This window comes from Pseudomonas sp. R25(2017) (assembly GCF_002112565.1).
GTDB lineage: Bacteria > Pseudomonadota > Gammaproteobacteria > Pseudomonadales > Pseudomonadaceae > Aquipseudomonas > Aquipseudomonas ekonensis.
Map to the genome: position 1 here is coordinate 397,196 of NZ_NEHZ01000001.1, position 55,472 is coordinate 452,667.

Genomic DNA, 55,472 nt, shown 5'->3' on the forward strand with positions numbered 1-55,472 from the left:
GCGAACGCGGCGATGCCGAGCACCGCCAGGGCGATGATCTTCAGCGGCGCCAGGAAGCGCCCCACGGTGTCCAGCAGGCGGCCCGGATAGAGCGAAATGAAGAACACCAGCAGGAAGTAGACGGAGCTGTAGAGGAACAGCGCCAGCGGGCTCTCGCCGGTCAACGGCGCCAGGCCCACTTCAAAGGACACGGTCGCGGTGCGCGGGGTCGCGAACAGCGGGCCCACCGCCAGGTAGCAGGCCGCCGCCAGCAGTCCGCCGGCGATCTTGCCGATCGGGCTGCTCAAGGAATCCATCGCCCCGCCGACCTTGGCCAGCGCCACGACGGTGATCACCGGCAGGCCGACTGCCGTGATCAGGAAGCCCAGCGCCGCCATCCAGACGTTGGGTCCGGACTGCAGGCCGACGATAGGCGGGAAAATGATGTTGCCGGCCCCGACGAACAGGGCAAATGTCATGAAGCCAAGTGCCAGGATGTCCTGGCCTTTCAAAATTTTCATCAAGGAAATACCACACTACTGAATCGGAATTTAGAGAGGGATTTCCCTGTTGGGTGAGGGAAATGCTGTCAGTCCGTATGAGACTGACCCGTTTAGCGCGTTGCATGCCTTGTGGGCGGCAGACGCAAAAATGGCTGCTAGCCTAACGAATTTGTCTGACAAACGCACTGTTTGAGGGCGAACTATCCGATACGCGACGTTTCTGTGTCGCGTTTTTGCATGTAATTGGACAGATGCTTATAAATCGCCATCACGCTGACGAATTGAAATGCGCCCAACCGGCGTCTTCTCAGGCCCCAGAGTCGATCCGGATCCCCACAACGACAAAGGCCACCCGAAGGTGGCCTTTGTTTGCTGGAGCTAGAAGGTCAGCCGAAGCTTACTTCTTCACTTCCCAGCCAGTCAGCTCGGCCAGGGCCTTGCCGATGTCCGCCAGCGAACGCACGGTTTTCACACCTGCGTCTTGCAGCGCAGCGAATTTCTCGTCTGCAGTGCCTTTGCCGCCGGAGATGATTGCGCCAGCATGGCCCATGCGCTTGCCCGGAGGAGCAGTCACACCAGCGATGTAGGAAACAACCGGCTTGGTCACGTTGGCCTTGATGTAGGCAGCCGCTTCTTCTTCAGCCGAACCGCCGATCTCGCCGATCATCACGATCGCCTCGGTCTTCGGGTCTTCCTGGAACAGCTTCAGGATGTCGATGAAGTTGGAGCCCGGGATCGGGTCACCGCCGATGCCGACGCAGGTCGACTGGCCGAAACCGGCGTCGGTGGTCTGCTTCACAGCTTCGTAGGTCAGGGTGCCGGAACGGGAAACGATACCGACCTTGCCTGGCAAGTGGATGTGACCAGGCATGATGCCGATCTTGCACTCGCCCGGAGTGATCACGCCTGGGCAGTTAGGGCCGATCAGGGTAACACCCAGCTCGTCGCACTTAACTTTAGCGTCCAGCATGTCCAGGGTAGGAATGCCTTCGGTGATGCAGACGATCAGCTTGATGCCGCCGAAAGCCGCTTCCAGGATCGAGTCCTTGCAGAAAGGAGCCGGAACGTAGATCACGCTGGCGGTGGCGCCGGTGGCTTCTACAGCTTCTTTCACGGTGTTGAACACAGGCAGGTTCAGGTGAGTGGTGCCACCTTTGCCTGGAGTCACGCCGCCAACCATCTTGGTGCCGTAGGCAATGGCTTGTTCGGAGTGGAAAGTACCCTGCGCGCCGGTGAAGCCCTGGCAGATTACTTTGGTGTCTTTATTGATCAGGACGCTCATTACTTGCCCTCCGCAGCTTTAACGACTTGTTGAGCAGCGTCGGTCAGGCTGGTAGCAGCGATGATGTTCAAACCGCTTTCTGCCAGTACTTTAGCGCCCAGTTCAGCGTTGTTGCCTTCAAGACGAACAACAACCGGGATTTTCACGCCGACTTCTTTCACGGCGCCGATGATGCCTTCGGCGATCATGTCGCAGCGAACGATGCCGCCGAAGATGTTGACCAGCACTGCAGCGACGTTGCTGTCGGACAGGATGATCTTGAACGCTTCGGTCACGCGCTCTTTGGTCGCGCCGCCACCTACGTCGAGGAAGTTGGCTGGCTTGCCGCCGTGCAGGTTGACGATGTCCATGGTACCCATGGCCAGGCCGGCACCGTTGACCATGCAGCCGATGTTGCCTTCCAGGGCCACGTAGTTCAGTTCGAACTTGGCGGCGTGCGCTTCGCGCGGATCGTCTTGCGACGGATCGTGGAAGGTCTTCAGCTTAGGCTGACGGTACATTGCGTTGGCGTCGATGTTGATCTTGGCGTCCAGGCAGTGCAGGTCGCCGTCGGCCTTGATCACCAGCGGGTTCACTTCCAGCAGGGCCAGGTCGTGATCCTTGAACAGCTTGGCCAGACCGGTGAAGATCTTGGCGAACTGGGCAACTTGCTTGCCTTCCAGACCCAGCTGGAACGCCAGCTCGCGGCCTTGGAACGGCTGAGCGCCGACCAGCGGATCGATGGTGGCCTTCAGGATTTTTTCTGGAGTGTCGTGAGCGATCTTCTCGATGTCCACGCCACCTTCGGTGGAAGCCATGAACACGATGCGGCGGCTCGAACGGTCAACGACAGCGCCCAGGTACAGCTCTTTAGCGATATCAGTGCACGATTCAACCAGGATCTTGGTGACCGGCTGACCGTTGGCGTCAGTCTGGTAGGTCACCAGACGCTTGCCCAGCCACTGCTGTGCGAAGGCCTTGGCGTCTTCTTTGCTGCGAACCAGCTTGACGCCGCCCGCTTTACCGCGACCACCGGCGTGAACCTGGGCTTTGACGACCCACTCGTTGCCGCCGATCTTGTCGCAAGCTTCTGCCGCTTCTTCCGGGGTGTCTACCGCGTAGCCTTTGGATACTGGCAGGCCGTACTCAGCGAACAGCTGCTTACCCTGATACTCGTGAAGATTCATGCTTTTTACCGTCTTCGTTAGGTACTGCGCATTCGGCGCTGCGCTCTTTATGAGTGCCGCGCCACCTGTGACTGCTGCTTGCGCAGCCTTTCCGGATACCCGGTGCAGCTACGCAAGACTGCGTCCAGCGGACATTCCGCGGTGAGTCTTGCACGCAAGGCTCACGACGGGCCGATACCGCCGTGGTTTCTTATTGTGTCTTAACGCTTCTTGCGGTTGGCCACGTGGATGGCGCCGCCATTCACGGCCAAAGCAGCTTCGTGCAAGGCTTCGGACAGGGTCGGATGGGAGAATACCATCATGCCCAGGTCTTCAGCGCTGGTGCCGAATTCCATGCCGATCGCGCCCTGCTGAACCAGTTCGGCAGCGCTCGGGCCGATCACGTGCACGCCCAGGACGCGGTCGGTCTTGGCGTCGGCGATGACCTTGACGAAACCGCCGGTGTCGTTGGCCGCCATGGCACGGCCGGAGGCCGCGAACGGGAAGGTGCCGACGTTAACTTCAACGCCTTCGGCTTTCAAGGCCTGTTCGGTCTTGCCGACCCACGCGATTTCCGGGTGAGTATAAATAACCGAAGGGATCAGGTCATAGTTCATCTGAGCCTTGTGGCCCTTGATGCGCTCGACGACCATGATGCCCTCTTCCGACGCCTTGTGCGCCAGCATCATGCCACGAACCACGTCGCCGATGGCGTAAACGCCCGGCACGCTGGTCGCGCAGTGGTCGTCAACGAAGATGAAGCCACGCTCGTCGATGGTCACGCCGCTGTCGGCGGCCAGCAGATCGGTGGTCACCGGACGGCGACCGACGGCTACGATCAGCTTGTCGAAGGTGATGGACTGTTCGCCGTTGGCGTCGGTGTAGTTCACGACGACTTCGTCGCCGGTCACTTTGGAGCCGGTCACGCGGGCGCCCAGCTTGATGTCCAGGCCCTGTTTGGTCAGGGTCTTCAGCGCTTCCTTGGAAACGGCGGTGTCCGCGGCCATCAGGAAGGTGTCCAGGGCTTCCAGGACGGTGACTTCAGCGCCCAGACGCGACCAGACCGAACCCAGTTCCAGGCCGATCACGCCGGCGCCGATCACGCCCAGACGCTTAGGCACGGTCTGGAATTCCAGGGCGCCGGTGGAGTCGACGATGACTTTCTGGTCGACCGGAGCCGGCGGAATGTCGATCGGACGGGAGCCTGAAGCCAGGATCACGTTCTCGGCTTCGATGACTTCCACCGAACCGTCAGGCTTGGTGACTTCGACTTTCTTGCCGGCCAGCAGTTTGCCGTGGCCCTGGATCGAAGTGACGCCGTTGGCCTTGAACAGGGTGGCAACACCGCCGGTCAGGTTCTTGACGATGCCGGCCTTGCGGCCGACCATCGCGGCGACGTCCATCTTGACTTCGCCGGTGGAGATGCCGTGGACGTTGAAGCTCTCTTTCGCTTCCTTGTATTTCCAGGAGCTGTCCAGCAGCGCCTTGGAAGGAATGCAGCCTACGTTCAGGCAGGTGCCGCCCAGGGCCAGCTTGCCTTCGCCATCGGTGTACTTCTCGATGCAGGCAGTGGTGAGGCCCAGCTGTGCGGCCTTGATGGCAGCCACGTAGCCGCCAGGGCCCGCGCCGATCACTACTACGTCAAATTTCTGCGACATTCAAAAAATCCTCTTGAGCGAAAAGCTTCAAGCCGCGCGCCGCAAGCCAAGCTGCGTTTTCTCGCAGCCTGAAGCCTGCAGCGCGTGACTGCTTCTATCAGATATCCAGCAACAGACGAGCCGGATCTTCCAGCAGGTTCTTGATGGTCACCAGGAAGGTCACAGCTTCTTTGCCATCGATCAGACGGTGATCGTAGGACAGCGCCAGGTACATCATCGGACGGATCACGACCTGACCGTTGACGGCCATAGGACGCTGGATGATGTTGTGCATGCCCAGGATCGCGGCCTGCGGCGGGTTGACGATCGGGGTCGACATCATCGAACCGAAGGTACCACCGTTGGTGATGGTGAAGGTACCGCCGGTCATCTCTTCCATCGACAGTTTGCCGTCACGGGCTTTCTTGCCGAAGGTGGCGATGCCGCCTTCGATTTCAGCCAGGCTCATCAGTTCGGCGTTGCGCAGGACCGGCACCACCAGGCCACGGTCGCTGGAAACGGCGACACCGATGTCGGCATAACCGTGGTAGACGATGTCCGAACCGTCGATCGACGCGTTCACGGCCGGGAAGCGCTTCAGGGCTTCGGTGGCGGCTTTCACGAAGAACGACATGAAGCCCAGGCGCACGCCGTTGTGGGACTTCTCGAACAGATCCTTGTACTTCGAACGCAGGGCCATGACTTCGGTCATGTCGACTTCGTTGAAGGTGGTCAGCATCGCCATGTTCGACTGGGCTTCGACCAGACGCTCGGCGACCTTGGCTCGCAGGCGGGTCATCGGAACGCGCTTCTCGACGCGGTCGCCGGCAGCGAACACCGGAGCGGCGGCGGCAGGTGCGGCAGCCTTGGCAGGTGCGGCGGCCGGAGCGGCCTTCTTGGCGGCAACGGCAGCCACCACGTCTTCCTTGGTCACGCGACCGCCCTTGCCGGTGCCGGCAACGGAAGCGATGTTGATGCCGTTCTCTTCAGCCAGCTTGCGTGCGGCCGGTGCAGCGATCGGGTCGTCTTCGCCGTCGGCGGCAGCCGGGGCAGCGGCAGCGGCGGCCGGAGCAGCAGCGGCAGCAGGAGCGGCGGCGGCAGCGCCGCCTTCAACGATGGAGCCCAGCACTTCGTCGGACAGAACGGTGTCGCCTTCGTTCTTGACGATTGCGCCCAGCACGCCGTCGGCGGTGGCCAGCACTTCCAGCACGACCTTGTCGGTCTCGATGTCGACGATCAGTTCGTCACGCTTGACGGCGTCGCCCGGTTGCTTGTGCCAGGTGGCAACGGTGCCGTCGGCGACCGATTCCGGGAAAGTGGGGGCTTTGATCTCGATAGCCATTGTCTGTGGTTCCTTAAATTCGGTTTCAGGTGCGCGAAGGCGTTAAACGGTAAACGCGTCTTGCAGCAGTTGTTCCTGCTGCTCGGCGTGCATCGATGCGTAACCGCATGCAGGTGCGGCAGATGCCTCACGGCCCGCGTACTCGAGTACGAGAGACTTGTTGAGGTTGCCGACGCTGCGACGCAGGTGGTGCTGGCTGCAGTACCAGGCGCCCTGGTTCATAGGCTCTTCCTGACACCAAACGGCATGTTTCACGTTGGTGTAAGGCGCCAGGACTTCCTTCAGGTCGTCCTCAGGGAACGGGTACAGCTGCTCGATACGCACGATGGCGATATCTTCACGACCTTCGGCACGGCGTTTTTCCAGCAGGTCGTAGTAGACCTTGCCGCTGCACAGGACAACGCGCTCGACCTTTTTCGGATCCAGTGCATCGATTTCCGGGATAACGGTCTGGAACGAGCCTTCGGCCAGATCTTCCAGGGTCGAGATGGCCAGCTTGTGGCGCAGCAGCGACTTCGGCGTCAGGACCACCAGCGGCTTGCGCAGCGGGCGGATCACCTGGCGACGCAGGAGGTGGTAGATCTGGGCCGGGGTGGTCGGCATGCACACCTGGATGTTGTGCTCGGCGCACAGCTGCAGGTAACGCTCAAGGCGTGCCGAGGAGTGCTCGGGGCCTTGGCCTTCGTAGCCGTGCGGCAGCAGCATGGTCAGACCGCACAGGCGGCCCCACTTGTGCTCGCCGCTGGTGATGAACTGGTCGATCACGACCTGCGCACCGTTGGCGAAGTCGCCGAACTGGGCTTCCCATATCACCAGCGCGTTCGGCGTGGTGGTCGAGTAGCCGTATTCGAACGCCAGCACGGCCTCTTCCGACAGGAACGAGTCGTACAGCTCGAAACGCGGCTGACCTTCGAACAGATGCTTGAGCGGAACGTAGGTGCCGGCATCCTTCTGGTTGTGCAGGACGGCGTGGCGGTGCGAGAACGTGCCGCGGCCGATGTCCTGACCAGTCATGCGGATCGGGTGACCTTCGAACGCCAGGGTCGCGTACGCCATGGTTTCGGCGTAGCCCCAGTTGATCGGCAGGCCGCCGGCTTGCATCTTCTGACGGTCTTCGTAGATCTTGGCGACCTGACGCTGAACCACGAAGCCTTCCGGGATCTCCAGCAGCTTGGCGGACAGTTCCTGCAGGGTCTTCAGATCGAAGCGGGTGTCGTGACGCGCGGTCCAGGCGTGGCCCAGGTACGGACGCCAGTCGACGAACAGCTCTTTGTTCGGCTCCTTGACCAGCGACTTCACCACGTGCAGGCCGTTGTCCAGCGCGTTGCGGTACTCGTCGACCTTGGCCTGGACGCGCTCGGCGTCGAGCACACCGCTCTGGGTCAGGCGATCGGCGTACAGCTCACGGGTGGTGCGCTGCTTGGTGATCTGCTGATACATCAGAGGCTGGGTGCCGCTCGGCTCGTCGGCTTCGTTGTGGCCGCGGCGACGGTAGCAGACCAGGTCGATCACCACGTCGCGCTTGAACTGCATGCGGTAGTCGATGGCCAGCTGGGTCACGAACAGCACGGCTTCCGGATCGTCGCCGTTCACGTGAAGGATCGGCGCCTGGATCATCTTCGCAACGTCGGTGGCGTACTCGGTGGAACGCGAGTCCAGCGGGTTGCTGATGGTGAAGCCGACCTGGTTGTTGATCACGATGTGCACGGTGCCGCCGGTCTTGAAACCGCGGGTCTGCGACATCTGGAAGGTTTCCATGACCACGCCCTGACCTGCGAACGCAGCGTCACCGTGGATGGAGATCGGCAGTACCTTCTCGCCGGTCGGGTCGTTGCGGCGGTCCTGACGGGCGCGTACGGAACCCTCGACCACCGGGGAAACGATTTCCAGGTGGGACGGGTTGAACGCCATCGCCAGGTGGACTTCGCCACCGGAGGTCATTACGTTGGACGAGAAGCCCTGGTGGTACTTCACGTCGCCGGAGCCCAGCTCGACCTTCTTCTTGCCTTCGAACTCGTCGAACAGCTCGCGCGGGTTCTTGCCGAAGGTGTTGACCAGCACGTTCAGACGGCCGCGGTGGGCCATGCCGATCACGACTTCCTTGGTGCCGTAGGAACCGGAGCGCTGGATCAGCTCGTCGAGCATCGGGATCAGGCTTTCGCCGCCTTCCAGACCGAAACGCTTGGTGCCCGGGTACTTGGTGCCCAGGTACTTCTCCAGGCCTTCGCCGGCGGTGACGCGCTCGAGCAGGTGGCTCTTGATGTCGGCGGAATAGGTCGGACGGCCGCGTACGCTTTCCAGACGCTGCTGGAACCACTGGCGCTGCTCGGAATCGGTGATGTGCGTAAATTCAGCGCCGATGGTGCGGCAATATGTCTGCTGCAACGCTTCGTGAATTTCGCGTAGGCTCGCCTCCTCCTTGCCGATGAACAGGTCGCCGGCACGGAAGGTCGTATCAAGATCGGCATTGGTCAAGCCGTAGTGATTGATCGACAGGTCTGCCGGTGCAGGACGCTGCCACAGCCCCAGCGGGTCAAGCTGGGCTGCCTGGTGGCCTCGCATACGGTAGGCCTGGATCAATCGCAGCACTTCAACTTGCTTCTTCTCGTGCTCACTGCTCACGCTGCCGGCGGAAACCGGCTGGGCGCGGCGCTGGTTCTTTGCCAGCAGCACGAAATGATCGCGAATCGTGGAGTGCGAAACATCGGTGGCAGAGCTGCCGTCGGCTGGCAGCTTCTGAAAGTAGGTGCGCCACTCTTCTGGCACAGCGTTAGGGTCGTGCAGGTAGAGCTCATAAAGCTCTTCCACATAGGCAGCGTTTCCACCTGAAAGGTAGGCGCTGTTCCACATGCGCTGCATCACGCTTTCTTGCATGCTTGGTCACCCTCGGTTAGGGGAACACCATCGGCGTCGACACCGAGCAAGCTTGCAGAAGTCCGAATGCAGCGACCAAAACAAGCCACTTAGGATCACACTGATAGTCCGGGTACCAGCCCGGATGCCCCTGCTTGTCTCATTTCTTCAAAAATAAGAGCCGCAGCTTTTGGCTGTTGCTCTGGTTATAGCCAGGGCGCGGGTTGAAGCCCGCGCCGAGACCTTCTACGGGTACAGCGGTGCCGCTTTTTACAGCGGCGGGTACAGCAGCTGAATCACACGCCGCTCGAGAGCAGCATGTTACGGATGTGACCGATGGCCTTAGTCGGGTTCAGGCCTTTCGGACATACGTTGACGCAGTTCATGATGCCCCGGCAGCGGAAGACGCTGAACGGGTCATCGAGCGAAGCCAGACGCTCGGAGGTCTTGGTGTCGCGGCTGTCTGCCAGGAAGCGGTACGCTTGCAGCAGGGCGGCCGGCCCCAGGAACTTGTCCGGGTTCCACCAGAAGGACGGGCAGGAGGTCGAGCAGCAGGCGCACAGGATGCACTCGTACAGACCGTCCAGCTTTTCACGCTCTTCAGGCGACTGCAGACGCTCGATGGCCGGAGCCGGCGTGTCGTTCTGCAGGAATGGCTTCACCTTCTCGTATTGCTTGTAGAAGATGCTCATATCGACGACCAGGTCACGGATGACCGGCAAACCCGGCAGCGGACGAATGACCAGCTTGTTGCCTTTCACCACGGCGGACAGCGGCGTGATGCACGCCAGGCCGTTCTTGCCGTTGATGTTCATGCCGTCGGAGCCGCAGACGCCTTCACGGCAGGAGCGACGGTAGGAGAAACCCTCGTCCTGCTCTTTGATCAAGGCCAGCACGTCCAGCACCATCAGGTCCTTGCCACCGGTATCGACCTGGAATTCCTGCATGAACGGCGCAGCGTCCTGATCAGGGTTGTAACGATAAACACTGACTTTCAACATGGCGGTCACCCTTAATAAGTCCGGACTTTAGGTTCGAAAGTCGGAACAGTCTTCGGCGAGAAGTTCACGGCACGCTTGGCGACACGTTTCTCACCCGGGAAGTACAGGGTGTGGCACAGCCAGTTTTCGTCGTCACGGTCTTCGTAGTCTTCACGGGCGTGGGCGCCGCGGGACTCTTTGCGCACTTCTGCAGCGATGGCGGTGGCTTCGGCCACTTCCAGCAGGTTCTGCAGTTCCAGCGCTTCGATACGTGCAGTGTTGAACGCCTGCGACTTATCGTTGATCTTCACGTTGGCGATGCGCTTGCGCAGCTCGGCGAGCTGAGCGATGCCCTTCTGCATGTATTCGCCGGTGCGGAACACGCCGAAGTAGTTCTGCATGCAGCTTTGCAGCTCGCGACGCAGGGTGGCGACGTCTTCGCCGTCGGTGCGGTTGTTCAGCGCGTTCAGACGGGCCAGCGCGGCTTCGATGTCGGCCTCGGTGGCGTCGTCGTATTCGATGCCGTCGGTCAGCGCCTTCTCCAGGTGCAGGCCGGCAGCGCGGCCGAACACCACCAGGTCGAGCAGCGAGTTGCCGCCCAGACGGTTGGCGCCGTGAACCGATACGCAAGCCACTTCACCCACAGCGAACAGACCAGGAATGATCTTGTCCGTGCCGTCGGCGTCCTGGGTGATCGCCTGGCCATGGATGTTGGTGGCAACGCCGCCCATCATGTAGTGGCAGGTCGGAACGACCGGAACCGGAGCGACGACCGGGTCAACGTGGGCGAAGGTCTTCGACAGTTCGCAGATGCCTGGCAGACGGCTGTGCAGCACTTCCTCGCCCAGGTGGTCGAGCTTGAGCATCACGTGGTCGCCGTTCGGACCGCAACCGTTGCCGGCGATGATCTCTTTGACCATCGAACGGGCAACCACGTCGCGACCGGCCAGGTCCTTGGCGTTCGGAGCGTAGCGCTCCATGAAACGCTCGCCGTGCTTGTTGATGAGGTAACCACCCTCACCGCGGCAGCCTTCGGTGACCAGTACGCCGGCGCCGGCGATGCCGGTCGGGTGGAACTGCCACATTTCGATGTCCTGCACCGGCACGCCGGCACGCAGGGCCATGCCCACGCCGTCACCGGTGTTGATCAGGGCATTGGTGGTCGAAGCGTAGATGCGGCCTGCACCGCCGGTCGCCAGCACGGTGGCTTTCGAACGGATGTAGGTGGTTTCGCCGGTCTCGATGCAGATGGCGATCACGCCGACGAACTCGCCTTCCTGGTTCTTCACCAGATCGACAGCGTAGTACTCGTTCAGGAACGTGGTGCCGGCTTTCAGGTTGCCCTGATAGAGGGTGTGCAGCAGCGCGTGGCCGGTACGGTCGGACGCGGCGCAGGTACGGGCAGCCTGCCCGCCCTTGCCGTAGTCCTTGGACTGACCGCCGAACGGACGCTGGTAGATGCGGCCGGTCTCGGTGCGGGAGAACGGCAGACCCATGTGATCCAGCTCGAACACGGCGGCAGGGCCTTCCTGACACATGTATTCGATCGCGTCCTGGTCACCGATGTAGTCGGAGCCCTTGACGGTGTCGTACATGTGCCAGCGCCAGTCGTCGTTCGGGTCGGCCGAAGCGATGGCGCAGGTGATGCCGCCCTGGGCGGACACGGTGTGCGAACGGGTCGGGAAGACCTTGGTGATCACGGCAGTCTTGTGACCGCCTTGCGCCAGTTGCAGCGCAGCGCGCATGCCGGCGCCGCCGCCGCCAATGATGATGGCGTCGAAAGAAATCGTTGGAATGTTAGCCATGAATCAGATACCCCAGAGAATCTGCACACCCCAGACGAAGTAAGCGAACATCGCGACGCCGCATACCGCCTGGAAAAGGAAACGCACTGCAGTCGCGGACTTGCCCAGCGCCATCGGCGTCAGGTAGTCGGTCGCGATGGTCCACATGCCGACCCAGGCGTGGGCGCCGAGGGCAACGAGGGCCAGGAGACTGAAGATACGCATCGCATTGTGGGCGAACAGACCGTGCCATTGCTCATAGCCGATGCCGGGGTTCGCGGCGAGGTAGCCGATCAGAAAAATGAAATAAGCCGCGAGAACGACCGCAGACACACGCTGTGCCATCCAGTCATAGAGGCCCGAACGCGAAAGATTCGTAACGCTGGTTACCATATCCAAACTCCTGCCAGAACGATCAGCACCACGGAAACGGCGATGATGAGTTTCGAGCCCAGGCGGCCGCCTTCCAGCGTCTCACCGATGCCCATGTCCATGATCAAGTGGCGCACACCGGCAACCAGGTGATACAGCAGAGCGGACAGGAGGCCCCATGCTACGAACTTGGCCAGCGGGCTGGTCAAGCATGCCTTCACTTCGACATATCCTTCCTCGGAACCCAAGGACTTGCCCAATGCGTAAAGCATGATGCCGAGGCCCAGGAAGAGGATGATGCCGGAAACACGGTGAAGGAACGACGTAACGCCGGTGATGGGGAGTTTGATGGTCCTTAGGTCTAGGTTTACAGGTCGTTGGCTTTTCACGGCTTTTTTTTCACACTGAAGAGCCCCTAACAATCAGGGCAAAGTTGTTGGGGAGTGCACTGGTCAGGTAACCACCACCCAGGGATGCGACCCCCAATGAAAGCAAGCCCAAAAGCCCTTGGCGGTCGGTCGCCGAGTATAGACAGTTAGGCTACTAATGACAACGCAATCACCTACCCCCAATAGCGGATTGCACAACGCCCATAAAAGGCGTAAATGGCAGGCAATTTCGAGGAAAAAGTCTGCTTAAAGCCTTCTGGAGCAAGACTTTAGGCAAATTGACATTCGAATTTATCTCACTATAGTGGTGCGGGCCCTGCGTGGGGGGTCTGTCTGATGATTTCAAGCATAAATAGGAGGCCACATGGCTGACAAAAAAGCGCAGTTGATCATCGAGGGCGCAGCCCCCGTCGAGCTGCCCATTTTAACCGGCACCGTTGGTCCCGATGTTATCGATGTTCGGGGCCTGACGGCCACGGGCCGCTTCACGTTCGACCCAGGCTTCATGTCGACCGCCTCGTGCGAATCGAAGATCACCTATATCGACGGCGACAACGGCATCCTGCTGCACCGCGGCTACCCGATCGAACAGCTGGCCGAAAAGTCGGACTACCTGGAAACCTGCTACCTGCTGCTCAACGGCGAACTGCCGACCGCAGAGCAGAAGGCCCAGTTCGTCGGCACCGTCAAGAACCACACCATGGTTCACGAGCAGCTGAAGACCTTCTTCAACGGCTTCCGCCGCGACGCCCACCCGATGGCCGTCATGTGCGGCGTGGTCGGCGCCCTCTCCGCCTTCTACCACGACTCCCTGGACATCAATAACCCGCAGCATCGCGAAATCTCCGCGATCCGCCTGGTCGCCAAGATGCCGACCCTGGCCGCGATGGTCTACAAGTACTCCATGGGCCAGCCGATGATGTACCCGCGCAACGACCTGTCGTACGCGGAGAACTTCCTGCACATGATGTTCAACACCCCGTGCGAGATCAAACCGATCAGCCCGGTGCTTGCCAAGGCCATGGACCGGATCTTCATCCTCCACGCCGACCACGAGCAGAACGCCTCGACCTCCACCGTGCGTCTGGCCGGCTCCTCGGGCGCCAACCCGTTCGCCTGCATCGCCGCCGGCATCGCCGCGCTGTGGGGCCCTGCCCACGGCGGTGCGAACGAAGCCGTGCTGACCATGCTCGATGAGATCGGCGACGTGTCGAACATCGACAAGTTCATCGCCAAGGCCAAGGACAAGAACGATCCGTTCAAGCTGATGGGCTTCGGTCACCGCGTCTACAAGAACCGCGACCCGCGCGCCACCGTGATGAAGCAGACCTGCGACGAAGTGCTGAAAGAACTGGGCATCCAGAACGATCCGCAACTCGAGCTGGCCATGCGCCTGGAAGAGATCGCCCTGACCGATCCGTACTTCATCGAGCGCTCGCTGTACCCGAACGTCGACTTCTACTCGGGGATCATCCTCAAGGCGATCGGCATTCCGACCAGCATGTTCACCGTGATCTTCGCCCTGGCCCGCACCGTCGGCTGGATCTCCCACTGGAAGGAAATGCTCTCCAGCCCGTACAAGATCGGCCGTCCGCGCCAGCTGTACACCGGCTACGAGTCGCGTGACATCACCAAGCTGGAAGACCGCAAATAAGACCTGTCTTGCGATAACGTCTTAGGCAGCACCCGAAACGGCCCCCATGAGAATGGGGGCCGTTTTGTTTTCCGGGCCTGGCCTTACCAGCGCTATCGCCAGCAGGCTGGCTCCCACAAAGGCCCAAGGCGCACACGAACGCTGCACAACACCACAAAACCCTGTGGGAGCCAGCCTGCTGGCGATGAGGCCGGCACATCCCCCACAACCATCGCCCCCCTTCCCCCCTTCCCAGCAGCAAAAAAAATGCCCCGATCTCTCGACCGGGGCATTTCACTTGCAGCTCAAGGCTTGTAGCTTGCGGCAGCCGTCAGTGCGACACCGCCCCGCTCGCCCCCAGACCGGTCTGCGAACGCACGAACTGCGGGAAGAACAGCGCACGCTCGTTCTCTGCGGCGGCCGACTTGTCGGTGACCGAGAAGAACCAGATGCCGATGAACGCGATGATCATCGAGAACAGCGCCGGGTACTCGTACGGGAAGATCGCCTTCTCGTTGTGCAGGATCTGCACCCAGATGGTCGGGCCGAGGATCATCAGGCCCACCGCGCTGACCAGGCCCAGCCAGCCGCCGATCATGGCGCCGCGGGTGGTGAGGCGCTTCCAGTACATCGAAAGCAGCAGCACCGGGAAGTTGCAGCTGGCCGCGATGGAGAACGCCAGGCCGACCATGAACGCGATGTTCTGGCTTTCGAACAGGATGCCCAGGCCGATGGCCAGGATGCCCAGCGTCACGGTGGTGATCTTCGAGACGCGGATCTCGTCCTTCTCGTTGGCCTTGCCCTTCTTGATCACGCTGGCGTACAGGTCATGGGACACCGCCGAGGCGCCGGCCAGGGTCAGGCCCGCCACCACCGCCAGGATGGTCGCGAACGCCACCGCCGAGATGAAGCCCAGGAACACGCTGCCGCCCACGGCATTGGCCAGGTGCACCGCCGCCATGTTGTTGCCACCGAGCAGTGCGCCCGCCGCGTCCTTGAACGCCGGGTTGGTGCTGACCAGAAGGATCGCGCCGAAACCGATGATGAAGGTCAGGATGTAGAAGTAGCCGATGAAGCCGGTGGCGTACAGCACGCTCTTGCGCGCTTCCTTGGCGTCGCTCACGGTGAAGAAGCGCATCAGGATGTGCGGCAGGCCGGCGGTGCCGAACATCAGCGCCAGGCCGAGGGAGAACGCCGAGATCGGATCCTTCACCAGGCCGCCCGGGCTCATGATCGCCTCACCCTTGGCGTGGACTTTCACCGCCTCGGAGAACAGGGTGTTGAAGTCGAAGCCGACATGCTTCATCACCATCAGCGCCATGAACGAGGCGCCGGACAGCAGCAGCACCGCCTTGATGATCTGCACCCAGGTGGTGGCCAGCATGCCGCCGAACAGCACGTACAGGCACATCAGGATACCGACCAGGATCACCGCGACGTGGTAGTCGAGGCCGAACAGCAGCTGGATCAGCTTGCCGGCGCCGACCATCTGCGCGATCAGGTAGAACGCCACCACCACCAGCGAACCGCAGGCCGACAACGTGCGGATCTGGGTCTGACCCAGGCGGTAGGACGCCACGTCGGCAAAGGTGTACTTGCCCAGGTTGCGCAGGCGCTCGGCGATCAGGAACAGGATGATCGGCCAGCCCACCAGAAAGCCGATCGAGTAGATCAGGCCGTCGTAGCCGGAGGTGAACACCAGCGCGGAAATCCCCAGGAAGGACGCCGCCGACATGTAGTCCCCGGCAATCGCCAGGCCGTTCTGGAAACCGGTGATCTTGCCGCCGGCGGCATAGTAGTCGGCCGCCGACTTGTTGCGCTTCGATGCCCAGTAGGTGATGCACAGGGTCGCGCCGACGAACACCACGAACATGACGATCGCGGAGACGTTCAGCGGTTGCTTGTGGACTTCGCCGGTCAGGGCGTCGGCGGCCCAGACGGCCGGCGCAAAGGCAGAGATGCTCAAAAGAGCCAGTAGACGCCGGATCATTGCTGAGCCTCCTTGAGGATCGCGTTGTTCAGGTCGTCGAACTCGCCGTTGGCGCGACGCACGTAGATGCCGGTCAGGATGAAGGCCGAGACGATCAGCCCCACGCCGATGGGGATGCCCCAGGTGATGGACGAGCCGGCGCTGACCTTGGCGCCGAGCACCTGCGGACCGTAGGCGATGAGCAGGATGAAGCCGGAGTAGAGCCCTAGCATGATCGCCGAGAGTATCCAGGCGAACCGTTCCCTTTTCTTCACCAGCTCCTTGAAGCGCGGGCTGTTCTGAATCGAGAGGTAAATGCTGTCGTTCATTGTTGTTATCCTCGCAGCACAGATTTTTATTTTTGGAACATATCCACTGTATGCGGCTGCGGGAGAGCTTCCAGACGACCTTAGTAGTAGAACGGCATGGCGATTTCGCCAATTTCAAGCACATGAAAACGACTGTGGGAGCGAGCCTGCTCGCGATAGCGCGGCATCAGTCGACGGATGAGTCAACTGACAGACCGCAATCGCGAGCAGGCTCGCTCCCACAGGGGCAAGCATCAAACCGATTATTTAGTCCAGTCGGCCACGCGCTCCGGATGCTTGGCCACCCAGTCCTTGGCCGCCGCCTCAGGCTTGGCGCCGTCCTGGATCGCCAGCATGACCTGGCCGATCTCGTCCTTCGACGCCCACTGGAAATTCTTCAGGAACTTGGCGACTTCCGGCGCCTTGGCGTCCAGTTCTTTGCTGCCGATGCTGTTCACGGTCTCCGCCGCGCCGTACACGCCTTTCGGATCTTCGAGGAAGCGCAGCTTCCACTTGGCGAACATCCAGTGCGGCACCCAGCCGGTCACGGCGATGGATTCGTTCTTCTTCTCGGCACGGGTCAGCTCGGCGATCATGCCGGCGCCGGAACTGGCCTTGAGCTGATAGCCGGTCAGGCCGTAGTCCTTGATGGCCTGGTCGGTCTTGAGCATCACGCCTGAGCCGGCGTCGATGCCGACGATGCGCTTCTTGAAGCTGTCGTCGGTCTTCAGGTCTTCGATGGACTGGGCCTTCACGTACTCCGGCACGATCAGGCCGATCTTCGCGTCCTTGAAGTTGGGGCCGTAGTCGACGACCAGATCCTTGTTCTTGGCCCAGTATTCGCCGTGGGTCACCGGCAGCCAGGCCGAGAGCATGGCGTCGAGTTTACCGGTGGCGACACCCTGCCACATGATCCCGGTGGCGACGGCTTGCAGCTTCACGTCGTAGCCGAGTTTCTGCTTGATCACTTCGGCGGCCACGTGGGTGGTCGCGACGCTGTCGGACCAGCCGTCAACGTAACCGATGTTCAGTGTCTGTTTTTCAGCGCTGGCGAAAGTGGAGCCCATCGCAAGCGCCAGGGCGGCACCTGCGGCTAAAAGTCGTCGCATTTTCATCGTTACTTCCCCGAAATGCTGCGTCCGACGGATGCCGGACGGCGTCAACGTATTGTTATGGTGCACGGCGCCCCCATCACGCCTGACCGCAAACTCGTTCGAACATCAGCGGAGCACTGACGGCTTCGATCATCAACCCGGCGCCCCGCACGACCTGCTCTGCCAGCGACCTCGACGCAACGAGAAACGACATCAGAAGGCCATTAACCCGGCGCCGCAAAAACGTCTCGTGCAAACCGCCCGAACCTTGCATGCCAGAGCCCCGCAACCTGCAACCCGGGCCCGAATGCAGGTAAGATGCGTCGCTTTGCAGCCACCCGGCCCGACCATGTCCGCGACGTCCCGTTTCCCGATCCTTCCTTATCTGTGCGCCTGCCTGCTCGGCCTGCTCGCCCTGTGCGGCTTCTGGTACGGCCTGGGCAAACCGGCCGTCCTGCCGGACGCCGCCAGCGCGACCCACAAGCTGCAATGCGCGTCCTACACGCCGTTCGACAAGGATCAGTCGCCGTTCGACGTGCCGTTCAAGCTGCGCCCGGAGCGCATGGACGCCGACCTCGCCCTGCTCGCCACCCGCTTCCAGTGCATCCGCACCTATTCCATGACCGGCCTCGAAGCCCTGCCGGCACTGGCGCGCAAGCACGGCCTGAAGCTGATGATCGGCGCCTGGGTCAACAGCAACCCGGTGGACACCGAAAAGGAAGTCGACCTGCTGATCGCCTCGGCCAACGCCAACCCCGACGTGGTCAGCGCGGTGATCGTCGGCAACGAAGCGCTGCTGCGCAAGGAAGTCACCGGGGCCCAGCTCGCGCGGCTGATCAACAAGGTGAAAGGCCAGGTCAAGCAACCGGTGACCTACGCCGATGTCTGGGAGTTCTGGCTCAAGCACCCGGAAATCGCGCCGGCGGTGGATTTCCTCACCATCCATTTGCTGCCGTACTGGGAGGACGAGCCGTCGAACATCGACGCCGCCTTGCAGCACGTGGCAGACGTACGCCAGGTGTTCGGCAACCAGTTCGCGCCCAAGGACGTGCTCATCGGCGAGACCGGTTGGCCGAGCGAGGGTCGCCAGCGCGAGACCGCCGTGCCGAGCCGGGTCAACGAGGCCAAGTTCATCCGCGGCTTTGTCGCGATGGCCGAAAAGGAAGGCTGGCGCTACAACCTGATCGAAGCCTTCGACCAGCCGTGGAAGCGCGCGAGCGAAGGCGCGGTGGGCGGTTACTGGGGGCTGTTCGATGCCGATCGCCAGGACAAGGGCGTGCTGGAGGGGCCGGTGACCAACGTGCCGTACTGGAAGCACTGGCTGGCGGCGGGCGGGCTGATGTTCCTGGGTACGCTGTTCCTGGGCGGGCGCGTGCGCAGCACCCGGGCGGCGCTGGTGCTGCCGTTGCTGGGGGCGCTGGCGGCCTGCGCCATCGGCGCTTGGGGCGACCTGGCGCAGGTGACGGCACGGTTTGCCGGCGAATGGCTGTGGGCCGGCTTGCTGGCCGGGCTGAACCTGCTGGTCCTCGCCCACGCCGCGCTGAGCCTGAGTGCCCGTGATGGCTGGCGCGGGCGTTGGTTCGACGCATTGGAGCGCCGCGCCGGATGGCTGGTGGCGGCCGCCGGTTTCGCGGCGGCGGTGATGATGCTGGAGCTGGTGTTCGACCCGCGCTACCGCAGCTTCCCCAGCGCCGCGTTCGTGGTACCGGCGCTGGTGTACCTGTGCCGCCCGGTGCGTGTGCCGCGTCGCGAAATCGCCCTGCTCACCTTCATCGTCGGTGCCGGTATCGCGCCGCAGCTGTTCCGTGAAGGGCTGCAGAACCAGCAGGCCTGGGGCTGGGCGCTGGTCAGCGGGTTGATGGTCGTTGCCTTGTGGCGGTGCCTGCGGGTTCGCCAGGGCTGAGCTTCGCCGCCTTCAACGACCTCATCGCGAGCAGGCTCGCTCCTACACTGGATCGAGATTCCCACGACAATCCTTGCGGGAGCCAGCCTGCTGGCGATGGCGCCAGCAGGGCGCCGCCTGGCCGGGCACGTCAGGCGCTGCGGGGCTCCCGGACCAGCCGCAGCCCGGCGATCACCACCGCGAACACCGCCAGCGTCGTGTTGTACAGCGCCAGCGCCGGCAGCCCGAACGCCAGCGCCAGCACCGCCAGCCACCACCCTGCCCGTCCCGGCAGGACGAAGCCGGCCACCGCCGTCGCGACAGCCGCCCAGCCCAGCGCCTTGAAGTGAATCAGCAGGCCCAGGCTCGAGCGCACCTGGCACTCCCAACGGCTCGCCTCATCGGCACAGATGCCGACCCACTGCCCGTCCTCCATGAAGCCGTAACGCGCGGCGTAACTGGCGGCGAACCACAACGGCAGCAGAACGAGCAGCGACAGCACCGGCAGGCGGCGGGACATGGAACACTCCAATCAACAAAAAACCGGCGGCCAGCTTAATCCGCCGGCCATCTTATGCAAGGACTAACAACACTTAACTGGCCTTCCCGTCCGCCCCGCGTGTATCGTCCGGCTACCATTACCCCGAATTCCGTCCGCTGGGTCGCACAGCGTGGCACTTTGACGCAAATCCAGTGGTCATAGCCTGCGAACCTCTTTCGGCACCTTCCTTTTAAGGGATCCAGTCATGCTCCGTTCCTTGCGCTTCGCCGCCCTGTTAGGCGGCCTTATCCTGAGTGCGTCCGCGCCGGCGGCGGAAATCGACGCCGCCAGCTATGGCTACCCCTTGACCAACCCGTTCGAAGCGACCATCGCCACCACCCCGCCGGATCTGCGCCCGGACCTGCCGTCGGACGACGACATCCGCCAGTCCGACCGCAGCGTCACCCTGCGCCCCGAACGCGAATTCATCCTGCCGGACAACTTCTGGCCGGTGAAGAAACTCACCTACCGCATCGCCACCCAGGACAAGGCCGCCCCGCTGATCTTCCTGATCGCCGGCACCGGCGCGCGCTACGACAGCACCCTCAACGAGTACCTCAAGAAGCTCTACTACAAGGCCGGCTACCACGTGGTGCAGCTGTCGTCGCCGACCAGCTTCGACTTCATGAGCGCCGCCTCGCGCTTCGCCACGCCCGGCGTGACCAAGGAAGACGCCGAGGACATGTACCGGGTGATGCAGGCCGTGCGGGCGCAGAACCCGAAAGTGCCGGTCACCGACTACTTCCTGAGCGGCTACAGCCTCGGTGCGCTGGACGCGGCCTTCGTCGCCCACCTGGACGAGACCCGGCGCAGCTTCAATTTCAAGAAGGTCCTGCTGCTCAACCCGCCGGTCAACCTCTACACCTCGGTGACCAACCTCGACAAACTGGTGCAGACCGAGGTCAAGGGCATCAACAACAGCACCACCTTCTATGAGCTGGTGCTGGGCAAGCTGACCCGCTACTTCCAGCAGAAGGGCTACATCGACCTCAACGATGCCCTGCTCTACGACTTCCAGCAGTCCAAGCAGCACCTGAGCAACGAGCAGATGGCGATGCTGATCGGCACCTCGTTCCGCTTCTCGGCGGCGGACATCGCGTTCACCTCCGACCTGATCAACCGTCGCGGCCTGATCACCCCGCCGAAGTTCCCCATCACCGAGGGCACCAGCCTGACGCCGTTCCTCAAGCGTGCGCTGCAATGCGACTTCGACTGCTACATCACCGAACAGGTGATCCCGATGTGGCGCGCCCGCACCGACGGCGGCAGCGTGCTGCAACTGATCGACCAGGTCAGCCTCTACGCGCTCAAGGACTACCTGCACGACAGCCCGAAAATCGCCGTGATGCACAACGCCGACGACGTGATCCTCGGCCCCGGCGACCTCGGGTTCCTGCGCAGGACCTTCGGCGACCGCCTGACCGTTTACCCGCTGGGCGGCCATTGCGGCAACCTTAACTACCGCGTCAACAGCGACGCCATGCTGGAGTTCTTCCGTGGCTAAATATCTTCTGCTGACCGCAGCGCTCCTCTGCGCAGGCATGGCCCAGGCCGACAACAGCAAGGCCAACGCACCGGTGGTGGTCGACAGCGACGGCTTCAAGGAGCCGCTGTCGAAACTCAAGTTCAACCCCGGCCTGGATCAGCGCGAGTTCGAGCGCTCGACGCTCAGCGCGCTGAACGTCTACGACCCGCTGGAGGAATGGAACCGCCGGGTCTACCACTTCAACTACCGTTTCGACCAATGGGTGTTCCTGCCGGTGGTCGACGGTTACCGTTACATCACGCCGGGTTTCGTGCGCACCGGCGTCAGCAACTTCTTCAACAACCTGGGCGATGTGCCGAACCTGATGAACAGCCTGCTGCAGTTCAAGGGCAAGCGCTCGATGGAGATCACCGCCCGCCTGCTGCTCAACACCACCATCGGCATCGCCGGCCTGTGGGATCCGGCCACCGCCATGGGCCTGCAGCGCCAGAGCGAAGACTTCGGCCAGACCCTGGGCTTCTACGGCGTACCGGGCGGCGCCTATTTCGTGCTGCCGATCCTCGGCCCGTCGAACCTGCGCGACACCGCCGGCCTGGCGGTGGACTTCAGCGCGGAGTCGGCGATCAACTTCCTCAACGTCTCCCAGGTCAGCGAAAACCACCCGGAAATCTGGGCGTTGCGCGCCGTCGACAAGCGCTACCAGACCCGCTTCCGCTACGGCCAGATGAACTCGCCGTTCGAGTACGAGAAGGTGCGCTACGTGTACACCGAATCGCGCAAGCTGCAGATCGCCGAGTAACCTCGGCGGCAACGAAAAAGGGCCATCCGACGCGCATCGGATGGCCCTTTTTCATGTCACTCAACCCTGTAGGAGCCAGCCTGCTGGCGATGAGGCCATGTCATTCACCCAGGCCCGGACTGACACACCGCCATCGCCGGCAGACCGGCCCCACAGAGGTCATGCGATCACCCCTTGATCGCCCGCCAGAGCTTGCCCACCACCGAGACCGCCGCCAGCACCACCGCGCCCGCGACGATCCCCGCTGCGCCGTTCAACAGCAGCGGCACCGCGAACCCGGCGCCGCCAGCCGCCGCGCCCACGCTTTCGATCCAGTGATGCACCGCCGGCACGCCGTGGGTCAGGATGCCGCCGCCGACCAGGAACATCGCCGCCGTACCGACCACCGACAAGCCCTTCATCATGTACGGCGCCGCGCGCAGGATGCCGTTGCCGACGGTCTTGGCCATCTGCGCAGGCTTCTGGGTCAGCCACAGGCCCAGGTCGTCGAGCTTGACGATGCCGGCCACCAGGCCGTAAACGCCCACGGTCATGACCACGGCGATGCCCGACATCACGATCACCTGCTGGGTCAGCGAGGCGTCGGCGACGGTGCCGAGGGTGATGGCGATGATTTCCGCCGAAAGGATGAAGTCGGTGCGGATCGCGCCCTTGATCTTTTCCTTCTCGTAGGCCACCAGGTCAGTCGCCGGGTTGGCCACGGCCTCCGTCAACTGCGCGTGCCCGGCTTCGTCCTCGGCCTCGCTGTGCAGGAACTTGTGCGCCAGTTTCTCGAAACCCTCGAAACACAGGTACGCGCCGCCGACCATCAGCAGCGGCGTCACCAGCCACGGCACGAACGCACTGATCGCCAGGGCCGACGGCACCAGGATCAGCTTGTTGACGAACGACCCCTTGGCCACCGCCCACACCACGGGGATTTCCCGCTCGGCCCGCACGCCGGAGACTTGCTGGGCATTGAGAGCCAGATCATCGCCGAGCACCCCGGCGGTCTTCTTGGCGGCCATCTTGCTCATCAGCGCCACATCGTCCAGCACGGTGGCGATGTCATCGATGAGCACCAGCAGACTGCTTCCTGCCATGAATCATGTTTCCTTTTGTGAATAATGCTGCGCAGCATACGCGACCGCAGGCCACACGGGGCATTGTTGAGCGCCGCGCGAGGCCGGTGCTACCATGCGCAACCGCCAGAACAGGCAAGGAACCACCGGGTTTATGAGCACAATCCGCGAGCGCAACAAAGAACTGATCCTGCGTGCCGCCAGTGAGGAATTCGCCGACAAGGGCTTCGCGGCGACCAAAACCAGCGACATCGCCGCCAAGGCGGGACTGCCCAAGCCCAACGTCTACTACTACTTCAAGTCCAAGGAAAACCTCTACCGCGAGGTGCTCGAAAGCATCATCGTGCCGATCCTCCAGGCCTCGACCCCGTTCAACCCGGACGGCGTGCCCAGCGAAGTGCTCAGCGGCTACATCCGCTCCAAGATCCGCATCTCCCGCGACCTGCCCTTCGCCTCCAAGGTGTTCGCCAGCGAAATCATGCACGGCGCCCCACACCTGAGCGCCGACCTGGTCGAGCAGCTCAACGGCCAGGCCAAGCACAACATCGACTGCATCCAGACCTGGATCGACCGCGGCCAGATCGCCCCGGTCGACCCCAACCACCTGATGTTCAGCATCTGGGCCGCGACCCAGACCTACGCCGACTTCGACTGGCAGATCTCCGCCGTGACCGGCAAGGACAAGCTGGACGAAGCCGACTATGAAGCGGCGGCGCAGACGATCATCCGGCTGGTGCTCAAGGGGTGCGAGCCGGACTGACAGGTCGCGGCGACCGATTTGCTGGCAAAGCAGCTCCCACAGTTTTCTGTGTTGAACGCAAGGTTTGTGAACGACACAAAACCTGTGGGAGCTGGCTTGCCAGCGATAGAGGCAACCCGGTCTCAGCTCAAACCCAAACGGCATCCCACAGCGGATAGTCGCCAAGCTTCTCCACCAACCTTGCCCGCAATGGGTTGGCGACGACATACCGCGCCACCTTCACCAAATCTTCCTCCCGCCTCAGCGCCCGGTCGTGAAAGCCCTGCTGCCAAAGTGATCCGTTTCTACCGCTGGAAAGATTCACCTCCCGGGTTGCCAATGACTTGGTTTCCCGCATCAGCCTTCTGAGCGAACAGTTTTCCAGCGCCACCAGCCAATGAAAGTGATCTGGCATGACGACCCAAGCCAGAGAGCTCGCAATCCCGATCGTTTGTGCCCGGCGAAACTGCTGAACCACCAATCTGCCCAAGGCGAAATCGGCAAAAACCGGCTCGCGGTCAAGTGTGTTGGCGGTCAGCAGGTAGATGCGGTTGGGCTCGGCATAGCGGCCCGTTCGCAGACGATGTGAAGCTGGAAGATCCGGCAATCCGTTGCCCCTTTATGATGGCTTCCTCGGAAGGCTAGATCTTGGCGACCCGACTTGCAGGCCCGTCTTTTGTCTGGATGTGTCAATGAGGCCGCCATCGCTGGCAAGCCAGCTCCCACAGTTTTCTGTGTTGGACGCAAGGTTTGTGAACGACACAAAACCTGTGGGAGTTGGCTTGCCGACGATGACTTTCGATCAGACGCCGCCGATCAAGCCACCACCCCCGCATCCGCCCGCAGGTCCAGCGCCTCGACCGCCTTGATCGCCACCTGCTCGTCCACATCCGACAGATCGCCGCTGATGCCGATCGCACCCAGCACGTTCCCCGCCTGATCGCGGATCAGCACGCCGCCCGGCGCGGGTACCACGCTGCCCTGGCCCATGCTGTTGAGCGCGGCGATGAACGCCGGGCGCTGCTGGGCGTCGAGCGCCAGCAGGCGCGACCCCTTGCCCAGGGCGATGGCGCCCCAGGCCTTGCCGATGGCGATGTCCGGGCGCAGCAGGCTTGCGCCGTCCTCACGCTGCAGGGTGACCAGATGGCCGCCGGCGTCGAGCACCGCGACCGTCAGCGGCGCGGCGGAGATCGCCCGCCCTGCGCCGATGGCTTCGTTGACCAGGTTGACTGCGGTTTTCAAGGTTAAAGCGCTCATGGTGCCGTCCTCATTTTGTTATTGGGAAAGCCGTTGGGCTGCGCGCTTGTGCCGCAGTCCGATGCCACAAATAGAACACAATGAATAATTTATTTGTATACAATAATTCTCGAAAATCGCCACATGCGACGAAAAGCCACAGCAGAATCGGCTTCCGACGAATGAAACGGGTGCTTGAGAAAATGGATTGACCTGTATCGCTCGCCGTGAATACACTCTGCGCAAAGCCACTTGTATACAATTACAAAACGTAAAGAGGCACAAAACCATGAGCAAAATGAGAGCAATCGAAGCCGCCGTTCTGGTGATGCGCCGCGAAGGGGTCGATACCGCTTTTGGCATTCCGGGCGCGGCGATCAACCCGCTGTATTCCGCCCTGCAAAAAGTCGGCGGCATCGATCACGTCCTCGCCCGCCACGTCGAGGGCGCCTCGCACATGGCCGAGGGCTACACCCGCACCAAGGCCGGCAACATCGGCGTGTGCATCGGCACCTCCGGCCCCGCCGGCACCGACATGGTCACCGGCCTCTACAGCGCCTCCGCCGACTCGATCCCGATCCTCTGCATCACCGGGCAAGCGCCACGCGCCCGCCTGCACAAGGAAGATTTCCAGGCCGTCGACATCACCAGCATCGTCAAGCCGGTGACCAAGTGGGCGACCACGGTCCTGGAGCCGGGCCAGGTGCCTTACGCGTTCCAGAAGGCCTTCTACGAAATGCGCTCCGGCCGTCCGGGCCCGGTGCTGATCGACCTGCCGTTCGACGTGCAGATGGCCGAAATCGAATTCGACATCGACGCCTACCAGCCGCTGCCGCTGCTCAAGCCGAGCGCCACCCGCGTGCAGGCCGAGAAGGCCCTGGCCCTGCTCGACCAGGCCGAGCGTCCGTTGCTGGTGGCCGGCGGCGGCATCATCAACGCCGACGCCAGCGAACTGCTGGTGGAATTCGCCGAGCTGACCGGCATTCCGGTGATCCCGACCCTGATGGGCTGGGGCACCATCCCGGACGACCACCCGCTGATGGTGGGCATGGTCGGCCTGCAGACCTCGCACCGCTACGGCAACGCGACGATGCTCAAGTCCGACGCCGTGCTGGGCATCGGCAACCGCTGGGCCAACCGCCACACCGGTTCGGTGGACGTCTACACCGAAGGCCGCAAGTTCATCCACGTCGACATCGAACCGACCCAGATCGGCCGCGTGTTCACCCCGGACCTGGGCATCGTCTCCGACGCCGCCAGCGCGCTGACCGTGTTCATCGAAGTCGCCCGCGAGTGGCAAGCCGCCGGCAAGCTGAAGAACCGCAGCGCCTGGCTGCAAGATTGCCAGCAGCGCAAGGCCAGCCTGCAGCGCAAGACCCACTTCGACAACGTGCCGGTCAAGCCGCAGCGCGTGTACGAAGAAATGAACCAGGTGTTCGGCAAAGACACCTGCTACGTCAGCACAATCGGCCTGTCGCAGATCGCCGGCGCGCAGTTCCTGCACGTCTACAAGCCGCGTCACTGGATCAACTGCGGCCAGGCCGGCCCGTTGGGCTGGACCATCCCGGCGGCGCTGGGCGTGGTGAAGGCCGATCCGAACCGCAAAGTCGTGGCCCTGTCGGGGGACTATGACTTCCAGTTCATGATCGAGGAGCTGGCGGTCGGCGCTCAGTTCAAACTGCCTTACATCCACGTCGTGGTGAACAACTCGTACCTGGGGCTGATCCGTCAGGCCCAGCGCGGGTTCGATATGGACTATTGCGTGCAGCTGTCCTTCGATAACCTGAACGCGCCGGAGCTCAACGGTTACGGCGTCGACCACGTCGCGGTCGCCGAAGGCCTCGGCTGCAAGGCCCTGCGCGTGTTCGAACCGGCCGGCATCGCCCCGGCCCTGCGCCAGGCCGAACAGTTGATCGAAGAGTTCAAGGTGCCGGTGATCGTCGAGATCATCCTGGAGCGTGTGACCAACATCTCCATGGGCACCGAGATCAACGCCGTCAACGAATTCGAAGACCTGGCGCTGGTCGGCAACGACGCACCGACGGCGATCTCGCTGCTCGATTAACGGCTGACCGCTTTCCCGGTAGGAGCGAGCCTGCTCGCGATGAGGCCGGCACATCCGACAGGGATGTTGTCCGGGCCATCGCTGTCGCCAGCAGGCTGGCTCCCACAGGGGACCTGCACATACTTAAGGGAGACCACCATGCCGCGTTTCGCAGCCAACCTGTCCATGCTGTTCACCGAACAGGATTTCCTCGCCCGTTTCGACGCCGCCGCCAAGGCCGGCTTCAGCGGTGTCGAATACCTGTTCCCCTATGATTTCAGCTCGGCCGAGATCAAGGCCAAGCTCGACGCCAACGGTCTGACCCAAGTGCTGTTCAACCTGCCGGCCGGCGACTGGGCCAAGGGCGAGCGCGGCATCGCGTGCCTGCCGGACCGGGTCGAAGAGTTCCGCGCCGGGGTCGACCTGGCCATCGCCTACGCCCAGGTGCTGGGCAACACCCAGGTCAACTGCCTGGCCGGCATCCGCCCGCAGAGCGTGGACGACGCCACCGTGGAAAAGACCTTCGTCGCCAACCTCAAGTACGCGGCCGACAAGCTGCAGGCGGCGGGCATCAAGCTGGTGATGGAGGCGATCAACACCCGCGACATCCCCGGCTTCTACCTGAACAACACCGCGCAGGCCCTGTCGGTCCGCGAGCAGGTCGGCAGCGCGAACCTGTTCCTGCAGTACGACATCTACCACATGCAGATCATGGAAGGTGACCTGGCCCGCACCCTGCAATCGCACCTGGACGAGATCAACCATGTTCAGCTGGCGGACAACCCCGGCCGTCACGAGCCAGGCACCGGCGAGATCAACTACCGCTTCCTGTTCGAACACCTGGACCGCATCGGCTACCAGGGCTGGGTCGGTTGCGAGTACAAGCCGCTGACCACCACGGAAGCGGGCCTGGGCTGGCTCAAGACCCACAACGCTATTTGAGCGAACCCCACAAAACCCTGTGGGAGCGGGCTTGCCCGCGATGGCGGCAGCACACACGACAAACAGGTTGCCTGATCCACCGCCATCGCTGGCAAGCCAGCTCCCACACTGAATCGGCTGCGTCCCTAAGGCTGCCTTGCAGCATCAGAACAACAAGAGGATTTTCTCATGGCTAAAATCGGATTCATCGGCACCGGCATCATGGGCCACCCAATGGCGGCGAACCTGCAGAAAGCCGGTCACAGCCTGTTCCTGTCGGCGCACCACGACGCCGCCCCCGCCGACCTGGTGGCCGCCGGCGCCGTCGCCCTGGCCAACCCGAAGGAAGTGGCCCAGGAAGCCGAATTCATCATCGTCATGGTGCCGGACACCCCGCAGGTCGAAGACGTTCTCTTCCGCGCCGACGGCGTCGCGGCCGGCATCGGCAAAGGCAAGGTGGTCATCGACATGAGCTCGATCTCGCCGACCGCCACCAAGGCCTTCGCCGCCAAGGTCAACGAGAAAGGCGCGCAGTACCTCGACGCACCGGTGTCCGGCGGTGAGGTCGGCGCCAAGGCCGCGACCCTGAGCATCATGGTCGGCGGCGAGGCCGATGCGTTCGAGCGCGCGCTGCCGCTGTTCCAGGCCATGGGCAAGAACATCACCTTGGTCGGCGGCAACGGCGACGGCCAGACCGCCAAGGTCGCCAACCAGATCATCGTGGCCCTGAACATCCAGGCCGTGGCCGAAGCCTTGCTGTTCGCCTCCAAGAACGGCGCCGACCCGGCCAAGGTGCGCGAAGCGCTGATGGGCGGCTTCGCCTCCTCCAAGATCCTCGAAGTCCACGGCGAGCGCATGATCAAGGGCACCTTCGACCCGGGCTTCCGCATCAGCCTGCACCAGAAGGACCTGAACCTGGCCCTGCAAGGCGCCAAGGAGCTGTCGATCAACCTGCCGAACACCGCCAACGCCCAGCAAGTGTTCAGCACCTGCGCGGCCATCGGCGGCAGCAACTGGGACCACTCGGCGCTGATCAAGGGCCTGGAGCACATGGCCAACTTCTCGATCCGCGACAAGCAGTGATCCCTGCCTGAACCGGTGGGAGCCAGCCTGCTGGCGATGGAGTCGGCGCGGTGTGTCTGACCGACCGCTGCGCCTGAATCGCCGGCAAGCCAGCTCCCACAGGGATGCGCGTCGCTCTGTCCAATAACAAGAATTCCGGGAGCCCGTCATGTCGGTCGATCCGCAACAACTGCTGCGCGAGCTGTTTGCCACAGCCATCGACGCGGCCCATCCGCAACACGTACTCGAAGCGCACCTGCCCGCCGACCGCACCGGCCGCGTGATCGTCATCGGCGCCGGCAAGGCTGCGGCCGCCATGGCCCAGGTGGTCGAGCGCTGCTGGCAGGGCGAGGTCTCGGGCCTGGTGGTGACCCGCTACGGCCACGGCGCCCCGTGCGAAAAAATCGAGGTGGTCGAAGCCGCGCACCCGGTGCCGGACGCCGCCGGCCTGGCCGTGGCCCAGCGCGTGCTGGCCCTGGTCAGCGACCTGACCGAGGCCGACCGGGTGATCTTCCTGCTGTCCGGCGGCGGCTCCGCGCTGCTCGCCCTGCCCGCCGAAGGCATTACCCTGGCCGACAAGCAGTCGATCAACAAGGCCTTGCTCAAGTCCGGCGCCACCATCGGCGAGATGAACTGCGTGCGCAAGCACCTCTCGGCGATCAAGGGCGGCCGCCTCGGCAAGGCTTGCTGGCCGGCCACCGTCTACACCTATGCGATTTCCGACGTGCCCGGCGACCTCGCCACCGTGATCGCCTCCGGCCCCACCGTGGCCGACCCGAGCACGTCCGCCGAAGCCCTGGCCATCCTCAAGCGCTACGGCATCGAAGTGCCGGCCTCGGTGCGCACCTGGCTGCAGAGCCCCGAGTCGGAAACGGTCAAACCCGGCGACCCGAGCCTGGCCCGCAGCCATTTCCGACTGATCGCCCGCCCGCAGCAGTCGCTGGAAGCGGCGGCGGTGAAATGCCGGCAGGCCGGCTTCAGCCCGCTGATCCTCGGCGACCTGGAAGGCGAATCCCGCGAGGTGGCGAAAGTCCACGCCGGCATCGCCCGCCAGATCATCCAGCACGGCCAGCCGCTGGCGGCGCCTTGCGTGATCCTCTCCGGCGGCGAGACCACCGTCACCGTGCGCGGCAACGGCCGCGGCGGGCGCAACGCCGAGTTCCTGCTGAGCCTGACCGACAGCCTCAAGGGCCAGCCCGGCGTCTACGCGCTGGCCGGCGACACCGACGGCATCGACGGTTCGGAAGACAACGCCGGCGCCCTCATGACCCCGGACAGCTACGCCCGCGCCGCGGCCCTGGGCCTGAGCGCCAGCGACGAGCTGGACGACAACAATGGCTACGGCTACTTCGAGGCGCTCGATGCGCTGATCGTCACCGAACCGACCCGCACCAACGTCAACGACTTCCGCGCCATCCTGATCCTCGAGAGCCCTAAACATGACGCCTGACAAAAAAGTCAAAATCCTCGCCACCCTGGGCCCTGCCGTCGACGGCATCGACGACATCCGCGAATTGGTGGAGGCCGGCGTCAACATCTTCCGCCTCAACTTCAGCCACGGCGACCACGCCGACCACGCCAAGCGCTACCAGTGGATCCGCGAGGTCGAGCGCCAGCTCAACTACCCGCTGGGCATCCTGATGGATCTGCAAGGCCCGAAGCTGCGGGTCGGCAAGTTCGCCGAGGGCAAGGTGCAGCTGCACCGCGGCCAGGCGTTCCGGTTGGACCTGGACGCCACCCCGGGCGACCAGCGCCGGGTCAACCTGCCCCATCCGGAAATCATCGCCGCGCTGGAAGCGGGCATGGATCTGCTGCTCGATGACGGCAAGCTGCGCCTGCGCGTGGTGACCAAGTACTCCGACGCCATCGACACCACCGTGCTCAACGGCGGCGAGCTGTCGGACCGCAAAGGGGTGAACGTGCCGCAGGCAGTGCTCGACCTCAGCCCGCTGACGGCCAAGGACCGCCGCGACCTGAGCTTCGGCCTGGAACTGGGCGTGGACTGGGTGGCGCTGTCGTTCGTGCAGCGCCCCGAAGACATCCGCGAAGCCCGGGCGCTGATCGGCGACAAGGCGTTCCTGATGGCGAAGATCGAAAAACCCTCGGCGGTGCAGCAACTGCGGGAAATCGCCGAGCTGAGCGACGCGATCATGGTGGCCCGCGGCGACCTGGGCGTGGAAGTGCCGGCCGAGAGCGTGCCGCAGATCCAGAAGAACATCATCGGCACCTGCCGCCAGCTCGGCAAACCGGTGGTGGTGGCCACGCAGATGCTCGAATCGATGCGTTTCTCGCCGGCGCCGACCCGCGCCGAAGTCACCGACGTGGCCAACGCCGTGGCCGAAGGCGCCGATGCGGTGATGCTGTCGGCGGAGACCGCCTCCGGCGAATACCCGCTCGAAGCCGTGCAGATGATGAGCAAGATCATCCGCCAGGTGGAGAACGGTCCGGACTACCAGACCCAGCTCGACGTCAGCCGGCCGAAGGCCGAGGCCACCGTGTCCGACGCGATCAGTTGCGCCATCCGCCGCATCAGCAACGTGCTGCCGGTGGCGGTGCTGGTCAACTACAGCGAATCCGGCGCCTCCAGCCTGCGTGCGGCACGGGAACGGCCGAAGGCGCCGATCCTCAACCTGACGCCGAACCTGCAGACCGCCCGGCGCCTGAGCGTCGCGTGGGGCATCCATTCGGTGGTCAACGACCGGCTGCGCCAGGTCGACGAGGTCTGCTCCACCGCCCTGGAGATCGCCCAGGCTCAAGGCATGGCCGAACGGGGCGATACGCTGCTGATCACCGCCGGTGTGCCGTTTGGCCAACCGGGATCGACTAACTCGTTGCGGATCGAGACGTTGATCTAGCGACTGCACCGGCCTCTTCGCGGGCAGGCCCGCTCCCCCATCGGTTTTGTGTCGCCCACAGAACCGACAATGAACAGAGATTCAGTGTGGGAGCCAGCCTGCCGGCGACAAGGACGACCCGGTTTCACTGACTTTCAGAACTGCCATGCCTGCCAACCATTTCAACACCCACTGCCCCGACTGGGCCGAGGCCTTGCTCAACGGCTTCAGCCAGATCTTCCTCCAGCGCCATCCGCTCTGCGGGTTGCTGTGCCTCCTGGCGATCCTGCTGACCGCGCCGGTGCTGTTCGCCGGCGCCCTGCTCGGCGCCGTCGCCGGCCTGCTCACCGCCCAGCGCCGCAACTACGCCAAGGCGGATCGCCAGGCCGGCCTGTTCAGCTACAACGGCGTGCTCATCGGCCTGCTGCTGAGCCTGTACTTTCCCTGGTCGCCGATGTTGCCGCCGCTGATCCTGGCGGCCGGCGGACTGAGCGCGATGATCACCCAGCAGTGGCTCAAGCGCGTGAGCCTCAAGCAATGCCTGCCCGCCTACACCGCACCGTTCGTGATGCTGGGCTGGATCGCCTTGACCTTCGCCGAACCTGCGACGCCTGCGCCCGCCCCCGAAACGAACGCCGTCAACCTGATCGGCGCGGCGCTCAACGGCTTCGGCCAGGTGATGTTCCTCGACCATCCGCTGGCCGGCGCCTTGATCGCCGCCGGCCTGTTGCTCGCCGACCGCCGTGCGTTCGGTTGGGCCCTGCTGGCGTCGGCCATCGGCCTGGGCGCCAGCCTGCTGCAGCACGACAGCCAGACCGCCCTGCTCGGCCTGGGCGGCTACAACGCCGTGCTGGCCGCCCTCGCCTTCAGCGCCCAGCGCCGGCAACCGTGGCTGCCGCTGGCGGGCATCGGCCTGGCCTTGCTGACGCCGCCGCTGTTCGGCGCGCTGGGGCTGGCGCCGCTCACGGCGCCGTTCATCCTCGCCTGCTGGCTACTGCGCACCGGCACCCGCCTGACCGGTGCGACCGAAGCGAACGCCGCGCCTTGCGCTCACGGGGAGAATCAACCTAGGCTGCGCTGATCTTTTCCCCGAGCGCATTGAATGAACAGCAACGCCACGTGGCGCGACCGCCTCTACGTGATCATTTTCCAGACCGACACGGTGGCCGGCCGCCGTTTCGACAAGACCCTGCTCCTGATCATTTTCGCCAGCCTGGTGGTGGTGATCCTGGACAGCATCGACGACGTCCACCAGAACTACGCCAGCTTGCTTGCGTACATCGAGTGGGGCTTCACGGTCATCTTCCTGGGCGAGTACCTGCTGCGCCTGTACTGCTCGCCCAGGCCCTTGCGCTACGCCTTCAGCTTCTACGGGCTGGTGGACCTGCTGGCGATAGTGCCCGGCATCCTCGCGCTGTACTACGCCGATGCGCAGTACCTGCTGATCATCCGGGTGATCCGGATGCTGCGCATTTTCCGCGTGCTCAAGCTGGGCAACTACCTGAGTCAGGCGCATTACTTGCTCGACGCCCTGCGCGGCAGCAAGCAGAAGATCCTGGTGTTCCTGCTCACGGTCTGCACCCTGGTCACCGTGTTCGGCACCCTGATGTATGTGGTCGAAGGCCCCGAGCGCGGCTTCACCAGCATTCCCAAGAGCATCTATTGGGCTATCGTGACCCTGACCACCGTGGGTTACGGCGACATCGTGCCCAAGACCCCGTTGGGCCAGGTGATCTCGTCGATGGTGATGATCACCGGTTACTCGATCATCGCCGTGCCCACCGGGATCTTCACGGCGGAACTGGCCACCGCCATGCGCGGCGGGCAAAAGCGTCACGCCTGCCCGGTCTGCGCCAAGGACAACCATGAACAGGAAGCGTCGTTCTGTTCCCGCTGCGGCAATGCGTTGTACAAGAAAATGGAATAAGCAAAGAGCTTTTTAATCTTTAAGCGACTATGCGCAGGCCGCTATAGTCGCTGGCAAATGGCCCGCCCCCGGCCGGAACACACCCCAGAACAAGGAATGCGCAGTGAAAAAACTCTTTGGCGCCTCACTTCTCGCCGCCGCCCTCGCCTTCACTGGCGCCGCCCAGGCCGCACCGACCCTGCTGAACGTTTCCTACGACGTGATGCGCGATTTCTACAAGGACTACAACACCGCGTTCCAGAAGCACTGGCAGGCCGAGCACAACGAAAACATCACCGTGCAGATGTCGTTCGGCGGTTCGAGCAAACAGGCGCGCTCGGTCATCGACGGCCTTCCGGCCGACGTCATCACCATGAACATGGCCACCGACATCAACGCCCTGGCGGACAACGGCAAACTGGTGCCGAACGACTGGGTCGCGCGCCTGCCGAACAACAGCGCGCCGTTCACCTCCGCCACGGTGTTCATCGTGCGCAAAGGCAACCCGAAGGCCTTGAAAGACTGGCCGGACCTGCTCAAGGACGGCGTGCAGGTGATCGTGCCCAACCCGAAGACCTCGGGCAACGGTCGCTACACCTACCTCTCGGCCTGGGGTTATGTGCTCAAGAACGGCGGCGACGAGAACAAGGCCAAGGACTTCGTCGGCAAGCTGTTCAAGCAGGCCCCCGTGCTGGACACCGGCGGCCGCGCCGCCACCACCACGTTCATGACCAACCAGATCGGCGACGTGCTGGTGACCTTCGAGAACGAGGCGGAAATGATCGCCCGCGAGTTCGGCCGCGACCAGTTCGAGGTCATCTACCCGAGCGTCTCCGCCGAAGCCGAGCCGCCGGTGTCGGTGGTCGACAAGGTGGTCGAGAAGAAAGGCTCCCGCGCCGCCGCCGAGGCTTACCTCAAGTACCTGTGGTCGCCGGAAGGCCAAGAGATCGCCGCCGCCAACTACCTGCGTCCGCGTGATCCGGCGGTGCTGGCCAAGTACACCGACCGCTTCCCGAAAGTCGACTTCCTGTCGGTGGAGAAGACCTTCGGCGACTGGCGCACCGTGCAGAAAACCCACTTCAACGACGGCGGGATCTTCGATCAGATCTACACCAACAAATAAGCCCCCGACGGCAATGAAAAAGGCGACCAAACGGTCGCCTTTTTCATTGGAGATCACATCGGCGGGGTCACGCCGTCCTTGCCCGCCGAGATCGACTGCGCCGTCAGCGTGCCGTCGGCGCTCTGGGTCACGAAGGTGACGATCTTCACCCCGACCTTGAGCAGGCTGCGGTCGCCCGGCAGCAGGTTGACGATGGGCACGTCCTCCGGCACCAGGATCTTCTGCTGGCCGCCCTTGTAGTTGACGGTCAGCACCCGGCCGTTGCTCACCACCAGGTCGCCGACGCTGCCGTTGGTCATGCTGCTGCCCTTGGCCAGGTCGAACGGCCGGTGGCCGTCGCCGCTGCCGGCCAACTCCGGCGGAAACACATGCACCTCCAGCGCCTTGAGCGTGCCGTCTTCCTGGGGAATGGCCGCCGAGCCGATGTAGCTGCCGGGCTTGATGTCCTCGATGTTGGCCAGGGTCACGGCGCGGATCCGGGTGTCCTTGGTCAACTGGATCACCACGTTCTCGCCGCTGTTGACGTGCACCCTCAGCGTGTCGGGGCTGACGGCGGCGATCTCGCCGCGCACACCCATGCGCATGCCCGGCGCCTCGCCGGCCTGCGCGCCGCCGGCACCGAACAGGCCGATCAAGGCCAGGGCTGCGCCGCAGCGAATCCACTGTCGAAACATCGCGATCCTCCCTTCATGAACTCGAAAACCCACCGACAACATAAGCATGCTATCGAACAAGATGTAAGTGAATGTATCATCAGCCCTCAACGGTCGGACGCAAGGTTCGCCGATGGACGACATCCCCAGGGACGCCACCTATTCCGCAACGGAATAACTGATATCGATCCAGGCCCGCTACCGCCGGCCCGCCGCGTCCCTTAGCCTCACCGCATTCCCATTTGCCGGACCTGAGAACCCCATGACCGCCACAACTCACGCAATGACCCGAGGCATGGTGCTGCTGTTCGCTTTCTGCTGCGGCGCCATCGTTGCCAACATCTACTACGCCCAGCCGATCATCGGCCTGATCGCACCGGACATCGGCCTGACCGACACCCTGGCCAGCTTCATCGTCTCGCTGACCCAGATCGGTTACGCGCTGGGCCTGTTCTTCCTGGTGCCGCTGGGCGACCTGTTGGAGAACCGCCGCTTGATGATCGCCACCACCGTGGTGGCCATCGCCAGTCTGCTCGGCGCGGCGTTCACCGAGCAGCCCAACGTGTTTTTGCTGGTTTCGCTGCTGGTGGGCTTCAGCTCGGTGTCGGTGCAGATCCTCATCCCGCTGGCCGCGCACCTGACGCCGGAGGAATCCCGTGGCCGGGTCGTCGGCGGAATCATGGGCGGCCTGCTGCTGGGCATCCTGCTGGCGCGTCCCGTGTCGAGCGTGGTGGCCGACCACTTCGGCTGGCGCGCGATGTTCATGATCGCCGCGGCGCTGATGGCGGCGATCAGCGTCGTCCTCGCCCTCACCGTGCCCAAGCGCCAGCCGGATCACAGCGCCTCCTACGGCCAGTTGATCGGCTCGCTGTGGACGCTGCTGCGCCAGCAACCGGTGCTGCGCCAGCGTGCGTTCTACCAAGGCTGCATGTTCGCCGCCTTCAGCCTGTTCTGGACCGCCGTGCCGCTGGAGCTTGCGCGCAATCATGGCCTGTCCCAGAGCCAGATCGCGATCTTCGCCCTGGTCGGGGCCATCGGCGCCGTCGCCGCCCCCATCAGCGGCCGCCTGGCCGACGCCGGCCACACCCGCATCGCCTCGCTGCTGGCCATGCTGTTCGCCGCCTTGAGCTTCCTGCCGGCCTTCATCCACCCGGCCTACAGCGTGATCGGCCTGGCGGTCACCGGCGTGGTGCTCGACTTCTGCGTGCAGATGAACATGGTGCTCGGCCAGCGCGCGGTGTACACCCTGGACGCCAAAAGCCGCGGCCGCCTCAACGCGCTGTACATGACCAGCATCTTCATCGGCGGCGCCTTCGGCTCGTCGGTGGCCAGCACGGTGTACGAGCATGGCGGCTGGCTGTGGATCGTGATCGTGGGCAGCGCGTTTCCGCTGCTGGCGCTGGTGCGGTTCCTGAGTGTGGCGAAGAGGCCGGCGTTGGCGACGGCGTAAGCGCCAGGCGCTTCGCGAGGAAGCCGTATCGCGGCTCCCACCCAGAATTTGCGCAACGAACGAATCCTGGGCGAGAGCCAGCCTGCTGACGATGGCTAGAGTCAGGGCACAGCCGGGCAGTCAATAGCGAACCAGCTTCTCCATGGCCGCATCCGCCAGAAACGAAGAACGGCTCTTGATGTTGTGCTCGCGCACATACCGGTCGATTCGCTGGATCACATAACCGGGCAGCGTCACGTTGACCTTTTCGGTCTTGCCCATGTAAGGCGAAACATCCAGTTCCAGCATGCCCCAGCCCATTCCCGCGAACTCCGGGTTGCTGCGGTGGGCGGCCGCCGAGGTCGGCATGGGAACAGACTCTCCGCCCGTCGCCATTTCCTGCAGCATGAGATGCGCAACCTCAACAGCCGCCTTGTAGGCATCCTCGAACGTGTCCCCGGCCGTGACCGCACCCGGGATATCCGGGATCTGAATGCCGATGGCCGTGTTTTCGTCGCCCCATTCGATGCAGATCGGGTATTGCATTACGGATCTCCTGTTTGACCGGCTGACGGGTTCAACAGCCCCGCACGCCGCCTGATGCTCTTGACCGTCCCAAGCGGCAAATCCTTCTTCGGATGCGGGACGGGAATCGAGTACGGACTGTAGCGATGAGTAAAAATGTGATGACTGCCGGTGACACGATCCAATACCCACCCTGCGTCCTCCAGCTCCTTGATCAATAGCCTGCTCTGCACCCACCGCCTCCTTGGCTCGGCCCATAAAAAATAACTCCAGAGTTATGTTTACTCAAGCACAGGATTGGCCGCCACGACGCTCGGTTGTTTTGCAACATGTGATCAAGCGGCCACGCCGGATTACACTCGGCACCTTCTGCCGACCTATCAATACCGATCCTGCAGGGAAAATCGGATGGACCGTCTCGCCGCTATGGAAACCTTCGTCTGCGTCGTGGAAACCGGGTCGTTTTCCGCGGCGGCCAGGCGCCTGGACATCGGCCAGCCCGCCGTGTCGAAAACCATCGCCCAGCTTGAGGCGCGGCTTGCCGTGCGCCTGCTGCTGCGCTCGACCCGGGGCCTGACGCCCACCGAGGCCGGATTGGCGTATTTCGAGCGGGCCAAGCGCACCCTGGAAGAGGCCGACGAAGCCGACAACGCCGCCCGGGGCAGCGCCAGCGGCCTGAGCGGCAACCTGCGGGTCAGCGCCGCCGTGACGTTCGGCCGGATGAACGTGGTGCCGCGCCTGGGGATGTTTCTCGACCAGCACCCGCAGTTGAGCGTCGACCTGATGCTGGACGACCGCAACATCAACCTCATGGAAGAAGGCATCGACGTCGCCCTGCGCATGGGCAACCTCGTCGACTCCGGCCTGACGGCACGCAGGATCGCCTCCTGCCGCCGGGTCGTGCTGGGAACCCCGACCTACTTTGCCCGACACGGCATCCCCACTTGCCCCGCCGATCTGTCGCAGCACCAGGCCACCGTGTACAACCGCAGCGGCGGCGCGACCTGGACGTTTTCAAAGGGCAGCGAAGAGCAGACCGCCACCCTGAGCGGACGCCTGCGGGTCAGCGCCGCCGAAGGCTTGCGCGCGGCCGTCCTCGCCGATCAGGGCTTGAGCGTCGCCTCCTGGTGGATGTTCGAGCCGGAACTGGCCAGCGGCGCGGTGGTGGAGGTCCTGCAGGACTGGACGCTGCCGCCCCAGGATCTCTGGGCGGTCTTCCCGACAGGCCGAATGGCCAGCGCCAAGGCGCGGGCATTCGTTGACCATGTGCAGAAAACGCTGACGGCGGAGGGCTGAAACCTTCACGTTTCGTTTATTGCGATTTTCGATTAATTCGAATAACGTTCCGGCATCCATCTCCCAGAATGCTGGAACAGTACTATGTCCACGATCGTTCATCCCTCCATCAATCTCCCCGCCGAACGCGAAGTCCGGGCTGCCATGGAGGGCCAGCGTGCCCTGTCGGCTTACCTGGCCACCCGGCACGAAACCCAGCACATCCAGATCTTCGATGAGCGCAACGAAGCGCACCGGGTCGAACTGCCCACCTCGGCATTGCGCTTGCTGGCCGACATTCTCGCGGCACTGGCCGAAGGCAACGCCGTGAAGGTCGTGCCCGTGCACGCCGAACTGACCACGCAGGAAGCCGCCGATCTGCTCAACGTCTCACGCCCGCACCTCATAAAGCTGCTGGAAAGCGGTGAGTTGTCCTACCACAAAACCGGCAAGCACCGACGTGTGCGCTTTGCCGATCTGATGGACTATAAGACCCGGCGCGAAACCGCCAGCGAGCAGGCAATGGCGCTTCTCGCGGAGCAGGCACAGGCGTTAAGGACAGGATACGAGTGAGGCACTCCTCTTTCACCGCTGTATACGATGCATGTGTTTTGTACCCGGCCCCCTTGAGGGACTTCCTGATGTGGCTCGCCCTCTCCGGGCTTTTTCGGGCGAAATGGACCAAGGAGATTCACCGCGAATGGAAACGCAACCTGCTGAAGAACCGCACCGACCTGAGCATGGAACAACTGGATCGCACATCGGAACTGATGGATCGTGCGGTTCCCGACGCCTGTGTCGACGGCTACGAGGATCTCGTCACCGGACTGTCGCTGCCCGACCGGGATGACCGTCATGTGCTGGCGGCCGCCATACGCTGCGGCGCCGGCGTGATCGTGACGTTCAACCTCAAGGACTTTCCTGAAACGCACCTCGCCGGCTTCGGCATCGAGGCGCAACACCCGGATGAATTCGTCGAGAACCTGTTCCATCTGGATTCGTCAGCCGTCGTCAGAGCCGCCCAACGTCAGCGCCAGCAACTGAAGACACCGCCGATGGAGGTCGAACCGTTTCTGAGTCTGCTGCAACGGCAAGGCCTGGCCCGATCGGTAGGGGCACTCAACGGGTTTCGGGCGTTGCTCTGAAAGCGCGCGCACAACGCCAGACAGCAAAACGGCGATCCAAGGATCGCCGTTTTTCGTTCATTGCCCGTACTGTTTGCCCAGCCCCGCCGGCACGCCGTGGATGTTGGTCTCTTCCCACGGGCCGTTGGGGCTGATCGAGCGGCTCCAGCCGTTGTTCCAGCGGTAGTAGGTACGCTGGCGGTAGAAGGTGTCGGGCTGGTCGTCGAGGACATACACGCCCAGCTTCTGATCCCAGTGGCTGTTGCCGCCCGGCGGCGGGGCGAAGCTGGCGGAGGTGCGCGGCACCGGTTTCGAAGGCTTCGCGGGAAGGCCCGGCTTGGCCGGTGTCGCCGGCGTCGACGGTTTCGGGCCCGGTTGCGACGGCGGGATCGGCGGCAGCCGGGTCGGTTCAGGTTGCTGCACCGCACAGGCGCTGAGCCCTATGGCCAACGTGATGATGGTGATTCGGGCGAGGGCGTTCATGGCGGTGCGTTCCTGAGGTTGTCCGGCCTATTTGTCCGGGCTGTCGATGGTCAGTGTCTGCGGCGCGGTGGTGCTGCTCGCCAATGGCTGGCTGCGGCCGACCCACTCTCCCGCCGTCGGTTGACCGGCACGGGAAACGCGCGCAACCAGTTGGACTTCAGGGAAGTTCGACAGTTTCAACTGCGGCATCATCGCGTCGGCATCGCCCAGCTCGACGGTCACCGGCAGGTCCGCGACGGTCAGGCGCTTGGCCGCCAACGGCGCCGGAGGGCCCGAAGTGGCGCGGGCGAAGATGAACACGCTGTCGCCCGGCTGCACCTTGCCCTTGAGCTCGCTGGCCAGGGCCACGCTGACCTTGAGCCGCGCAGCCGCCTTCGGCGCCGGTGCCTGGGCGACCTTGCCGCCGCTGGCCACCAGTTTCTCGGTGGCGCGGTCGATGCCGCCCTGCAGGGCTTCGCGGGACTTGTCTTGGGGCGGCAGTTGCGCCAGCAGACGGTTCCAGTAATCGATGGCTTCCTGGTAGCGCTCGCCTTCGAAGGCAGCGATGCCCAGCAGGCCGAGGCTGGTGACTTCCTTCGGATCGGCCTTCAGCGCCTCGTCGGTCAGGGCCTTGACCTTGTCCGACCATTTCTTGCCGTCGGCGAAATACTGCGCCTGGGCCCATTGGCCCAGTAGCTCCGGCTGACGCCCGGCCAGGTTGACGGTGCGCTCGAACATCTTCGCCGCGTCCGCCGGCCGGTCCTGGGCCATGTAGGTGCGGCCGAGGAAGTACAGGCCTTCGGCCGAGTCCGGTTGCGCCGCCACCGTGCGCTCAAGGCGCCGGGTCATCTCTTCCATCGACTGCGGCGCCTGGGCGAACTCCCGGGTCAGCTCGACCTTGTCGCTGGCGCCGAAATGCAGGTACAGCCCCAGGCCCAGCACCGGCACCAGTACGGCCGCCAGTAGCGGCAACGGCTTGCCCAGACGGGAAACCCGCGCCGGCGCCACGCCTTCGGTGTCGGCCAGCAGCTCACGGGCCGCCTCGGCGCGGCCGCTGTCCATCTGCGCGGCGTCGAGCACGCCTTCGGCCTGCTGCGCCTGCAGCTCGGCCACGCGTTCCTGGTACAGCGCGACGTTCAGGGCGGTGCGGTCTTCCTCGCGCTGGGCACGGCGGCCGCGCAGCACGGGAATCAGCAGAAAACTCAGGGCGACCAGAAGCAACAGCCCTGCGGCGAGCCAGAAATCAATCATTCTTGGTTTTTATCCAACAGTTGGTCGAGGCGCTGGCGCTCTTCGGCGGACAGCGAGGACGGCGTCTCGGCGCGTTGCCCGCGACGGCGGCGCACGATCACGGCGATCACCGCCAGGCCGCCGAGCAGCAGCCCGGCAGGGCCGAACCACAGCAACGCGGTCTTGGCGTTGAGCGCCGGCTTGTAGCGGACGAAATCACCGTAGCGGTCGACCATGAAGTCGATGATCTGCTGATTGTCCTTGCCCTCGCCAAGCATGCGGAAGATCTCCTTGCGCAGGTCGGCGGCGATCGGCGCGTTGGAGTCGGCGATGTCCTGGTTCTGGCACTTGGGGCAACGCAGTTCCTTGGTCAGTTCGCGAAAGCGCTCGCGATCCGCGTCCTTGGCGAACTGGTAGGTGTCGATGGCCGCATGGGCCACGCCGGCCAGGCTCAGGCCCAGGACAGCGGCGGCGATCCAGCGCTTCATGGCGTGGCCTCGTCGACCAGCGCCTGGTACTTGGCCGCCAGTTTTTCCCGCCAGACCTGCTCGTCGATCACCCCCACGAACTTGTCGCGGATGATCCCCTTGGCGTCGATGAAGAAGGTTTCGGGGGCACCGTACACACCGAGGTTCAGGCCCAGGGAGCCTTCGTCGTCGCGGATGTCGAGGCGGTACGGATTGTGGAACTCGGCCAGCCATTTCAGGGCGTCGGCGTTGGTGTCCTTGTAGTTGATGCCGTAGATCACCACGCCGCGCTCAGCCAGTTTGTTCAGCACCGGGTGCTCGACCCGGCAGGAAATGCACCACGTGCCCCAGACGTTCACCAGGGCCGGCTTGCCGAGGATGTCGGCGCGGGTCAGGGTCTTGTCGCCCTGCACCGCCGGCAGGGAGAACTCCGGAAACGGCTTGCCGATCATCGCCGACGGCAGTTCCGCAGGATCCAGGTACAGGCCGCGGTAAAGGAAAACGGCCACCAGCAGGAACACCGCCAGGGGCACCAGCATCAACCAACGTCTCATGCAGCGGCTCCTTCCATGCCCAGCGCTTCACGCACCCGGCTTTTGACTTTGACCCGGTAGCGCCGGTCCAGCGCCGCGAGCACGCCGCCCAGACCGGTCAGCAACCCGCCGAACCAGATCCAGCGCACGAACGGCTTGACGTGCACCCGCACCGCCCAGGCGCCGTCGCCCAGCGGCTCGCCCAGGGCGACATAGAGGTCACGGGTGAAACCGGCGTCGATCCCCGCTTCGGTCATCATCGAACTCTGCACGGTGTACAGACGTTTCTCAGGATGCAGCACGCTGACTTCCTTGCCGTCGCGCAGGACGCGGACAGTGCCCTTGTCGGACGTGAAGTTCGGCCCCTCGAAGTGCTTGGCGCCTTCGAAGACGAACCGGTAACCGGCCAGCTCCATCGACTCGCCCGGTTCCAGGCGCAGGTCGCGCTCGGCGCTGTTCTGGCTCGACAGCACCACGCCCAGGGCGCAGACGGCGATGCCCACGTGCGCCAGGTGCATGCCCCAATAGCTGCGGGTCAGGCTCGGCAAGCCCTTGATCAGGCCCTTGTGGCGGGTCTTGTCGACAATGTCGCGCACGCTGGCCAGCAGCACCCAGGCGGCCAGCAGGAACGTGGCCAGCACCGCCCAATTGAAATCGCCGTAGGCCACGCCGGCCACCACCGCCAGGCCGACGCTGCCCAGCAGCACCGGGGCCAGCATGCCCGCCAGCCATTTCACCGGCGTGTCCTTCCAGCGCACGATCACCCCGACCGCCATCACCACCATCAGCAACGCCATCAGCGGGATGAACAGCGCGTTGAAGTACGGCGGCCCGACCGACAGCTTGGCGCCGCTCAACGCATCGAGCACCAACGGATACAGGGTGCCGAGCAGAATCATCGAGGCCGTCACGACCAGGATCAGGTTGTTGCCCAGCAGCAGGGTTTCGCGCGACCACAGGTTGAAGCCGACCTGGCTCTTGACCACTGGCGCCCGCAGCGCGAACAGCGTCAGCGAGCCGCCGACCACGAACAGCAGGAACATCAGGATGAACACGCCGCGCTCCGGATCCGAAGCGAACGCGTGCACCGAGGTCAGCACGCCGGAACGCACGAGGAAGGTGCCGAGCAGGCTCAAGGAGAATGCGGCGATGGCCAGCAGCACCGTCCAGCTCTTGAACACGCCGCGCTTTTCGGTGACGGCCAGCGAGTGGATCAGGGCCGTGCCCACCAGCCACGGCATGAACGAGGCGTTTTCCACCGGATCCCAGAACCACCAGCCGCCCCAGCCGAGCTCGTAGTAGGCCCACCACGAGCCGAGGGTGATGCCGATGCCCAGGAACGCCCAGGCGACGATGGTCCACGGCCGCGACCAGCGCGCCCACGCCGCATCGAGCCGGCCGCCGAGCAGCGCGGCGATGGCGAAGGCGAAGGCCACCGAGAAGCCGACATAGCCCATGTAGAGCATCGGCGGGTGAACGATCAGGCCGATGTCCTGCAGCAGCGGGTTGAGGTCGCGGCCGTCGGCCGGCACCTGCGGCAGGATCCGCGAGAACGGGTTGGAGGTGATGATCAGGAACAGCAGGAAGCCTGTGCTGATCATGCCCATCACCGCCAGCACGCGGGCCAGCATGACCTGCGGCAACTGCCGGGAGAACACCGACACCGCGAAGGTCCAGCCGCCGAGGATCAGCGCCCACAACAGCAGCGAGCCTTCGTGGGCGCCCCACACGGCGCTGAACTTGTAGTACCACGGCAAGGCGCTGTTGGAGTTCATCGCGACGTAGGCCACGGAGAAGTCGTCGGTCATGAACGCGTAGGTCAGGCAGCCGAAGGCGAACACCAGGAAGGCGAACTGCCCCCACGCCGCCGGCTGGGCCAGGCCCATCCACAGGCGGTCGCCGCGCCAGGCGCCGAGCAGCGGCACCACCGCCTGCACCAGCGCCAGGCACAGCGCGAGGATCATGGCCAGGTGGCCGAGTTCGGGTATGAAGATCGCGGACGTCATGGTTCAGCCCTCCTTCGCCGGTGCCGGCACCGACTGGCCGCTGTCTTTCAGGGCCTTGGTCACTTCCGGCGGCATGTACTTCTCGTCGTGCTTGGCCAGCACCTCATCGGCCACCACCACGCCGTCGGCGTTGAGCTTGCCGAGGGCGACGATGCCCTGCCCTTCGCGGAACAGATCCGGCAGGATGCCGCGGTAGGTGATGGTCACGGACTTGTTGAAGTCGGTGACGACGAAGCGGACGTCCAGGGAATCCGGGGAACGTTGCAGCGAGCCCTGCTCGACCATGCCGCCGGCGCGGATGCGCGTGTCGTGCGGCGCTTCGCCGTTGGCGATCTGGGTCGGGGTGTAGAACAGGTTGATGTTCTGCTGCAGGGCGCTCAGGGCCAGGCCGACGGCGGCGCCGACCCCGACCAGGATCGCCAGGATGATGATCAGACGTTTCTTGCGCAGCGGATTCACTTGCCGTTCTCCCGGCGCAGACGACGCGCCTCCTGTTGCAGATACCGCTTGCGGGCCAGGATCGGCGCCGCGACGTTGAGGGCCAGCACCGCCAGGCAGATGCCGTAGGCCGACCAGACATACAGGCCGTGATGGCCCATGGCGAGGAAATCGCCGAATGACGCGAAACTCATCGGGCGGCCTCCAGGCTGTGCTGCACTTCTTCTTTGACCCAACTGGCGCGGGCCTCGCGCTTGAGCACCTCAAGGCGCATGCGCATGAGCAGCACCGCGCCGAAGAAGCAATAGAAGCCCAGTGCCGTCAGCAGCAGCGGCAGCCACATCTCGACCGGCATCGCCGGCTTTTCGGTGAGGGTGAAGGTCGCGCCCTGGTGCAGGGTGTTCCACCACTCCACCGAGTACTTGATGATCGGGATGTTGATCACGCCGACGATGGCCAGCACCGCGCAGGCCTTGGCGGCGCTGTCGCGGTTGCTGATGGCGTTGCCCAGGGCGATCACGCCGAAATAGAGGAACAACAGGATCAGCATGGAGGTCAGGCGCGCGTCCCAGACCCACCACGAACCCCAGGTCGGCTTGCCCCAGATCGCTCCGGTGACCAGCGCCACGGCGGTCATCCAGGCGCCGACGGGCGCGGCGCATTGCAGCGCGACATCGGCCAGCTTCATCTTCCAGACCAGCCCCACCACCCCGCACACCGCCAGCATCACGTAGATCGACTGAGCGAGCATCGCGGTGGGCACGTGGATGTAGATGATGCGAAAGCTGTTGCCTTGCTGATAGTCCGGCGGCGCGAAGGCCAGCCCCCAGACGACGCCGACGGCGATCAGCAGCACCGCCGAAATGCCGAGCCACGGCAGCATTCTGCTGCTGATGCCGTAAAACCACTTGGGCGAGCCGAGCTTGTGAAACCAGGTCCAGTTCATACTGTTTCCATCACGGGTGCCCTTCGCTGTGAAGGGCCTGGGTCTTTGCTGATCAAATATTGATCAGACCTCATCATTATTCGCCGACGCTGATCTTCAGGCCAGCCGCTATTGCAAAGGGTGTCAGGGTGATCGCCAGGGCGGCCAGGCTGCCGAGCCACAGGAGATAACCGGTCGCCGGCATGCCCTGCAGCGCCGCCTGCAAGGCGCCGCTGCCCAGGATCAGCACCGGGATGTACAACGGCAGGATCAGCAGCGCCAGCAGCAGCCCGCCCCGCTTCAACCCCACCGTCAGCGCCGCGCCCACCGCACCGAGCAGGCTCAGCACCGGCGTTCCCAGCAGCAGCGAAAACAGCAGCACCGGCAGACAGGCGGTCGGCAGGCCGAGCATCAATGCCAGCAAGGGAGAGAGCAAAACCAGTGCCAGCCCCGAGAACAGCCAGTGTGCCAGCACCTTGGCCAGTACCAGAAGAGGCAGGGGGTGCGGCGAAAGGACCCACTGTTCCAGGGAGCCGTCCTCGAAATCGCTGCGGAAAAGCCCGTCCAGCGAGAGCAGAACCGACAACAGCGCCGCCACCCAGACTAACCCCGGGGACAGGTTTTGCAACACTTGTGTTTCCGGGCCGACGGCCAGCGGGAACAGCGCGATGACGATGGCGAAGAAAATCAGCGGATTGGCCAGCTCCGCCGGGCGGCGGAACAGCAGGCGGGATTCGCGGGCGACCAGCAGTCCGAACACACTCATGCCGCCCAATTCCCCAGATCGATGTCGCGGTAGCCGGCCGGCGTCCGGCCCAGCGTGTGGTGGGTGGTCAGCACCACCAGGCCGCCGCGCCCGCAGTGCTCGGCCAGGTGCGCTTCGAGCTGCGCCACGCCCGACTTGTCGAGGGCGGTGAAGGGTTCGTCGAGGATCCACAGAGGCGGGCTGTCCAGGTACAGGCGCGCCAGCGCCACGCGACGCTGCTGGCCGGCGGACAGGTTATGGCAGGGAACGTCTTCGAACCCGCGCAATCCGACCGCCGCCAGGGCCTGCCAGATCGCCTCCTTGGGGGCGGGCCGATGCAGGGCGCAGAGCCAGGCCAGGTTCTCTTCCGGCGTGAGCAGGTCCTTGATGCCGGCGGCATGGCCGATCCACAGCAGGTTGCGCGCCAGTTCGCTGCGTTGCTCGGCCAGCGGACGGCCATTGAGCAGCACCTGACCGCCGGTCGGTTGCATCAGGCCGGCGAGCAGGCGCAACAGGCTGGTCTTGCCGCTGCCGTTGGGACCGCTGATCTGCACCATATCGCCACTGGCCAGTCTCAAATCGAGATTTTCGAACAGAAGCCGCAGGTCTCGCTCGCACGCGAGGGCAACGGTTTGCAGGACAGGACTGGTCAAGGGTTCACGGGCCTTATACGGTTCAAGTCGGCTCTGGCGCGGCCGTTAAAGAGTTGCAGCATAGATGCAATGACGGCCTGATCTAGAGAGCTGCGTCAAACAATTGCAATGTTTTTTGAACGAAGCGAAAGACGGGCGGCATTATACATGCCGTGCCTTACTCCAAAGAGCGCATTTTCCTCAGGTTGTGTCCGCGTATGACAGGCGAAATGAACATTCTCCCGATGCCGCAAACGCCTCCGGCGACGGCCCGGCCCCCGGTGATCAGCGGCGAGCTGCTCAAGCTGCTGACGCCGGTGGACGGGCTGATCGCCGCCGGGCAGAGCGCCCGGGCCGAGGTGCTGTCGCTCAAGCAGGCGGACCAGACCTTTGAGCTGCTGCTCAAGGTGACGCTCGACAGCGGCCGCCAGACCACGGTACAGGCCACCAGCGCCCAGCCGTTTCCCCAAGGCACCAGCCTGGCGGTCATGCAGCCCTCGGCGGGCAACCTGGCCATCACGGTGCAGCAGGCCATCGCCAGCAGCGTCGCCGCCCTCACCCGCATCGACACCGCGCAACTGCCGGTCGGCACACTGCTGCAAGGCAAGGTGCTGACTGCCCAGGCCCTGCCGCAGGCGCCGGGGCAACCGACGGTGTACCGCTCGCTGGTGACGCTGCTGAACACCGCGCTGCGCGGCAGCACCCTGACCCTCGACAGCCCGCAGCCGTTGCGCATCGGCACGCTGCTGTCGGCGCTGGTGCAAGACACGCAAACCCTTAAGTTCCTGCCCCTGAGCAGCCGCCAGGAACAACTGGCGGTGAGCCAACAGCTGGCCAGCCAGCAAAGCCGCCAAGGCTCCCTCGACGGACTGCTCAAGCTGCTGCAGAACCTGCCGCCGGCCACGGACCAGACCTCGGCCGACCTGCGGGCCGCCGTCGGCAAACTGCTCGCCGGCCTGCCCGACGCCCAGCAACTGAGCACCCCTAGGGGCCTGGCCCAGGCATTGGCCAACAGCGGCGCATTCCTTGAAGCCAAATTGCTCACCGGGCAGAACCCGACGCTGGCGCCGGACCTCAAGGGCGATCTGCTCAAGTTGATCGCACAGCTCACGCCGGGCCTGCCGAGCAGCACCAGCTTCAACGCGATCATCGCCGCCAACACCCTGGCGCAGGCGTTGCCGAGCTTCGTGCGCAACGCGCTGGGCACCCTCGGCCAGGTCAGCGCCAAACCCGTGCCGGGCGGCTTCCCGCTGCCCGAACGGTTGCTGCAAAGCCTGGAGGGCGAAGGCGATCTGGAGCAGCTGTTGCGCTTGGCGGCGGCCGCCGTCTCCCGCCTGCAGAGCCATCAGCTGTCGAGCCTGGAACAGACCGGCCTCACCGACGACGGCCGGCTGCTGAGCACCTGGCAACTGGAGATCCCGATGCGCAACCTGCAGGACATCGTGCCGCTGCAGGTCAAGTTCCAGCGCGAAGAAGCGCCCGAGAAGGAACAACCGGAGGAACGCCGGGAGAACGACCGCGAACGCAAGCAACCGCTGTGGCGCGTCGACCTGGCCTTCGACCTGGAACCGCTGGGCCCGCTGCAGGTCCAGGCGCAACTGACCGGCGGCAGCCTGTCGAGCCAGCTGTGGGCCGAACGGCCGTACACTGCCGAACTGATCGAAAGCCAACTGCACGCACTGCGTCAGCGTCTGCTGGATGCCGGGCTCAACGTCGGCGACCTCGACTGCCACCTCGGCACCCCGCCGCAAGGCAGCCAAACCCGCCTCGAACACCGCTGGGTCGACGAAACCGCATGAACGATTCCACTGCTCCACGCCAGGCCATCGCCCTCCAGTACGACGGCAGCCACGCCCCCACCCTCACCGCCAAGGGCGATGACGAACTGGCCGAAGAAATCCTGCGCATCGCCCGCGACTATGAGGTGCCGATCTACGAGAACCCGGAGCTGGTGCGCCTGTTGGCGCGGCTGGAGCTGGGCGACAGCATTCCCCAGGAGCTGTACCTGACGATCGCGGAGATCATTGCGTTTGCCTGGAACCTGAAGGGCAAGTTCCCGCAGGGGTTCGACCCGCAGGCGCCGAGGGTCGAGAAGGACGTCACCGAGCGCGGCGACGATTACTGAGTTTTCAAGGGTGCCTTCACGAACAAGCCCGCTCCTGCGTTGATCGCGGGAGCGGGCTTGTTCGTGAATGACGATGCCTGCCCGAGTGCAGGCATCAGCTTCTGTGCAGCTTGCTCATCAGCTCCGCCTCGGCCTGGGTCAGGCCGCAGGACTGGGTGAGTTCATCGACGCTGGCACCCATGCCGACCAGTTTCGCCGCCTGGGCGAACGACAGGCTGGACGGGTCGCGCTGCTCCAGCTGAGAGATCTTGTCCGGCAAGGGACTGACCACCGCGCGCAGCTCGTGCAGGTCTTCGCCCATGCGCACGTTGCCGTTCTGGTAATCGTCGACACGCTTGGCCAGCTCCTTGATGCGCTGGTCACGCAGCGCATCGCCCTGGGCCTGCTGCGCAGCGATCAGCCGCTGCGCCTTGATGTACGCCAGAAACATCGCCAGCGTGCCCGCCCAGAACAGGAACAGGACAATGACCGCCACCTCGAGAATCAATCAGATGTTCTCCAGTTCCGACCATTCTTCTTCGGTCATCATCTTGTCCAGCTCGACCAGGATGAGCAACTCGTTGTTCTTGTTGCACACGCCCTGGATGAACTTGGCCGACTCTTCGTTGCCGACGTTCGGCGCGGTCTCGATCTCCGACTGGCGCAGGTAAACCACTTCAGCCACGCTGTCGACCAGGATGCCGACGACTTGCTTGTCGGCTTCGATGATGACGATACGAGTGTTGTCGCTGACTTCGCCGCTCATCAGGCCGAAGCGCTGACGGGTGTCGATCACGGTCACCACGTTGCCGCGCAGGTTGATGATGCCCAGCACGTAGCTCGGCGCGCCCGGCACCGGAGCGATTTCGGTGTAGCGCAGGACTTCCTGGACGCGCATCACGTTGATGCCGTAGGTCTCGTTGTCGAGCTTGAAGGTCACCCATTGCAGGATCGGATCTTCGGAACCCTTTGCATTCGTCGCCTGATTACTCATACCTGACCCCTCAAATTACCGCCTCTGGCGGTGTGTGTTCGGTTGGCGGCATTTCAATAACGCCGTCGCATGCTTGTTATGTCGGCAGCTACGCCGGTTTGTGTAGTGGCTTGCTGCCGCTCATGTGTTTTGCCCCGCCACTGGCGATCAACTCAGCCAGCGCGGAAACGTCCAGCAGTGCACACATGTGCTCAATCACCGTGCCGGCGAGCCATGGCCGCTGACCTCGATGACTTCTCCATTTGATTTCATTCGGGTCCAGACGCAGCGAGCGGCTGACCTGATGCACCGCCAGGCCCCATTCGTAGCCCTGGACCGAAATCACGTATTGCAGACCCTGGCGGAAATCGTCGCGGTAGCGGTCAGGCATGACCCAGCGCGCGGTGTCGAGCACCTTCAGGTTCCCGGACTGGCTCGGCAGGATGCCGAGGAACCATTCCGGCTGACCGAACAGCGGCGTCAGGTCGTGGCCGGCCAGCGAATAGATCGAGCCCAGGCATACCAGCGGCACCGCCAGCGTCAGGCCCGCGACGTCGAACAACAGGCACTCGAAGGCTTCGGACGCCCAGGCCGGACGGCCGTCGGTGTCGGTCGGCGGCGGTGTGTTGCTCGGCGGCAGATGCACTTCGACCAATGGCGCGACAAGCGTCGGCTCGGCAGGCGTCGCCACCGCTGCCGGCGCAGGTGCCGGCTCGGGCTCGGGCTCTGCGGGCAGGGTCGCCGGCTGCAAGAGGCGTGTCTGCAACAGCGGCGCCAGGGTCGAGAGCGGCGCGCGCGGCTGCGGCTCCTCCAGCAGCGCGACCGGCGGCTTGCTCACCGCGGCGGCTTTCGGGGCGGCCGCGGGCGCCGAAACGCTGGCGGCCTTCTCGGCGTCACGCGCCTGCTCTTCGAGCACGGCGGCCTGGAACTCATCGAGGGCGGCGTTTTCCGGCGCCGGCGGCACCGCTTCGGCCGGCGCCTCAAGCGCCTCGGGAACGTCCTGCAGCAGGCCGTCCAGATAGGACTGCAGCGCCTGCTGCGGGCGTGTGGTGAGCTTGATCGGGCGGTTCATCGACGGACATCGCCCGACTGGAGCACCGCGTCGCCTGCTGTGCGGGCGAGCCCGGCTCCACAGGTGAGGTGCGAATCGAAAAGAGACGGACGGGTCAGGGTCATGTCACGCCACCTGCGCAACGGACTGCTGCGCCAGCAAGTGCTTGAGCAGCGCGCGGTAGGCCAGCACGCCGCGGCTCTTGCCGTCGAACTGCGAAGGCGTGACGCCGGCGCGGCTGGCGTCGCGCAGGCGGGTGTCGACCGGGATGTAGCCCTGCCAGATCTCTTCGGGGAATTTGTCGCGCAGGATGCGCAAGGTGCCCATCGACGCCTGGGTGCGGCGGTCGAACAGGGTCGGCACGATGCTGAACGGCAGCGCCTGCTTGCGCGAGCGGTTGACCATCGCCAGGGTATTGACCATGCGCTCCAGGCCCTTGACCGCCAGGTGTTCGGTCTGCACCGGGATCACCAGTTGCTGACTGGCGGCCAGGGCGTTGACCATCAGCACGCCGAGCAGCGGCGGGCTGTCGATGATGGCGTAGTCGAAGTCCTGCCACAGCTGCGCCAGACTCTTGGCGATCACCAGGCCCAGGCCGCTCTGCCCCGGCGACTGGCGCTCCAGGGTGGCCAGCGCGGTGCTGGACGGCAATAGGGAAATGCGCTCGTCGCTGGTGGACAGCAGCAGTTGGCCCGGCAGGCCTTCCGGCACGCCGCCCTTGTGCAGGAACAGGTCGTAGTTGCTGTGCTCCAGGCTGTCGGGATCGTAACCGAAATAGCTGGTCATCGAGCCGTGGGGGTCGAGATCGACCACGACCACGCGCTTGCCCGCCTCGGCCAGCAACCCGGCTAAAGCGATGGAGGAAGTGGTTTTACCGACACCACCCTTTTGATTGGCGACTGCCCAGACTCTCATTCGGATCGTTCCACCCGGCCGGGATGCCCGGCCGAGACATAGCTCAGCGTATTAATGCGGGTGACGGAGAATTGACGGCACTCTCGCGTCCCGACGTCTTGGCCGGGTTCGGTGCAGTTTGTGTGCCAGCCCGCTTCAGTGCCGCGTCCGGCGTCGCATGGGCGGTGCCGGTGCCGGTCAGGCTGCGGCGCACATCCAGGTTGCGCGACACCACCAGCACCACGCGGCGGTTCTTCGCCCGGCCTTCGGCGGTGGCGTTGTTGGCCACCGGCTGGAATTCGCCGTAGCCCACCGACGCCATCCGGCCGGGGTTCACGCCCTGCATCGCGAGCATGCGCACGATGCTGGCCGAACGCGCCGAGGACAGCTCCCAGTTGGTCGGGTACTGGGCGGTGCGGATCGGCTGGTCGTCGGTGAAGCCTTCGACGTGGATCGGGTTGTCGAACGGTTTGAGGATCGCCGCGACCTTGTCGATGATGTTGAACGCCACATCGCTCGGCATCGCGTCGCCGCTGCCGAACAGCAGGCTGGAGTTGAGCTCGATCTCGACCCACAGCTCGTTGCCGCGCACGGTCATCTGGTTGGAGGCGATCAGGTCGCCGAACGCGGCGCTGATGTCATCGGCGATGCTTTTCAGAGGGTCGCTGGCACCGGCGATGCCGGCGTCGACCTGCTCCGAATCCTTGACCAGCGGCTTGGCCGGGGTCACGGTCTTGGGGCGTTCCTCACCGATGGGGATGGGCTTGAGCGCGCGGTCGGCGTCGGTGAAGACCCCGATCAGCGCCTCGGAAATGATCTTGTACTTGCCTTCGTTGATCGAAGAGATCGAGTACATGACCACGAAGAACGCGAACAGCAAGGTGATGAAGTCCGCGTAGGACACCAGCCAGCGTTCGTGGTTGACGTGTTCTTCATGCTGCCGGCGACGAGCCATAGTCCATTACCCCCATCAATCCATGAAGCCCTGAAGCTTCAGCTCGATAGAGCGAGGGTTTTCACCTTCGGCGATCGACAGGATCCCTTCCAACAACATTTCGCGATAACGCGACTGCCGCAACGCGATTGACTTCAGCTTGGCGGCGATCGGCAGCAGCACCAGGTTGGCGCTCGCCACACCATAGATGGTGGCGACGAACGCCACGGCGATGCCGTTGCCCAGCTGCGACGGATCGGCCAGGTTGCCCATCACGTGGATCAGGCCCATCACCGCACCGATGATGCCGATGGTCGGCGCGTAGCCGCCCATGCTTTCGAACACCTTGGCCGCCTCGACGTCGCGGGCTTCCTGGGTGAAGAAGTCCACCTCCAGGATGCTGCGGATCGCTTCCGGCTCAGCGCCGTCGACCAGCAGTTGCAGGCCCTTGCGCGAATAGGCGTCGGGTTCGGCGTCGGCCACGCCTTCCAGCCCCAGCAGGCCTTCCTTGCGTGCGGTGAGGCTCCAGTTGACGACGCGGTCGATGCCGCCGGCCAGGTCGACCCGCGGCGGGAAGAAGATCCACGCCAGGATCTGCATGGCGCGCTTGAAGGCGCTCATCGGCGACTGCAGCAGCGCGGCGCCGATGGTGCCGCCCAGCACGATCAGCGCCGCCGGCCCGTTGGCCAGCGCGCCGAGGTGGCCGCCCTCAAGGAAGTTGCCGCCGATGATGGCGACAAACGCCATGATGATCCCGATAAGGCTTAGAACATCCATCAGATACACGCCTCGACGATGTGCTTGCCGATGTCGTCCAGACCGTACACCGCGTCGGCCAGGTCAGCCTTGACGATGGCCATCGGCATGCCGTAGATCACGCAGCTGGCTTCGTCCTGGGCCCAGACGGTGCTGCCGCCCTGCTTGAGCAGGCGCGCACCTTCACGGCCGTCGGCGCCCATGCCGGTCAGCACGACCGCCAGAACTTTGTCGCTGTAGGACTTGGCGGCTGAACCGAACGTGATGTCCACGCACGGCTTGTAGTTCAGGCGCTCGTCGCCCGGCAGGATCTTCACCGCGCCGCGGCCGTCGATCATCATCTGCTTGCCGCCCGGGGCCAGCAGCGCCAGGCCGGGACGCAGGATGTCGCCGTCCTCGGCTTCCTTGACGCTGATGCGGCACAGTTTGTCCAGACGCTCGGCGAAGGCCTTGGTGAACGCCGCCGGCATGTGCTGGATCAGCACGATCGGCGCCGGGAAGTTGGCCGGCAGCTGGGTGAGCACCCGCTGCAGGGCCACCGGGCCGCCGGTGGAGGTGCCGATGGCGACCAGTTTGTAGGCCTTGCGTTTCGGTGCCGGCGACGAAGCGCTGGCCGCCGGTGCGCGTGCAGGCGCAGGAGCAGGCGCCGGACGGGCCGGTGCGCTGGTACTGTGGCCGCTGAAGCTTGACGCCGCCGGAGCAGGCGCAGGCGTCGGCGCTGCGGCCGGCGCCGGCGCGCTGTAGGCGCTGAAACGCCGGTTGCTGCGCGAGATGCTGTGCACCTTCTCGCACAGCAGTTGCTTGACCTTCTCCGGGTTGCGGGAGATGTCTTCGAAATTCTTCGGCAGGAAATCCACCGCGCCGGCATCCAGCGCGTCCAGGGTCACCCGGGCGCCTTCATGGGTCAGCGAGGAGAACATCAGCACCGGGGTCGGGCAGCGCTGCATGATGTGCCGCACGGCCGTGATGCCGTCCATCATCGGCATCTCGTAGTCCATGGTGATCACATCGGGCTTGAGGGCCTGAGCTTGCTCGATCGCCTCTTTACCGTTGGTCGCCGTACCGACGACCTGGATGGTCGGATCCGCCGAAAGAATTTCCGAGACGCGGCGGCGGAAAAAACCCGAATCGTCCACCACCAGGACTTTGACTGCCATAAACACTCCATTAGGTGCAGCGAGGCGCTGGCGCCCCGCTGCCCCGGATTCAAATACGCCGTGCGGCGTAACGCTTGAGCATGCTCGGAACATCGAGAATCAGCGCGATGCGGCCGTCACCGGTGATGGTGGCGCCGGACATGCCCGGAGTCCCTTGAAGCATCTTGCCCAACGGCTTGATGACCACTTCTTCCTGGCCGACCAGTTGATCGACGACGAAGCCGATCCGCTGGGTGCCCACCGAAAGGATCACCA

57 protein-coding genes (2 of these 57 running past the window's edge) are annotated in these 55,472 nt (G+C 64.1%); 19 read left to right on the top strand and 38 right to left on the bottom strand.

Annotated features, from left to right (window positions below; translation table 11 throughout):
• The 10 genes from brnQ to sdhC form a co-directional block, all read right to left on the bottom strand.
• Positions 1–500, bottom strand: partial view of a branched-chain amino acid transport system II carrier protein gene (brnQ, locus tag CAG31_RS01715; protein ID WP_085577742.1) — the start only. It extends 814 nt beyond the left edge of the window; the window shows 500 of its 1,314 coding nt (coding positions 1–500); its start codon is at positions 498–500; its stop codon lies off the left edge, out of view.
• A gap of 379 nt (positions 501–879) precedes the next feature.
• A complete protein-coding gene (sucD, locus tag CAG31_RS01720) occupies positions 880–1,764 on the bottom strand; it encodes a succinate--CoA ligase subunit alpha (RefSeq protein ID WP_011333119.1) in 885 nt (294 codons plus the stop codon).
• Positions 1,764–2,930, bottom strand: coding sequence for an ADP-forming succinate--CoA ligase subunit beta (sucC, locus tag CAG31_RS01725; RefSeq protein WP_085577743.1), 1,167 nt, complete (start codon positions 2,928–2,930; stop codon positions 1,764–1,766). The genes sucD and sucC overlap by 1 nt, the downstream gene beginning before the upstream one ends.
• 200 nt (positions 2,931–3,130) lie before the next feature.
• Positions 3,131–4,567: a dihydrolipoyl dehydrogenase gene (gene lpdA / locus CAG31_RS01730; protein WP_085577744.1), complete on the bottom strand. Its 1,437-nt coding sequence runs from the start codon at positions 4,565–4,567 to the stop codon at positions 3,131–3,133.
• A 97-nt stretch (positions 4,568–4,664) separates the two neighbouring features.
• Complete coding sequence (odhB, locus tag CAG31_RS01735) at positions 4,665–5,888, bottom strand: 2-oxoglutarate dehydrogenase complex dihydrolipoyllysine-residue succinyltransferase (RefSeq protein WP_085577745.1); 1,224 nt, start codon at positions 5,886–5,888, stop codon at positions 4,665–4,667.
• A gap of 42 nt (positions 5,889–5,930) precedes the next feature.
• The gene (locus CAG31_RS01740) at positions 5,931–8,762 is read right to left on the bottom strand and encodes a 2-oxoglutarate dehydrogenase E1 component (protein ID WP_085577746.1); all 2,832 of its coding nucleotides are present in this window, start codon (positions 8,760–8,762) and stop codon (positions 5,931–5,933) included.
• A 275-nt stretch (positions 8,763–9,037) separates the two neighbouring features.
• Positions 9,038–9,742 carry a succinate dehydrogenase iron-sulfur subunit gene (locus tag CAG31_RS01745; protein ID WP_065260469.1) on the bottom strand — a complete coding sequence of 235 codons (705 nt, stop codon included), beginning with the start codon at positions 9,740–9,742 and terminating at the stop codon, positions 9,038–9,040.
• A gap of 11 nt (positions 9,743–9,753) precedes the next feature.
• The gene (sdhA, locus tag CAG31_RS01750; RefSeq protein ID WP_085577747.1) at positions 9,754–11,526 is read right to left on the bottom strand and encodes a succinate dehydrogenase flavoprotein subunit; all 1,773 of its coding nucleotides are present in this window, start codon (positions 11,524–11,526) and stop codon (positions 9,754–9,756) included.
• 3 nt (positions 11,527–11,529) lie between these two features.
• A complete protein-coding gene (gene sdhD / locus CAG31_RS01755; protein WP_055137329.1) occupies positions 11,530–11,898 on the bottom strand; it encodes a succinate dehydrogenase, hydrophobic membrane anchor protein in 369 nt (122 codons plus the stop codon).
• The gene (sdhC, locus tag CAG31_RS01760; protein WP_011333113.1) at positions 11,892–12,266 is read right to left on the bottom strand and encodes a succinate dehydrogenase, cytochrome b556 subunit; all 375 of its coding nucleotides are present in this window, start codon (positions 12,264–12,266) and stop codon (positions 11,892–11,894) included. The genes sdhD and sdhC overlap by 7 nt, the downstream gene beginning before the upstream one ends.
• Positions 12,267–12,630: 364 nt before the next feature.
• Here sdhC and gltA point away from each other — a divergent pair, with 364 nt between their 5' ends.
• A complete protein-coding gene (gene gltA, locus CAG31_RS01765) occupies positions 12,631–13,920 on the top strand; it encodes a citrate synthase (protein ID WP_007959044.1) in 1,290 nt (429 codons plus the stop codon).
• Positions 13,921–14,230: 310 nt separating this feature from the next.
• Here the strand turns inward: gltA and CAG31_RS01770 are convergent, their stop codons facing one another.
• The 3 genes from CAG31_RS01770 to CAG31_RS01780 all read right to left on the bottom strand — a co-directional run bounded on the left by CAG31_RS01770 (position 14,231) and on the right by CAG31_RS01780 (position 17,291).
• Complete coding sequence (locus tag CAG31_RS01770; protein ID WP_085577748.1) at positions 14,231–15,889, bottom strand: cation acetate symporter; 1,659 nt, start codon at positions 15,887–15,889, stop codon at positions 14,231–14,233.
• On the bottom strand, positions 15,886–16,197 hold the full coding sequence (locus tag CAG31_RS01775; RefSeq protein WP_085577749.1) for a DUF485 domain-containing protein: 312 nt from the start codon (positions 16,195–16,197) through the stop codon (positions 15,886–15,888). The genes CAG31_RS01770 and CAG31_RS01775 overlap by 4 nt, the downstream gene beginning before the upstream one ends.
• A gap of 242 nt (positions 16,198–16,439) precedes the next feature.
• Complete coding sequence (locus CAG31_RS01780; protein WP_085577750.1) at positions 16,440–17,291, bottom strand: glycine betaine ABC transporter substrate-binding protein; 852 nt, start codon at positions 17,289–17,291, stop codon at positions 16,440–16,442.
• Positions 17,292–17,577: 286 nt separating this feature from the next.
• Between CAG31_RS01780 and CAG31_RS01790 the strand changes: the two genes are divergently transcribed.
• Positions 17,578–19,173 carry a glycosyl hydrolase family 17 protein gene (locus CAG31_RS01790; protein ID WP_085577751.1) on the top strand — a complete coding sequence of 532 codons (1,596 nt, stop codon included), beginning with the start codon at positions 17,578–17,580 and terminating at the stop codon, positions 19,171–19,173.
• A 130-nt stretch (positions 19,174–19,303) separates the two neighbouring features.
• On the opposite strand, the gene CAG31_RS01795 is transcribed toward CAG31_RS01790, so the two are convergent.
• Positions 19,304–19,672 carry a hypothetical protein gene (locus tag CAG31_RS01795; protein ID WP_085577752.1) on the bottom strand — a complete coding sequence of 123 codons (369 nt, stop codon included), beginning with the start codon at positions 19,670–19,672 and terminating at the stop codon, positions 19,304–19,306.
• A 226-nt stretch (positions 19,673–19,898) separates the two neighbouring features.
• On the opposite strand from CAG31_RS01795, the gene CAG31_RS01800 reads away from it, so the two are divergent.
• The gene (locus CAG31_RS01800) at positions 19,899–21,197 is read left to right on the top strand and encodes a serine/threonine protein kinase (RefSeq protein ID WP_085577753.1); all 1,299 of its coding nucleotides are present in this window, start codon (positions 19,899–19,901) and stop codon (positions 21,195–21,197) included.
• Positions 21,190–21,978 (top strand): VacJ family lipoprotein, encoded by a 789-nt coding sequence (locus CAG31_RS01805; protein WP_085577754.1) that lies wholly within the window; start codon positions 21,190–21,192, stop codon positions 21,976–21,978. Before CAG31_RS01800 ends, CAG31_RS01805 begins: the two co-directional genes overlap by 8 nt.
• A gap of 167 nt (positions 21,979–22,145) precedes the next feature.
• Here CAG31_RS01805 and CAG31_RS01810 read toward each other — a convergent pair whose 3' ends face one another.
• Entirely contained in the window at positions 22,146–23,060 is a 915-nt protein-coding gene (locus CAG31_RS01810) for a DUF808 domain-containing protein (protein WP_085577755.1), read from the bottom strand.
• Positions 23,061–23,193: 133 nt separating this feature from the next.
• On the opposite strand from CAG31_RS01810, the gene CAG31_RS01815 reads away from it, so the two are divergent.
• Positions 23,194–23,799: a TetR/AcrR family transcriptional regulator gene (locus CAG31_RS01815; RefSeq protein ID WP_085577756.1), complete on the top strand. Its 606-nt coding sequence runs from the start codon at positions 23,194–23,196 to the stop codon at positions 23,797–23,799.
• 127 nt (positions 23,800–23,926) lie between these two features.
• Here CAG31_RS01815 and CAG31_RS01820 read toward each other — a convergent pair whose 3' ends face one another.
• Positions 23,927–24,385 (bottom strand): transposase, encoded by a 459-nt coding sequence (locus tag CAG31_RS01820; protein WP_085577757.1) that lies wholly within the window; start codon positions 24,383–24,385, stop codon positions 23,927–23,929.
• A 209-nt stretch (positions 24,386–24,594) separates the two neighbouring features.
• The gene (locus CAG31_RS01825) at positions 24,595–25,035 is read right to left on the bottom strand and encodes a heme-binding protein (RefSeq protein WP_085577758.1); all 441 of its coding nucleotides are present in this window, start codon (positions 25,033–25,035) and stop codon (positions 24,595–24,597) included.
• A gap of 268 nt (positions 25,036–25,303) precedes the next feature.
• Here CAG31_RS01825 and gcl point away from each other — a divergent pair, with 268 nt between their 5' ends.
• From gcl to CAG31_RS01865, 8 genes are all read left to right on the top strand, one after another.
• Positions 25,304–27,079 carry a glyoxylate carboligase gene (gene gcl / locus CAG31_RS01830; protein ID WP_085577759.1) on the top strand — a complete coding sequence of 592 codons (1,776 nt, stop codon included), beginning with the start codon at positions 25,304–25,306 and terminating at the stop codon, positions 27,077–27,079.
• Positions 27,080–27,217: 138 nt separating this feature from the next.
• Positions 27,218–28,000: a hydroxypyruvate isomerase gene (gene hyi, locus CAG31_RS01835; protein ID WP_085577760.1), complete on the top strand. Its 783-nt coding sequence runs from the start codon at positions 27,218–27,220 to the stop codon at positions 27,998–28,000.
• 168 nt (positions 28,001–28,168) lie between these two features.
• Positions 28,169–29,062, top strand: coding sequence for a 2-hydroxy-3-oxopropionate reductase (locus tag CAG31_RS01840; RefSeq protein WP_085577761.1), 894 nt, complete (start codon positions 28,169–28,171; stop codon positions 29,060–29,062).
• A 148-nt stretch (positions 29,063–29,210) separates the two neighbouring features.
• Complete coding sequence (locus CAG31_RS01845; RefSeq protein WP_085577762.1) at positions 29,211–30,491, top strand: glycerate kinase; 1,281 nt, start codon at positions 29,211–29,213, stop codon at positions 30,489–30,491.
• Positions 30,481–31,896, top strand: a complete 1,416-nt coding sequence (gene pyk / locus CAG31_RS01850; protein ID WP_085577763.1) for a pyruvate kinase — start codon at positions 30,481–30,483, stop codon at positions 31,894–31,896. The genes CAG31_RS01845 and pyk overlap by 11 nt, the downstream gene beginning before the upstream one ends.
• A 145-nt stretch (positions 31,897–32,041) precedes the next feature.
• Positions 32,042–32,956 (top strand): urea transporter, encoded by a 915-nt coding sequence (locus CAG31_RS01855; protein ID WP_085577764.1) that lies wholly within the window; start codon positions 32,042–32,044, stop codon positions 32,954–32,956.
• Between the two features lie 21 nt (positions 32,957–32,977).
• Complete coding sequence (locus CAG31_RS01860; RefSeq protein WP_085577765.1) at positions 32,978–33,802, top strand: ion transporter; 825 nt, start codon at positions 32,978–32,980, stop codon at positions 33,800–33,802.
• Positions 33,803–33,905: 103 nt separating this feature from the next.
• Entirely contained in the window at positions 33,906–34,904 is a 999-nt protein-coding gene (locus tag CAG31_RS01865; RefSeq protein ID WP_085577766.1) for a sulfate ABC transporter substrate-binding protein, read from the top strand.
• A gap of 53 nt (positions 34,905–34,957) precedes the next feature.
• Here the strand turns inward: CAG31_RS01865 and CAG31_RS01870 are convergent, their stop codons facing one another.
• Positions 34,958–35,578 (bottom strand): DUF5666 domain-containing protein, encoded by a 621-nt coding sequence (locus tag CAG31_RS01870; protein WP_085577767.1) that lies wholly within the window; start codon positions 35,576–35,578, stop codon positions 34,958–34,960.
• Between the two features lie 241 nt (positions 35,579–35,819).
• Here CAG31_RS01870 and CAG31_RS01875 point away from each other — a divergent pair, with 241 nt between their 5' ends.
• Positions 35,820–37,007, top strand: coding sequence for an MFS transporter (locus tag CAG31_RS01875; RefSeq protein ID WP_085577768.1), 1,188 nt, complete (start codon positions 35,820–35,822; stop codon positions 37,005–37,007).
• A gap of 120 nt (positions 37,008–37,127) precedes the next feature.
• On the opposite strand, the gene CAG31_RS01880 is transcribed toward CAG31_RS01875, so the two are convergent.
• Together CAG31_RS01880 and CAG31_RS01885 are read right to left on the bottom strand one after the other, a co-directional pair.
• Entirely contained in the window at positions 37,128–37,532 is a 405-nt protein-coding gene (locus tag CAG31_RS01880; RefSeq protein WP_085577769.1) for a type II toxin-antitoxin system HicB family antitoxin, read from the bottom strand.
• The gene (locus CAG31_RS01885) at positions 37,532–37,744 is read right to left on the bottom strand and encodes a type II toxin-antitoxin system HicA family toxin (RefSeq protein ID WP_085577770.1); all 213 of its coding nucleotides are present in this window, start codon (positions 37,742–37,744) and stop codon (positions 37,532–37,534) included. Before CAG31_RS01885 ends, CAG31_RS01880 begins: the two co-directional genes overlap by 1 nt.
• A 175-nt stretch (positions 37,745–37,919) precedes the next feature.
• On the opposite strand from CAG31_RS01885, the gene CAG31_RS01890 reads away from it, so the two are divergent.
• From CAG31_RS01890 to CAG31_RS01900, 3 genes are all read left to right on the top strand, one after another.
• Positions 37,920–38,807, top strand: a complete 888-nt coding sequence (locus CAG31_RS01890; protein WP_085577771.1) for a LysR family transcriptional regulator — start codon at positions 37,920–37,922, stop codon at positions 38,805–38,807.
• Between the two features lie 84 nt (positions 38,808–38,891).
• Entirely contained in the window at positions 38,892–39,359 is a 468-nt protein-coding gene (locus tag CAG31_RS01895) for a helix-turn-helix domain-containing protein (RefSeq protein ID WP_085577772.1), read from the top strand.
• Positions 39,356–39,931 carry a PIN domain-containing protein gene (locus tag CAG31_RS01900; RefSeq protein ID WP_085577773.1) on the top strand — a complete coding sequence of 192 codons (576 nt, stop codon included), beginning with the start codon at positions 39,356–39,358 and terminating at the stop codon, positions 39,929–39,931. Before CAG31_RS01895 ends, CAG31_RS01900 begins: the two co-directional genes overlap by 4 nt.
• Before the next feature lie 57 nt (positions 39,932–39,988).
• Here the strand turns inward: CAG31_RS01900 and CAG31_RS01905 are convergent, their stop codons facing one another.
• From CAG31_RS01905 to ccmA, 10 genes are all read right to left on the bottom strand, one after another.
• Positions 39,989–40,393, bottom strand: coding sequence for a hypothetical protein (locus CAG31_RS01905; protein ID WP_085577774.1), 405 nt, complete (start codon positions 40,391–40,393; stop codon positions 39,989–39,991).
• A 27-nt stretch (positions 40,394–40,420) separates the two neighbouring features.
• Positions 40,421–41,623, bottom strand: a complete 1,203-nt coding sequence (gene ccmI / locus CAG31_RS01910; protein ID WP_085577775.1) for a c-type cytochrome biogenesis protein CcmI — start codon at positions 41,621–41,623, stop codon at positions 40,421–40,423.
• Positions 41,620–42,090 (bottom strand): cytochrome c-type biogenesis protein, encoded by a 471-nt coding sequence (locus tag CAG31_RS01915; protein ID WP_085577776.1) that lies wholly within the window; start codon positions 42,088–42,090, stop codon positions 41,620–41,622. Before CAG31_RS01915 ends, ccmI begins: the two co-directional genes overlap by 4 nt.
• Positions 42,087–42,623 carry a DsbE family thiol:disulfide interchange protein gene (locus CAG31_RS01920; protein WP_085577777.1) on the bottom strand — a complete coding sequence of 179 codons (537 nt, stop codon included), beginning with the start codon at positions 42,621–42,623 and terminating at the stop codon, positions 42,087–42,089. Before CAG31_RS01920 ends, CAG31_RS01915 begins: the two co-directional genes overlap by 4 nt.
• Positions 42,620–44,608, bottom strand: a complete 1,989-nt coding sequence (locus CAG31_RS01925) for a heme lyase CcmF/NrfE family subunit (protein WP_085577778.1) — start codon at positions 44,606–44,608, stop codon at positions 42,620–42,622. Before CAG31_RS01925 ends, CAG31_RS01920 begins: the two co-directional genes overlap by 4 nt.
• Before the next feature lie 3 nt (positions 44,609–44,611).
• Complete coding sequence (ccmE, locus tag CAG31_RS01930) at positions 44,612–45,067, bottom strand: cytochrome c maturation protein CcmE (RefSeq protein WP_085577779.1); 456 nt, start codon at positions 45,065–45,067, stop codon at positions 44,612–44,614.
• Positions 45,064–45,240 carry a heme exporter protein CcmD gene (ccmD, locus tag CAG31_RS01935; RefSeq protein WP_008055370.1) on the bottom strand — a complete coding sequence of 59 codons (177 nt, stop codon included), beginning with the start codon at positions 45,238–45,240 and terminating at the stop codon, positions 45,064–45,066. The genes ccmE and ccmD overlap by 4 nt, the downstream gene beginning before the upstream one ends.
• Positions 45,237–45,992: a heme ABC transporter permease gene (locus tag CAG31_RS01940; protein WP_085577780.1), complete on the bottom strand. Its 756-nt coding sequence runs from the start codon at positions 45,990–45,992 to the stop codon at positions 45,237–45,239. The genes ccmD and CAG31_RS01940 overlap by 4 nt, the downstream gene beginning before the upstream one ends.
• 76 nt (positions 45,993–46,068) lie before the next feature.
• The gene (ccmB, locus tag CAG31_RS01945; RefSeq protein WP_085577887.1) at positions 46,069–46,737 is read right to left on the bottom strand and encodes a heme exporter protein CcmB; all 669 of its coding nucleotides are present in this window, start codon (positions 46,735–46,737) and stop codon (positions 46,069–46,071) included.
• A complete protein-coding gene (ccmA, locus tag CAG31_RS01950; protein ID WP_085577781.1) occupies positions 46,734–47,369 on the bottom strand; it encodes a cytochrome c biogenesis heme-transporting ATPase CcmA in 636 nt (211 codons plus the stop codon). The genes ccmB and ccmA overlap by 4 nt, the downstream gene beginning before the upstream one ends.
• A gap of 197 nt (positions 47,370–47,566) precedes the next feature.
• Between ccmA and CAG31_RS01955 the strand changes: the two genes are divergently transcribed.
• Both CAG31_RS01955 and CAG31_RS01960 read left to right on the top strand, forming a co-directional pair.
• A complete protein-coding gene (locus CAG31_RS01955; RefSeq protein WP_085577782.1) occupies positions 47,567–49,147 on the top strand; it encodes a flagellar hook-length control protein FliK in 1,581 nt (526 codons plus the stop codon).
• A complete protein-coding gene (locus tag CAG31_RS01960; protein WP_085577783.1) occupies positions 49,144–49,473 on the top strand; it encodes an EscU/YscU/HrcU family type III secretion system export apparatus switch protein in 330 nt (109 codons plus the stop codon). Before CAG31_RS01955 ends, CAG31_RS01960 begins: the two co-directional genes overlap by 4 nt.
• Before the next feature lie 94 nt (positions 49,474–49,567).
• On the opposite strand, the gene CAG31_RS01965 is transcribed toward CAG31_RS01960, so the two are convergent.
• The 8 genes from CAG31_RS01965 to CAG31_RS02000 form a co-directional block, all read right to left on the bottom strand.
• Complete coding sequence (locus CAG31_RS01965) at positions 49,568–49,960, bottom strand: DUF2802 domain-containing protein (protein ID WP_085577784.1); 393 nt, start codon at positions 49,958–49,960, stop codon at positions 49,568–49,570.
• Positions 49,961–50,446, bottom strand: coding sequence for a chemotaxis protein CheW (locus CAG31_RS01970; protein ID WP_085577785.1), 486 nt, complete (start codon positions 50,444–50,446; stop codon positions 49,961–49,963).
• An 88-nt stretch (positions 50,447–50,534) separates the two neighbouring features.
• Positions 50,535–51,497 (bottom strand): CheW domain-containing protein, encoded by a 963-nt coding sequence (locus tag CAG31_RS01975; protein WP_085577786.1) that lies wholly within the window; start codon positions 51,495–51,497, stop codon positions 50,535–50,537.
• A gap of 105 nt (positions 51,498–51,602) precedes the next feature.
• Complete coding sequence (locus CAG31_RS01980; RefSeq protein ID WP_085577787.1) at positions 51,603–52,391, bottom strand: ParA family protein; 789 nt, start codon at positions 52,389–52,391, stop codon at positions 51,603–51,605.
• Between the two features lie 43 nt (positions 52,392–52,434).
• Positions 52,435–53,325, bottom strand: coding sequence for a flagellar motor protein MotD (gene motD, locus CAG31_RS01985; protein WP_085577788.1), 891 nt, complete (start codon positions 53,323–53,325; stop codon positions 52,435–52,437).
• Between the two features lie 15 nt (positions 53,326–53,340).
• Entirely contained in the window at positions 53,341–54,081 is a 741-nt protein-coding gene (locus CAG31_RS01990; RefSeq protein ID WP_085577789.1) for a flagellar motor protein, read from the bottom strand.
• A complete protein-coding gene (locus CAG31_RS01995) occupies positions 54,081–55,217 on the bottom strand; it encodes a chemotaxis response regulator protein-glutamate methylesterase (RefSeq protein ID WP_085577790.1) in 1,137 nt (378 codons plus the stop codon). The genes CAG31_RS01990 and CAG31_RS01995 overlap by 1 nt, the downstream gene beginning before the upstream one ends.
• A gap of 49 nt (positions 55,218–55,266) precedes the next feature.
• Positions 55,267–55,472, bottom strand: partial view of a chemotaxis protein CheA gene (locus CAG31_RS02000; protein WP_085577791.1) — the final stretch only. Its footprint extends 2,083 nt past the window's final position; 206 of the gene's 2,289 nt are visible here — the last part of the coding sequence; the start codon falls outside the window, past its right edge; the stop codon is at positions 55,267–55,269.

What these genes read in the sequence shown, in the direction of transcription:
- sucC (WP_085577743.1), bottom strand. Translation starts at nt 2,930, where the DNA reads ATGAATCTTCACGAGTATCAGGGTAAGCAGCTGTTCGCTGAGTACGGC.
- CAG31_RS01875 (WP_085577768.1), top strand. Translation starts at nt 35,820, where the DNA reads ATGACCGCCACAACTCACGCAATGACCCGAGGCATGGTGCTGCTGTTC.
- CAG31_RS01825 (WP_085577758.1), bottom strand. Translation starts at nt 25,035, where the DNA reads ATGAGCGCTTTAACCTTGAAAACCGCAGTCAACCTGGTCAACGAAGCC.
- CAG31_RS01970 (WP_085577785.1), bottom strand. Translation starts at nt 50,446, where the DNA reads ATGAGTAATCAGGCGACGAATGCAAAGGGTTCCGAAGATCCGATCCTG.
- ccmD (WP_008055370.1), bottom strand. Translation starts at nt 45,240, where the DNA reads ATGAGTTTCGCGTCATTCGGCGATTTCCTCGCCATGGGCCATCACGGC.
- pyk (WP_085577763.1), top strand. Translation starts at nt 30,481, where the DNA reads ATGACGCCTGACAAAAAAGTCAAAATCCTCGCCACCCTGGGCCCTGCC.
- ccmI (WP_085577775.1), bottom strand. Translation starts at nt 41,623, where the DNA reads ATGATTGATTTCTGGCTCGCCGCAGGGCTGTTGCTTCTGGTCGCCCTG.
- CAG31_RS01740 (WP_085577746.1), bottom strand. Translation starts at nt 8,762, where the DNA reads ATGCAAGAAAGCGTGATGCAGCGCATGTGGAACAGCGCCTACCTTTCA.
- CAG31_RS01810 (WP_085577755.1), bottom strand. Translation starts at nt 23,060, where the DNA reads ATGGCAGGAAGCAGTCTGCTGGTGCTCATCGATGACATCGCCACCGTG.
- CAG31_RS01995 (WP_085577790.1), bottom strand. Translation starts at nt 55,217, where the DNA reads ATGGCAGTCAAAGTCCTGGTGGTGGACGATTCGGGTTTTTTCCGCCGC.
- CAG31_RS01975 (WP_085577786.1), bottom strand. Translation starts at nt 51,497, where the DNA reads ATGAACCGCCCGATCAAGCTCACCACACGCCCGCAGCAGGCGCTGCAG.
- CAG31_RS01855 (WP_085577764.1), top strand. Translation starts at nt 32,042, where the DNA reads ATGCCTGCCAACCATTTCAACACCCACTGCCCCGACTGGGCCGAGGCC.
- CAG31_RS01780 (WP_085577750.1), bottom strand. Translation starts at nt 17,291, where the DNA reads ATGAAAATGCGACGACTTTTAGCCGCAGGTGCCGCCCTGGCGCTTGCG.
- CAG31_RS01745 (WP_065260469.1), bottom strand. Translation starts at nt 9,742, where the DNA reads ATGTTGAAAGTCAGTGTTTATCGTTACAACCCTGATCAGGACGCTGCG.
- lpdA (WP_085577744.1), bottom strand. Translation starts at nt 4,567, where the DNA reads ATGTCGCAGAAATTTGACGTAGTAGTGATCGGCGCGGGCCCTGGCGGC.
- CAG31_RS01795 (WP_085577752.1), bottom strand. Translation starts at nt 19,672, where the DNA reads ATGTCCCGCCGCCTGCCGGTGCTGTCGCTGCTCGTTCTGCTGCCGTTG.
- ccmB (WP_085577887.1), bottom strand. Translation starts at nt 46,737, where the DNA reads ATGAGTGTGTTCGGACTGCTGGTCGCCCGCGAATCCCGCCTGCTGTTC.
- sdhD (WP_055137329.1), bottom strand. Translation starts at nt 11,898, where the DNA reads ATGGTAACCAGCGTTACGAATCTTTCGCGTTCGGGCCTCTATGACTGG.
- hyi (WP_085577760.1), top strand. Translation starts at nt 27,218, where the DNA reads ATGCCGCGTTTCGCAGCCAACCTGTCCATGCTGTTCACCGAACAGGAT.
- sucD (WP_011333119.1), bottom strand. Translation starts at nt 1,764, where the DNA reads ATGAGCGTCCTGATCAATAAAGACACCAAAGTAATCTGCCAGGGCTTC.
- CAG31_RS01895 (WP_085577772.1), top strand. Translation starts at nt 38,892, where the DNA reads ATGTCCACGATCGTTCATCCCTCCATCAATCTCCCCGCCGAACGCGAA.
- CAG31_RS01860 (WP_085577765.1), top strand. Translation starts at nt 32,978, where the DNA reads ATGAACAGCAACGCCACGTGGCGCGACCGCCTCTACGTGATCATTTTC.
- CAG31_RS01775 (WP_085577749.1), bottom strand. Translation starts at nt 16,197, where the DNA reads ATGAACGACAGCATTTACCTCTCGATTCAGAACAGCCCGCGCTTCAAG.
- CAG31_RS01915 (WP_085577776.1), bottom strand. Translation starts at nt 42,090, where the DNA reads ATGAAGCGCTGGATCGCCGCCGCTGTCCTGGGCCTGAGCCTGGCCGGC.
- CAG31_RS01955 (WP_085577782.1), top strand. Translation starts at nt 47,567, where the DNA reads ATGACAGGCGAAATGAACATTCTCCCGATGCCGCAAACGCCTCCGGCG.
- CAG31_RS01790 (WP_085577751.1), top strand. Translation starts at nt 17,578, where the DNA reads ATGCAGGTAAGATGCGTCGCTTTGCAGCCACCCGGCCCGACCATGTCC.
- CAG31_RS01960 (WP_085577783.1), top strand. Translation starts at nt 49,144, where the DNA reads ATGAACGATTCCACTGCTCCACGCCAGGCCATCGCCCTCCAGTACGAC.
- CAG31_RS01770 (WP_085577748.1), bottom strand. Translation starts at nt 15,889, where the DNA reads ATGATCCGGCGTCTACTGGCTCTTTTGAGCATCTCTGCCTTTGCGCCG.
- CAG31_RS01905 (WP_085577774.1), bottom strand. Translation starts at nt 40,393, where the DNA reads ATGAACGCCCTCGCCCGAATCACCATCATCACGTTGGCCATAGGGCTC.
- CAG31_RS01890 (WP_085577771.1), top strand. Translation starts at nt 37,920, where the DNA reads ATGGACCGTCTCGCCGCTATGGAAACCTTCGTCTGCGTCGTGGAAACC.
- CAG31_RS01800 (WP_085577753.1), top strand. Translation starts at nt 19,899, where the DNA reads ATGCTCCGTTCCTTGCGCTTCGCCGCCCTGTTAGGCGGCCTTATCCTG.
- sdhA (WP_085577747.1), bottom strand. Translation starts at nt 11,526, where the DNA reads ATGGCTAACATTCCAACGATTTCTTTCGACGCCATCATCATTGGCGGC.
- CAG31_RS01815 (WP_085577756.1), top strand. Translation starts at nt 23,194, where the DNA reads ATGAGCACAATCCGCGAGCGCAACAAAGAACTGATCCTGCGTGCCGCC.
- CAG31_RS01870 (WP_085577767.1), bottom strand. Translation starts at nt 35,578, where the DNA reads ATGTTTCGACAGTGGATTCGCTGCGGCGCAGCCCTGGCCTTGATCGGC.
- CAG31_RS01840 (WP_085577761.1), top strand. Translation starts at nt 28,169, where the DNA reads ATGGCTAAAATCGGATTCATCGGCACCGGCATCATGGGCCACCCAATG.
- CAG31_RS01920 (WP_085577777.1), bottom strand. Translation starts at nt 42,623, where the DNA reads ATGAGACGTTGGTTGATGCTGGTGCCCCTGGCGGTGTTCCTGCTGGTG.
- motD (WP_085577788.1), bottom strand. Translation starts at nt 53,325, where the DNA reads ATGGCTCGTCGCCGGCAGCATGAAGAACACGTCAACCACGAACGCTGG.
- CAG31_RS01845 (WP_085577762.1), top strand. Translation starts at nt 29,211, where the DNA reads ATGTCGGTCGATCCGCAACAACTGCTGCGCGAGCTGTTTGCCACAGCC.
- gltA (WP_007959044.1), top strand. Translation starts at nt 12,631, where the DNA reads ATGGCTGACAAAAAAGCGCAGTTGATCATCGAGGGCGCAGCCCCCGTC.
- CAG31_RS01880 (WP_085577769.1), bottom strand. Translation starts at nt 37,532, where the DNA reads ATGCAATACCCGATCTGCATCGAATGGGGCGACGAAAACACGGCCATC.
- CAG31_RS01990 (WP_085577789.1), bottom strand. Translation starts at nt 54,081, where the DNA reads ATGGATGTTCTAAGCCTTATCGGGATCATCATGGCGTTTGTCGCCATC.
- gcl (WP_085577759.1), top strand. Translation starts at nt 25,304, where the DNA reads ATGAGCAAAATGAGAGCAATCGAAGCCGCCGTTCTGGTGATGCGCCGC.
- CAG31_RS01980 (WP_085577787.1), bottom strand. Translation starts at nt 52,391, where the DNA reads ATGAGAGTCTGGGCAGTCGCCAATCAAAAGGGTGGTGTCGGTAAAACC.
- odhB (WP_085577745.1), bottom strand. Translation starts at nt 5,888, where the DNA reads ATGGCTATCGAGATCAAAGCCCCCACTTTCCCGGAATCGGTCGCCGAC.
- CAG31_RS01940 (WP_085577780.1), bottom strand. Translation starts at nt 45,992, where the DNA reads ATGAACTGGACCTGGTTTCACAAGCTCGGCTCGCCCAAGTGGTTTTAC.
- CAG31_RS01925 (WP_085577778.1), bottom strand. Translation starts at nt 44,608, where the DNA reads ATGACGTCCGCGATCTTCATACCCGAACTCGGCCACCTGGCCATGATC.